This is a genomic window from Mesorhizobium wenxiniae (assembly GCF_002284535.1).
Classification (GTDB): domain Bacteria; phylum Pseudomonadota; class Alphaproteobacteria; order Rhizobiales; family Rhizobiaceae; genus Mesorhizobium; species Mesorhizobium wenxiniae.
In genome coordinates this window covers 56,762-113,276 of sequence record NZ_NPKH01000028.1, presented here as the reverse complement: position 1 = coordinate 113,276, position 56,515 = coordinate 56,762, and the positions used below count along the sequence as shown (strand labels likewise).

Below are 56,515 nucleotides of genomic sequence, written 5' to 3'. Positions count from 1 at the left end.
AGCATCGCAAAACTGCTGGTGCGTGCCGAGGAGACCGAGGGCAGGGCGCTGCCGCTCGACGATGAGGCGAGGGCGATGCTCATCCGCATGAGCGATGGCGATGGCCGCGCGGCGCTGACGCTGGCCGAAGAGGTCTGGCGCGCCGCCAAGTCAGGCGAGGTGTTCGGCGCCGAGGGCCTGCAGCGCATCGTCCAGCGCCGGGCGCCGATCTACGATAAGGGCCAGGACGGCCACTACAATCTGATATCGGCGCTGCATAAATCGGTGCGCGGCTCCGACCCGGACGCCGCCCTCTATTATCTCGCCCGCATGTTCGACGCCGGCGAGGATCCGCTCTATCTCGGCCGCCGGCTGGTGCGCATGGCGATGGAGGATATCGGACTGGCAGACCCGCAGGCGCTGGTCATCGCCAATGCCGCCAAGGATGCCTACGACTACCTGGGCTCGCCAGAGGGCGAGCTCGCCTTCGCCGAGGCCACCGTCTATCTCGCCAGCGCGCCCAAATCCAACGCGGTCTACACCGCCTTCAAGGCCGCCACTCAGGCGGCGAAGGAGTTTGGCTCGCTGCTGCCGCCCAAACACATCCTCAACGCGCCGACCAAGCTGATGAAAGAAGAAGATTACGGCGCCGGCTACCGTTACGACCACGACGAGCCTGACGCTTTTTCCGGACAGGATTATTTTCCGGAAAAGATGGGCCGCCGCACATTCTATGATCCTCCGGAGCGCGGTTTCGAGCGTGATATCAGGAAACGGCTCGACTATTGGGCGAAGCTGCGCGGTGAGCGGAACAAATAAGCTCGCTTCATTCGGTCGGATCGGCAAACGGCATGTTTGGATCACTGACATAGAACAGAACCATGCGCGCCGTCTGCCGCGCGTCCAGGTTCCGTCCGGTCATTTTGACCAGCGGCGGTTCGACAAAAATCTCTCCGGATTTCACCGTGACCGCTTCACGCCCGTCCAGTTCCAGAGTGAAAGTGCCCTCCAGCATGTAGACCGTTACCGGAAAGCGATGCGAATGACAGGGTGTGCAATCGCCGGGTTCGAGCGTGGCCAGAAGCACGCGTATTTCCTGGTCGGACGTTTTGGGCATTGCTGCGGTTGCTTCCCGGTGCAGCACCTGCAATTTGGCGGCGCCCGTTTCCCGCGCCGAGATGGTGACGCCGACCGTGAGGCCGGAGATCGCCGAACCGACTTCCGCCGTCTTGTGCATCGCCGTTCTCCATTTCACTAGGCTGAGCTTAGTACCGGTGCTGTGCGGGCGGCAGCAGCAAGGTTGCGGAGCGAGCATGCAAGGATGCATAACATCGGCGATGTTCGACTGGAGCGACCTTCGCTATTTCCTGGCCGTCGCGCGCCATGGCAGCACACTTGCCGCCTCAAGGGCGCTCGGCGTGAATCAGTCGACGGTCCATCGGCGCATCGCCGAGCTTGAGCGGCGCATCGGCGGCCCGCTCATGTTGCGCTACCCCGCCGGTTACCGGTTGACGGAGTTCGGCGAGGCGCTGCTTCCGGCGGCCGAGGCCATCGAGACGTCCGTGATGGCACTCGAACGCCGGATCGTCGCCTATCGCAGCGACCTGGCTGGAACCATTCGGCTGACCGTTCCGGAACCACTCGTTTCACGCATTGTCGGTTCGACGCTGCTCGACATGTTTCATGCGCGCTACCCGGCATTGCGCATCGAATTTGTGATGAGCGACCGCTATCTCGATCTGTCCAAGGGGGAGGCCGACATCGCGCTCAGATCCGGTGAGCCCGCTGACGAAACCCTGATTGGCCGGAAGATCGCCGACTCCATCTGGGCCGTCTATGGCAGCCGCTCCTATGTCCAGCAACACGGCGCTCCGCAACGTATCGAGGATGTTGGGCGTCATGCAATCGTCGGTTTTGACGGCATGCTGATCAATCACCGAGCGGCAAAGTGGCTCGCGGCGATAGCGCCAGGCGCCAATATCGCCGCGCGCAACAACAGCGTGCTGGGTGTCCTGCATGCCGTCAAATCGGGGATCGGCATTGCGCCGCTGCCGACAACGATCGCCGATATGGACGACGATCTGGTCCGGATCCTGCCGCCAGTGCCGGAACTGACAAGGGGTTGGTATCTGCTGACCCACCCAGAGCTTCGGCAAACTCCACGCATCCGCGCATTTTTCGATTTCGTCGTCGAAAAGCTGGACATGGTCCGCCCGATCCTGATTGGATGATGGACGACCTGCTCGACAGGCCTGCGCACGGACCTGCGGCGAAGCGTCCGAAGCGGTTGCGGCCTCCGCTCACACCCACTGTGATGTGGCAGGGTGGAGCGCATTCGACGATTTGTGCATCCGCCAACTTCGAGTGCACGCGGCAGGGATTGACCGAGAAGGCCCTGTAAGGGCAGTAGACGGCGATGATTAATCTCCTCCTCGTTGCCGCGGGCGGCGCTATTGGTGCGGGGCTGCGCCACGTCGCCAATTTCGTCGCGCTGCGTCTTGTCGGCCCGAGTTTTCCCTGGGGCACGATGGCGATCAACATTGTCGGCTCCTTTGCGATGGGTCTGTTCATCACGACCCTGGCGCGGCGCTACGGCGGATCGAACGAGCTTCGGCTGTTCGTCGCCACTGGCATTCTTGGCGGTTTCACCACCTTCTCCGCCTTTTCGCTCGATTTCGCGACGCTGTGGGAGCGTGGCGCGACGCTGCCGGCGTTCGGATATGCCCTTGCCAGCCTCATTGGCGCGATCATTGCGCTATTTCTGGGTCTTTGGCTCGCAAGAAGCCTGCCTTAATGCTATTGCCCCCGCTTACATCGCCGCGTGTCCCTTAGGACGCGCAAAGGACGCTGTAGCATTTTGATTTTGCGCATGACCTTTCCGAACAACGATTTCAGGTCATGCGCTAGAAACGGGTAAAACGAGACAATGGCAGGCGTAGAACAGATCACGGTGGAGGCCGGCGAGGCGGGCATGCGGCTCGATCGCTGGTTCAAGACCCATTTTCCGGGTCTCGGCTTCGGCCATCTGCAAAAGCTGCTGCGCTCCGGCCAGATCCGAGTCGATGGTGGCAGGGTGAAGGCTGATACCCGCGTCGAGCCGGGCCAGACGGTTCGGATCCCACCGCTCGAAGTGGACAAGAAGGGCGAGAGCCCGCTCACCGGTCACTCGATCCGCAATCAGGGCGACGCTGAAGTTCTGGCCCAAATGCTGATCCATGAAGATCCGAAGGTCTTCGTCTTCAATAAGCCTGCAGGCCTTGCCGTTCAGGGTGGCTCGGGTGTCACCCGCAATGTCGACGACATGCTGGAAGCCTGGCGCAACCAGAAGGGCGAGAAACCGCGTCTGGTGCACCGGCTCGACCGCGACACGTCAGGCGTGCTGGTCGTCGCCCGCACCAGGCTCGCCGCCATGAAGCTTGCCGAGGCGTTCCGGGCGCGTGAGACCAAGAAGACCTATTGGGCGCTGGTCAAGGGCGTGCCGCCGAAGCGCGAGGACAAGATCTCGACCTGGCTGATCAAGGAGCCGACGCCCGACGGCGACCGCGTGCGCGTTGCCAAGCATGGCGAAAAGGGCGCGGACCACGCGGTGTCTTATTACCGGATCGTCGAACAGGCGGCGCAGACCCTGTCCTGGCTGGAAATGGAACCCTATACCGGCCGTACCCACCAGCTTCGCGTCCATGCCGCTCACATCGGCTGCCCGATCATCGGTGACCCCAAATATTTCGAGGCCGACACCAATTGGGATTTCCCCGGCGGCATGCAGAACCGCTTGCATCTGCACGCGCGCCGCATCGTCATCCCGCATCCCGACAGGGGCTTTATCGACGTTACCGCACCGATGCCGCCGCATATGCGCCAGAGCTGGAACCTGATCGGCTTCGACGACGCCAGCGCGGAGGACTAGGTCCAGTGGGTATCGCCACCGATACACTCGACCGCCGCGACAGGGTCGACATGGCGGCGGCCGCCATTATGGTTGGGCTGACCTTTTCCTGGGGGCTGAACTACGTCGCCGCCAAAATCTCCTATGCCGGCTACGATCCCGTTTTCCTGTCGATCGCACGGTCGGTCATTGGCGGGCTGTGCGTGCTCGTCTGGTGCCGCTGGCGCGGCATTGCGCTTTTCAGCCGCGACGGAACACTTGTCGCCGGCTTGCTGGCAGGCGCGCTTTTTGGTCTCGAGTTCCTGTTTCTATATGTCGGGCTCGAACAGACGACCGTGGCGCGCAACACCTTGCTGGTCAACACCATGCCGTTCTGGGTGCTGGTCGGCGGGCATTTCCTCCTGAACGAACGCATCACCGCGCGCCGGCTCGTCGGACTTCTGCTCGCATTCGCTGGATTGGTCGCGGTGTTCTCCGACCAGCTGAGCGCCGATAATGGTGCGACATTAACCGGTGACCTGCTCAGTCTCGGCGCCGGCATTCTCTGGGCGTTGACCTATATCGTCATCAAGCGGACGAAATTGGCGGAAACGAGCGCCGAGAAATTGCTGCTCTATCAACTGGCCGGCGCTGCCGTGGTCGGCGCCTTGGTGCTGCCTTTCGCCGGGCCGTCTGTCCGCGATTTCGCCGCTTTGCCGACCTTGGCCCTGCTTTTCCAGGCGGTCTACATCGTCGCCTTCACCTATGTGCTGTGGTTCTGGCTGCTCAGGCGCTATCCGGCATCGGGCCTGTCGAGCTTCACCTTCCTGTCGCCGGTGTTCGGCGTGCTGTGCGGCGCCATCTTCTTGAACGAGCCGCTGACCATTCGTATTTTCCTGGCACTCGGCCTCATCGCAGCCGGTCTGATCATTGTGAATCGGCCGGCCCGAAAACATATCCCCGGATGAAAGGCTCCGGCATGCGCGATATTCTCAACGACCTCGAAGCGGGAAAGCAGCTCTCCGATCCGGATCCGGTACGCCGTGCCCAGATCCAGATGAAGACGCACCTGCCGAAACGCTTCTACAAAGCCGTCTCGGTCGCACCGGCCGAAGCTGGTTTTGCCGTTCATCTCGATGGCAAGCCGGTTCGCACGCCGGGCAAGGCGCTGCTGGTGCTCCCGACCGAAAAAGCCGCCGCGCTGGTCGCCGACGAGTTCGCTGCGCAAGGTGAGACCATCGACCCGATGACGATGCCGGTCATGCGTCTGGTCAACACGGCCATCGACGGCGTCGCCAGCGACCCGCAGGCAGTTTTGGAAGACATCCTGCGCTTCGCCTCGTCCGACCTGCTCTGCTATCGCGCCGACGCCCCACAAGGGCTTGTCGACCGGCAGAACGAACATTGGGATCCCGTCATCGACTGGGCGCGGAGCGCGCTCGGCGCCCGGTTTCATCTCGCCGAAGGGGTGATCCATGTCGAGCAGCCGCGTGAGAGCATCGCAGTGCTCGGCGTTCATCTTGCCCAGCGTGCCGACCCGCTCCGGCTTGCCGCCATCCACGTCATGACGTCGCTGACGGGATCGGCTCTGCTGGCGCTGGCCGTCGATTTCGGCGAGATCGACGGTGAGGCAGCCTGGGCCGCCGGCCATGTCGACGAGGACTGGCAGGCCGAGCACTGGGGCCATGACGCGGAGGCCGTCGCCCGCCGTGCCCACCGCAAGCGCGACATGATGGCCGCGGTCGGTCTCCTCGAGGCGCTCAAGGGCTGACGGCAATCGCCACCCTGATTCGTTTCCTGGCCATTAGAGCGGAGTGCGTTCCAGTTGGACGTGCAAAGTACGCTCTAACACTTTGAATCTATGCATCCTGCTTTCCGAAGATCGAATTTCGATGTTCGAACCGATGCATTGGACCAAAGTCATAATCCCAAAGACGGGCTGCCTCTGGGCGGCGCTTTCTGTCACTTCTCGCGGCGATAGCTGCGTGAGTTCGTGTCCAGAGGCGACACCGCGCAGCATCAAGCACAGCGAGATGTCACGGGAGGACGAATTCATGGCAATGGCAGCGACCGCCGGCAGAGCAAGCCGCGGAATGACGCGGGAAGAGAAGAAAGTCATCTTCGCTTCCTCGCTCGGCACCGTTTTCGAATGGTACGATTTCTATCTCTACGGCGCATTGGCGGCCGCGATCGGCTCGACATTCTTCAACTCGTATCCGGAAGCGACGCGCAACATCTTTACGCTGCTGGTTTTCGCCGCCGGCTTCCTCGTGCGCCCGTTCGGCGCGCTGGTGTTTGGCCGCATCGGTGATCTCGTTGGTCGCAAATACACCTTTCTCGTCACCATCCTGATCATGGGCCTGTCGACTTTCCTGGTCGGCTTGCTGCCCGGTTCGGCAAGCTGGGGCATTGCAGCGCCCATTATCCTGATTGCGCTGCGCATGCTGCAGGGCCTGGCGCTCGGCGGTGAATATGGCGGTGCGGCGACCTATGTGGCCGAGCATGCGCCCGACGACCGTCGCGGCTTCTATACATCGTGGATCCAGACGACGGCGACGCTCGGCCTGTTCCTGTCGCTGGTCGTCATCCTTATCGTGCAAAATTCGCTGAGCAAGGAGGATTTCGCGGATTGGGGCTGGCGCATTCCGTTCCTGCTCTCAGCGATCCTGCTCGGCATTTCGGTCTGGATTCGCCTGTCGCTCGCCGAATCGCCGACATTCCAGCGCATGAAGGACGAAGGTAAGGGTTCCAAGGCGCCGCTGACGGAAGCCTTCGGCCAATGGAAAAATGCCAAGATCGCCATTCTGGCGCTTCTCGGCCTTACTGCCGGCCAGGCCGTGGTCTGGTACAACGGCCAGTTCTACGCGCTGTTTTTCCTGCAGAACGTGCTCAAGGTCGACGGTCAGTCGGTCAACATCATGATCGCCATTGCGCTGGCGCTCGGCACGATCTTCTTCGTCGTGTTCGGCTGGCTCTCCGACAAGATTGGCCGCAAGCCGATCATCATGGCGGGCCTGGCGCTGGCGATCGTCACCACCTTCCCGCTGTTCAAGGCGCTGACCTGGGCAGCCAACCCGGCGCTCGCCACCGCGCAGCAAAACACCCGTGCCACGATTACCGCTGCGCCTGGCGACTGCAAGTTCCAGTTCAATCCGACTGGAACACGCAAGCCTCTCACGTCGTGTGACATCGCGACGGATTTCCTTGCCAAGAGCTCCGTCCCCTATGACATTGTCACGACAGCGGCAGCGGGGACCGCGGCCAGTGTCAAGATCGGTACCGAAACGGTGACGTCCTATGACGCCGTGGCGGCCGCAGACAAGGCAACTTCAAGCGACGCCGCGTTCAAGAAGGCAATCAACATTGCGTTGCAGGGCGGCGGCTATCCGCTGAAGCGTGCTGCGGCCAAGGTCGCCGACCAGAAGCTTGACGCCTTCGTCGCGGCCAATCCGGAACTGAAGCTCGACGCCGCCGCAATCCGCGCCGGCGACAAGACGACGGTTGCGGCCGACCAGGCGGTCAAGGACAAGCTGCTGACCGCCGATGAGGCCGCGGCGGGAGCGCCCGAAATCACCGTCTACAGCGTCCCGGGAGCAGGCGCCTTTGCCATGTTTGCCGACCCTGCACAGGTGAACTGGGCAAAGGTTATCGGCATCCTATTCATCCTGGTGCTTTACGTGACCATGGTCTACGGACCGATCGCTGCGATCCTGGTCGAGATGTTCCCGACACGCATCCGCTATACCGGCATGTCGTTGCCCTATCACATCGGCAATGGCTGGTTCGGCGGCCTGCTGCCGGCGACGGTGTTCGCGCTCAGCGCCTACAGCGGCGATATCTATTACGGCCTCTGGTATCCGGTGGTGATCGCGGCGATGTCGCTGGTCATCGGTACGATCTTCGTCAGGGATACGCTGGGAACGGACTTGCACGCCAAGACCTGATCCTGAGCTCAATGAAAGCCCGGCGCGAGCGATCGCGCCGGGCTTTTGCAATTCGTCAAACCGATGCGGAGGAAAGGTTTATCTCTTCCGCTCCTGTTTTTCTTCCTCGATGGCGGCCTCGTGGTACCAGCCGCCTCCGAAATCCGTACGGTTGCGCAATGAAGCAAGCTCTGCCGCGAACTTAGCCTTTCCGCTTAAATTTGAGGCAGAAGCGCGCGCTGCCACCGGGAACATCAGGATTTTGGCCGACTGACGGGTAGGAGTGATTTCCATAGTCGGTCTCCCTTCTTCTCCAGAGCCTTGTCGATTCAATCTTTCCCGAAGATAGGTTCTGCAATCGAGTTAGGCAATATGATTATAAAAAGATCAGTATCCGCCTGTTATTTATGCAGAACGTGCTTCTGATTGATCCGGACGCATTGCGATAGCAGCACAACGAATTTGTCGGGATGCGGCGTCAGTTTTGTCGCATCCTTTGCCGACGAAAATGGCACACGAATTGCTTTTTAGTAATCCGGCAGGTCGGCTGCAGGGTGGCTGGCATGCCGGCGCCGTCCAAGGTTCGGTGATCAAAGCAACGAGAGGCTAGAATGACGAAATACAAGCTCGAGTACATTTGGCTCGATGGATACACCCCGGTTCCCAATCTTCGCGGAAAGACGCAGATCAAGGAATATGCCGAATTTCCGACGCTCGACCTGCTTCCGCTGTGGGGCTTCGACGGTTCCTCGACCATGCAGGCCGAAGGCCACTCGTCCGACTGCGTGCTGAAGCCGGTCGCCATCTATCCGGATCCCGCGCGCACCAATGGCGTGCTCGTCATGTGCGAAGTCATGATGCCGGACGGCGTGACGCCGCATGCATCCAACAAGCGCGCCACCATCCTCGACGACGAGGGCGCCTGGTTCGGCTTCGAGCAGGAGTATTTCTTCTACAAGGATGGCCGCCCGCTCGGCTTCCCCGAGAGCGGCTACCCTGCGCCGCAAGGCCCGTACTACACCGGCGTCGGCTACAGCAACGTCGGCAGCATCGCCAGGCAGATCGTCGAGGAGCATCTCGACCTCTGCCTTGCCGCCGGCATCAACCATGAAGGCATCAACGCCGAGGTGGCCAAGGGCCAGTGGGAATTCCAGATCTTTGGCAAGGGCTCCAAGAAGGCCGCCGACCAGATGTGGATGGCCCGCTACCTGATGCAGCGCCTCACCGAGAAATACGGCATCGACATCGAATACCACTGCAAGCCGCTCGGCGACACCGACTGGAATGGTTCCGGCATGCACGCCAACTTCTCGACCGCTTACATGCGCGAAGTCGGCGGCAAAGACTATTTCGAGGCGCTGATGGCCGCCTTCGACAAGAACCTGATGGATCACATCGCCGTCTACGGGCCGGACAACGACAAGCGTTTGACCGGCAAGCATGAGACCGCGCCATGGAACAGGTTCAGCTATGGCATCGCCGACCGCGGCGCCTCGATCCGCGTGCCGCATTCCTTCATCAACAATGGCTACAAGGGCTATCTCGAGGATCGCCGCCCGAACTCGCAGGGCGACCCCTACCAGATCGCCTCGCAGATCCTGAAGACGATCGCCTCCGTCCCGGCCAGCGCAGAGGTTTCGGCTGCCGCTTGAGCATGCAGTCACGGCGTGGACTTCGTGTCTGCGCCGTGTCTCGCTCTCGTCGCGTCGGCGTTTTGCCAAGGGCGACTACACCAACTGCTCGATTTGTATTCTCCATCCCAAACAAAAAACCCCGCCGGATCGCTCCGGCGGGGTTTTGTTTGTCCTTTAGCTCGTTCGCTTAGACCGAATAATACATGTCGTATTCGACCGGATGCGGGGTCATCTCGAAGCGCATCACTTCGGCCATCTTGAGCTCGATGTAGCTGTCGATCTGGTCGTCGTCGAAGACGCCGCCGGCCTTCAGGAAGCCGCGATCCTTGTCGAGGCTCTGCAAGGCTTCGCGCAGCGAGCCGCAGACGGTCGGGATCTTCTTCAGTTCCTTCGGCGGCAGGTCGTAGAGATCCTTGTCCATCGGCTGTCCCGGATGGATCTTGTTCTTGATGCCGTCCAGGCCGGCCATCAGCATGGCGGCAAAGGCGAGGTAGGGGTTGGCACCCGGATCGGGGAAGCGGACCTCGACGCGCTTGGACTTCGGCGACGAGCCGAATGGAATGCGGCAGGAGGCAGAGCGGTTGCGGGCCGAATAGGCGAGCAGCACCGGCGCTTCATAGCCCGGCACCAGACGCTTGTAGGAGTTGGTCAGCGGGTTGGTGAAGGCGTTGATCGCCTTGGCGTGCTTGATGATGCCGCCGATGTAGAACAGGCAGCTCTCCGAAAGGCCGGCATATTCGTTGCCGGCGAAGGTCGGCTTGCCGCCCTTCCAGATTGACTGGTGGACGTGCATGCCCGAGCCGTTGTCGCCAAAGACTGGCTTCGGCATAAAGGTGGCCGTCTTGCCGTAGGCATTGGCGACCTGGTGCACGACATATTTGTAGATCAGCATTTTGTCGGCGTTGCGGACCAGCGTGTCGAACTTGATGCCAAGCTCGTGCTGGGCAGCGGCGACTTCGTGGTGGTGCTTTTCGACACGCACGCCCATTTCGGCGAGCACGGTCAGCATTTCAGAGCGCATGTCCTGCGCCGAGTCGATCGGCGGCACCGGGAAATAGCCGCCCTTGATGCGCGGGCGGTGGCCGAGATTGCCGGTCTCGTAGTCGGTGTCGTCGTTGGACGGCAATTCGGTGGAATCGAGCTTGAAGCCGGTGTTGTACGGGTCGGCCTTGTACTTGACGTCGTCGAACACGAAGAACTCGGCCTCCGGGCCGACGAAGATCTGATCGCCGATGCCTTCCGCCTTCATATAGGCTTCAGCCTTCTTGGCGGTGCCGCGCGGGTCGCGGTTGTAGGATTCTCCGGAGATCGGATCGAGGATATCGCACAGGATAACCATGGTCGACTGTGCGAAGAACGGATCCATATGCACTGTCTCGGTATCGGGCATCAGCACCATGTCGGACTCGTTGATCGCCTTCCAGCCGGCGATGGAAGATCCGTCGAACATGACGCCGTCGGCAAACATGTCTTCCTCGACCTCAACGACATCCATCGTCACGTGCTGCAGCTTGCCCTTCGGATCGGTGAAGCGCAGGTCAACGAATTTCACGTCGTTGTCCTTGATCTGCTTCATGATGTCTTTGGCTGTCGTCATGTCATGTTTCCCTGTGTGATGACGTTTCGAGGAGATGATCTGAAATCAGAAAGCTCAGACCGCGTCCATCCCTGTTTCCCCGGTGCGGATGCGCACGACTTCCTCGATATTGGAGACGAAGATCTTGCCGTCGCCGATGCGGCCGGTCTGGGCGGCCTTGCGGATGGCTTCGATCGCGCCTTCGACCGCCTCGTCGCCGAGCACGACCTCGATTTTCACCTTGGGCAGAAAATCCACGACATATTCAGCGCCGCGATAGAGTTCGGTATGGCCCTTCTGGCGGCCAAAACCCTTGGCTTCCGTAACGGTGATGCCTTGCAGCCCGGCCTCCTGAAGCGCTTCTTTCACTTCGTCTAGTTTGAACGGCTTGATGATCGCTTCGATCTTTTTCATGTAAAAAGTGGCCTCCACTGCCAAAAAAGACGGGTTGTGAGCCCCGCTTGCGCCTCCTTCAAGCACGAACTGTGCCAATTTGAGGGGATTCGAAGCGGTATCACGCGATTTCGATGCCATGCCGCGTTGGGGGATAAATTCGCGTCATTCGCCGTGTTGGATGCGTCATGGATACTGGGAACCTACACATTGTCGGCGCTTCCGTCCGCACAATAATTGGGCAGACAGAGCGTTTCGCGAGCATTGTGCTTCGAAGAAGCCATTGTCCCTAACGATGTGCCTACAGATCGTGCCGTCTCATCGCCGTTTGCTTCGAACCGAAAACTGGACAATGTTTGACCACAGGGATCGGGGTTTTGACCACAGGATCGGCTTGAGCCAACGCGGATCGGCATCCATGAGCAATGAAATTCTGTCTCCGGCCGAAATGGGTGAGGCCGACCGGCTGATGATTTCCGCCGGACCATTCGACGGCATTGGCCTGATGCGCAATGCAGGTGGCGCAGTCGCTGCAGTGGTGCTCGCCCATTTTCCGGCTGCCAGGCGCGTCCACGTGCTGTGCGGGCCCGGCAACAATGGCGGCGACGGATATGTCGTCGCCCGCATTCTTGGGGATAGCGCCGTCGACGTCTTGCTGTGGGCATCCGGCTCGCCCAAAGCCGGCAGCGACGCAGCGCTCGCCGCGTCGGAATGCCAGGTCAGGCCTCGGCCGCTGTCGGAATTTGCCGCCGAGAAAGGTTCTATCCTGGTCGATGCGCTTTATGGGGCGGGGCTGTCCAAGCCGCTGTCCGGTGATGCCGCCAGGGCGGTCGATGTTGCGACAGAACTGAACCTGCCTGTCGTCGCGGTCGATCTGCCCTCAGGCGTGTCAGGCGAGAGCGGCCAGATTCTCGGCCAGGCATTCCGCGCCAGAATCACGGTGACGTTCGCGCGAAAAAAGCCCGGCCATCTGCTGTTGCCTGGGCGCGAGATGTGCGGCGAACTGGTGCTTGCCGACATCGGCATCGGCGACGGCATCGTTGCGCAGCTTCAACCGCGAACTTTCGAGAACGCCCCGTCGCTTTGGTTAGAAAGTTTCCCGATTCCAGCCGTCGACACGCATAAATACAGGCGCGGCCATGTCGGCGTCTTTTCCGGCGGGCCATCGGCGACGGGTGCGGCACGGCTATCTGCGCTTGCTGCGGCCAGAAGCGGGGCAGGGGCGGTGACCGTGCTGTCGCCGGCGAATGCTGTGCAAGTGAATGCCGCGCATCTGACTTCGATCATGCTGAAAAAGGCCGACAGCATCGCGGACGTACAGGACTTCATCGACAGCCGCCGGCCATCGGCGTTCGTCCTCGGACCCGGGTTTGGCGTCGGCGAAAAAACCCGCGATTTTGCCCTCGGCGTGCTGGCCACCGGAGAGCGGCAAGACGGCAGGGCCGACGGACTGGTCCTCGATGCCGATGGCATCAGCTCGTTTCGCGATACGCCTAAAGGTCTGTTCGAAGTCGCCCGTCGCCCGAACGCACCAGCGTTGGTGCTGACGCCGCATGAGGGCGAATTCGCCAGGCTGTTTGCGGACATCGCCGGAGACACGAACCTGTCCAAGCTGGCCAAGGCGCGCGCTGCCGCCGCGCGCGCCGGCGCCATCGTCGTCTACAAGGGCGCGGACACGGTGATCGCGGCGCCCGATGGCAGGGCGGCGATCAACGGCAACGGCGCGCCATGGCTGGCCACAGCCGGTTCGGGCGACGTGCTGTCGGGCATCATCGCCGGCTTCCTGGCGCAAGGCATGCCGGCTTTCGAAGCCGCCTGCGCGGCGGTCTGGATTCATGCTGAGGCCGGCAGCCGTTTCGGACCTGGGCTGATCGCTGAAGACTTGCCGCTGGCGCTGGTGCCGGTGCTGCGCGAGCTTGCCGAAAATCGCAACGAGGTAACTACTTGATGAACCGCGGATTCGCGCTGCTTGCCACTATCTTCGTTGCCGCTTTGATGGCGAACACCGCGCGTGCTGAAAGTCCGGTGATGATCGTCGACGAACCGGCCGTGCTCGCCGCTCTCGACGCCAGGGGTTTTGGCTTCGCCGGCATTTTCGATATCGACGGCAAGGGCGACCTGAAGACGCTTTATGAAAAGGCGCCGGCCTATCACCAGATCGTCGAAACGATTGCAGGCGATGTCGCTGCGCTACGCGCCGAGATGAAGGCGGGCGGGCGGCCGCTCTACGAAGTCACCGACGGCAATGTCGGCCGCATCATCGACATGCGCTGGCTGAAGACCGACGCCGCGCGCTTCCGGCTGGTCGGTGTCGTCAACCGGCTCGATCGGCGTGATTTCGCCGATATGCGGGGCGACGGGGCCTGCGGTGAGGTCCGTTTCATCTATCGCCTTGCCTACAGCTTCAAGAAAAACGGCAAGGTCCTGGCCTCGCGCCTGCCGTTCAACTTCAATGCCATCTATAGCGCCGCGCCGGACGCCGATGGCGGCTGCGTCGGCGTTGCCGGACGCTGGACGCCGCAACTCGATGAGACCGTCGATATCGGCTGGCTCATCGGCGGGCCGCTTGAAAAGGCCAGGCTGAGCTTCAAGCAGCTCGAGCTCAACGCCCAAATGGTGCGCTTTCCCTCCGGCCAGGAGACCGAATTTGGCGGCCAGGCTGCCTACCTCATGCGGATTTTTGGCGTCGATGGAGAGACGGTCAGTGAAAAGCTGCTGGAAAACACGCCCGACCTGGCGCGGCTTGCCGACGACGCCGCGCTGAAAGTAAAACTTGCCGACTATATCAGCGCCAATGTCGCGGCGGTTGATCTCGGCGTCTACGAAATCCCGGATGAATTCCTGGCGAAGAAAGTCGTCTCGTGGTCGACTTTCGGCAGCGTAAGGCAGGCCAATCACCCGTTCACGCCGCTATTCCAGCCCGCGGATTTTTCTGGGCTCGACTATTCCGCGCTGAAGCTGGTGCGCACGCCGGAAGCGCTGGTCGAGCGGCTCGACAATGGCGCCTGCCAGGGTTGTCATCAAGCTGGTTCGACCGCTGGTTTCCATTTCATCGGCCTCGACGACAAGACGACCTCGCCGCTGAACCGCATCGAGGTCGGCATCTCGCCGCATCTTCATGCCGAGATGCCGCGACGCGAGGCCTGGCTGCGCGCGACCGCAGAGGGCAAGGAGCCGAACCGATTCCGCCCATTGTCCTTCGCGCCGCCGGCTGCATGGAAGGACGCGGACGAGGTCGCCTATCTGCCGGCCGAGGTGGCGATGCCGTGTCTGATGCCGGAGGATGCGGCCGGCTTCGGCACAACCTGGCAATGCGACGGCGGCACCGTCTGCACGGCGCTGGCGACTGCATCCGGCATGCGGACGAAGCAGGCGCAATGCTTGTTGCCCAAGGACAGCGAAAAGATGTTTTCCGGCCATCCATGTCTGACCGGCTCGATCACCAGCAACCCGGGGCAGCCTTTCAATGACCGCTACAGCATATCAGGCCAGTTCGCGGCCTTCGCGACCGACATTTCGCGCGCCGCCTACACTTGCCGGCCGCCGAAGATCGGCGTGCCGGCCGGCATTGCCTATCGCGGCTGCGACGACAAGGATCGTGCCTTTGCCGCCTTCAAGCCGGGCAAGCCGATGCCGAACGAGATCTGCGGGCTGGTTGGCGGGAAAAAATTCGACATTTGCGTGGCGACCAACAATTTCGACCAGTGCCTAGGCGGCGCGGTCAACCGCGGCAACCGGCCGGCCTGCTCGGCCGATCATTTCTGCCGTGAGGATTATATGTGCCAGTCGCTACCGCCCGATACGCCTGGTATCGGCAGGGTGAAAGGTATCGGCTTCTGCTCGCCGACCTATTTTATCTTCCAGATGCGCATCGACAATCATGCCACGCCGTGGTCGGGCGCCGTCCGCGCGACGATGGGCGCGGGGTTCGGCGCGGCGGAAGCGGAGTGAGCTTTTGCTGCTTTAGCGACATCAGCGTCTCACAACGGAATGTTGTCGTGCTTCTTCCAGGGGTTCTGCATATCCTTGTTGCGCAGCATGCGGAGCGCGCGGGCAATGCGGCGGCGGGTCGAATGCGGCATGATCACCTCATCGACATAGCCGCGCTCGGCGGCGACGAAGGGCGACAGGAAGCGATCCTCGTAAGCCTTTGTATGCGCTGCGATCTTCTCCGCATCGCCGATGTCCTTGCGATAGATTATCTCGACCGCGCCCTTGGCGCCCATCACCGCGATCTGCGCCGTCGGCCAGGCATAGTTCATGTCGCCGCGCAGATGCTTCGACGCCATCACGTCATAAGCGCCGCCATAGGCCTTTCTGGTGATGACGGTGATCTTCGGGACGGTCGCTTCGGCATAGGCGAACAAAAGCTTGGCGCCGTGCTTGATCAGCCCGCCATATTCCTGCGCGGTGCCGGGCAGAAAGCCTGGAACGTCGACAAAGGTGACGATCGGAATCGAGAAACAGTCGCAGAAGCGCACGAATCGCGCCGCCTTGCGGCTGGCGTCGGAATCGAGCACGCCGGCCAGCACCATCGGCTGGTTGGCGACGAAGCCCACCGTGCGGCCTTCGACGCGGCCGAAGCCGGTGACGATGTTTTTCGCAAAACTCTGCTGGATCTCGAAGAAGTCACCCTCGTCGGCAACTTTAACGATCAACTCCTTGATGTCGTAGGGTTTATTGGCGTTGTCGGGGATCAGCCGGTCGAGCGACAGATCGTGATCGGTGACCGACTGGTAGCATTCGATCTCGGGGATATCAGCCGTATTGGAGGCAGGCAGCAGATCGACCAGCCGGCGCATCTGCAGCAACGCCTCGACGTCATTGTCGTAGGCGCCATCGGCAATCGAGGACTTGGTCGTGTGGACGGAGGCGCCGCCGAGGCTCTCGGCGGTGACTGTCTCGTTGGTGACCGTCTTCACAACGTCCGGCCCGGTGACGAACATGTAGGACGTGTCGCGCACCATGAAGATGAAGTCGGTCATGGCAGGCGAATAGACGTCGCCGCCGGCGCAAGGGCCCATGATCAGTGAAATCTGCGGGATGACACCTGAGGCCAGCACGTTGCGCTGGAAGATCTCGGCATAGCCGCCGAGTGCTGCCACGCCTTCCTGGATGCGGGCGCCGCCGGCGTCGTAGAGGCCGATGATCGGCGCGCGATTGCGCAGCGCCATCTCCTGCACCTTGACCACCTTTTCGGCATGGGCCTCGGACAGCGAGCCGCCGAACACGGTAAAATCCTTGGCGAAGACATAGACCGGGCGGCCGTTGACGGTTCCCCAGCCGGTGACAACGCCGTCGCCAGCGATCTTGATCTTCTCCATGCCGAAATCGGTCGAGCGATGCTCGACGTACATGTCGAATTCCTCGAACGAACCTTCGTCGAGAAAGACGTCGATGCGTTCGCGCGCGGTGAGCTTGCCCTTCTTGTGCTGAGCGTCGATGCGGGCCCGGCCGCCGCCCATGCGCGCCATGTCGCGGCGGCGCTCGAGTTCCTTCAGCACGTCCTTCATCGCTCGATCCCCAAAAACCGAAAGCCTGATCTGTGGTAATCATGGCAGCAGGGCAGCGCAAGCGCCGCTTCGCCATGGCTTTCGCTGCGCTGCAACATAACGCCCCTTGCATTTCGCGGCGAACTGGGCCATATGCGGCGACATAGGCGCTTGGGCCGGGAGTATCCGGCCTTCTCGACGAATGAGACTGGTTGCGTCTGTTTTCCCTCTTTCCGAGATCGGCAAGGCGGCGAAAAAGCCCCGCGGCATGATGCATGCGGGCACGACAGCGCAGCCGCGCGGACGATTATGTCCGCCGCCTTGTCGTTCCATGAGAATTTTTCGACGGCAGGTTGCGCCCTGCCGCCACTGATGTTTGCGGCCAGGAGCCGCGTGAAAGAAGATTATTTTGACCAACGAAAACACTTTGGCCGGTAAGGACACTGGGGAACTTTCGGGTTTCGCAGCACTTGGAATCACGGGCGCGCTGCTCAAGGCCACCCATGGCGCAGGCTTCACCGATCCGAAGCCGATCCAGGCGCAGGCGATCCCGCCGCAGCTGGAAGGCCGCGATATTTTCGGCATCGCCCAGACCGGTTCCGGCAAGACCGCGGCGTTCGCGCTGCCGATCCTCTCGAAGATCATCGCGCTCGGCACCAAGCGCCGGCCGAAGACCGCTCGTGCGCTGATTCTCGCGCCGACGCGCGAACTGGCCGTGCAGATCGAAGACACCATCAAGATCCTGGCCAAGGGCGCGCATGTCTCGACCGCGCTGGTGCTGGGCGGCGTCTCGCGCTTCAGCCAGGTAAAGAAGGTTGCCCCCGGCGTCGACATCCTGATCGCCACGCCTGGCCGGTTGACCGACCTGGTGCGCGAGGGCGACCTCGTGCTTGCCGACACCAAATGGCTGGTGCTCGACGAGGGCGACCGCATGCTCGACATGGGCTTCATCAACGACGTCAAGCGCATCGCCAGGGCAACCGCGCCGGACCGTCAGACAGTGCTGTTCTCGGCGACCATGCCGAATGAAATCGCCGAGCTGGCGAAAGGCCTGCTGAAGAATCCGATCCGCGTCGAGGTCGCGCCGCACAGCACCGCGGCGGCCGAGATCGTACAGGGCGTCGTCTTTGCCCGCACGAAGCAGAAACGCCAGGTGCTGTCGACGATGCTCGCCGACGAAGCCATGAAGTCCGTCATCATCTTTTCGCGCACCAAGCATGGCGCCGACAGGGTGACCAAGGACCTCGAGCGCGATGGCTTCAACGCCGCCGTGATCCACGGCAACAAGTCGCAGAACGCCCGCCAGAAGGCGCTGAACGATTTTCGCGAGGGTTCGGTGCGCATTCTTGTGGCGACCGATATTGCTGCGCGCGGAATAGACGTGCCCGGCATCAGCCATGTGGTGAATTTCGACCTGCCGGACGAGGCGGAGAGCTATGTGCACCGGATCGGCCGCACCGGCCGCAACGGCATGGACGGCATCGCCATCACCCTTTGCGACCCGTCCGAGAACAGCAAGCTGCGTCAGGTCGAGCGCATCATCCGCACCAAGCTGCCGATCGTTGCCGATCATCTCGGCAGTCCCGACCCGCAGCGCAATCCCGCCGAAAAGAACGAGCGCAGCTTCGAGCCGGCCAACGACCGCAATGGTCGTCGCGACGGCAGGCGGCCGGGCGGCCAGAATAACGGCAACAAGCGCTTGGGCGACAAGCCAGCCTTTGCCGGCGAGCGCAAGCCGGAAGGCGCCAAGCCCTTCAAGGGCAACAACAAGCGTCGTTTCGGCGGCAAGCGGCCGGCGGCGCGGGCCGCGTAATCAGACCGTTGTATCCGGCCCCGCCCGTCGGGATCGGCTTGATTGTGAGTAATTGGAGGAGGGCGATCGGAGCGATGCTTCGGTCGCCTTTTCTCTTCTCCCACAACAAGGCGAGAGCTTACTTCACCACCGCCTCAAGCCACACCACAATGCGCTGCGTTAGGAAGGCCGTGGTCAACGGCGACAGCGCGTCACCGGCGATGACGTGGTTGTCCCGATCGCCGGTATCGTCGACCGGCACCAGTTCGTGCGCCGCGCCCCAGCGCTCGGCGATTTCGCGAGTGCGGTCCGGCTGCACGATCTTGTCCGAATCCGAAAATATGAAGAGGGCAGGGATGGTCGCCTTCTCCACCGGCGCGCCATAGGCTATTTCGGTCAGGGCCACCATTGGCAGGGTCGCCGCGATCGGATAGCGGTAGGTCCAGAATTTCTCGTGCAGCGCATTGCGTGGCACGAAGCTGCGCTCCTTGCCGGCGACCAGCTCGGCGATCTCTCGGCCCCACGGCATGGTTAGAAGTTCGGCGCCGGAAGCCTTGACGCCGAAATTTGGCGAGATGAACGCGATTGCTGCCACCCCGTCCGATGCGCCCGGCTGCGTCGCAGCCCAGGCTGCCAGCGAGCCACCGGTCGAGGTAGCGATAACGATCACCTTGTCGCCGATCGCCCGGCCAATGGCGAGCGCTTCCGCATAGTCGTTGATCCAGGCGCTGACGCTGCCGTCCGCCATTGCGGCACCGCCCTGTCCGTGGCCGGTGAGACGGGTGTAGTAAAGATTGGCGTCGAGCCGGTCGGCCACCTCGTCGGGAAGCGGACGAACCTCGCCCTTCGACGCCGAAAAGCCGTGGATATAGACGATCGACAGCGGCGTCCTGTAGTGAACCATCGGATTGGCCCAGATGATTTCCTTTTCCAGCCCGTCGTAGATATCAGGTACGGCCGCTTCCTTGCGTGCCAGGTAGGCCTGCGGATCATCGCCGATCACGGAAGGATCGAAGCGGATTGTAGTGTCGGCTTGGACGCGCGGGCCAAAGACGAAGGCCAGGACAAGAATGACGGCGAGACCCAATACCGCAAGCACGATCCGTCGCCCCATCGCAGACTCCACGCAATAGTCTAGATCTCAACCTATGGCCACGATGGCAAACAGGCAACGACGTCTCGCCGGCGGTGGGATCGCCAACTTTGATGGCCGGTCTATTCGCTCGGCGGCCTGCGGTCGAAATTCAGCGGACGCGCCTTCCAGCGGGTCGCGGTGCTGATGACCCATCGGCAGATCGATCTCGGCAGGATTCTGAGCAGCTTCAGGCCCCAGCTCAAGCGGCGCGGGAAAGTGACTTCGAAACCGCCGGACTTGATGCCGCGCGCCACGCGGCGCGAGGCGCGATTGACGGGCACCAGCCCGGGCATCGGCAGCAAATTCTTCTCGGTCAGCGGGGTGTCGACGAAGCCCGGGTTTATCACCTGGATGCGGACGTTCATCTTGTCGAAATCGTATTTCAGCGACTCCGCGAGGATATTGATCGCCGCCTTAGTGCCACCATAGGCGGCTGTGGTCGGCCAGCCGAAATAGGCGGTGACCGAACCGACCAGGACGATATGGCCGCGTGCGCGGATGCGCATCCGTTCGATGACCGGCACCAGGCCGTTGATGGTGCCGAAATAATTGACATCGAAGGACTGGCGAAATGCTCGGACGGTGAGGTCTTCGCCGGCGATCGCAATATAGCTCCCGGCATTGAACACGGCCAAGACGATCGGGCCGAGGTCCTTCTCGATCGCCGCGACTGTTTTTGCCATGCGTTTCTCGTCGGTGACGTCGCAAGGATAGGCTGTGACGCGGCCCGGCATCTGAGTCGTCTCGACAACAAGCGTGTCGATCGGATCGTCGTCGAGCGCCGTCACCGCGACGGCATAGCCCTGCGCCGCCAGGTCCTTGGCCAATGAACGGCCGATGCCGCTGCTGCCGCCCGTTATCCAGGCGACGCCGTCTTTCGGGTTGGCCCGGTAGAGAGTCATGCGATGCCCTGCGACTTTGTCTTAGCCTGTGCTCTAGCGACGAAGAAATCGGATGAAAAGAGCGCTTTTCAGTGGGAGCTTCAACGAATAGCGGAAGGCGACGTCTAATTTAGGAATTGCAGCCCGGAAATGCCGCTGGACCAGACAAATTCTTGCCTTGAAACCGAAGCTTCGGGTTTCTAGGGTTCCGCCGCTAGCATAAAGGAATCTCAATGCCCCGTTCTGTGATCGAAGCGATCGGCAATACGCCTCTGATCCGCCTCAACAAAGCCTCGGAAGAAACCGGCTGCGAGATCCTGGGCAAGGCCGAATTCATGAATCCGGGCCAGTCGGTCAAGGACCGTGCCGCGCTGTTCATCATCCGAGACGCCGAGCAGCGCGGGCTCTTGAGGCCGGGTGGGGTCATCGTCGAGGGGACGGCCGGCAACACCGGCATCGGATTGACGCTGGTCGCCAAGGCGCTTGGCTACCGCACCGTGATCGTCATCCCCGAGACGCAAAGCCAGGAGAAGAAGGACACGATCAAATTGCTCGGCGCCGAGCTGATCGAGGTGCCTGCCGTTCCCTACAAGAACCCCAACAATTATGTGAAACTGTCGGGCCGTCTGGCCGAGCAGATGGCCCGGTCCGAGCCGAACGGCGCGATCTGGGCCAATCAGTTTGACAACGTCGCCAACCGTGACGGCCATACCCGCACCACAGCGGAAGAAATCTGGGCCCAGACCGGCGGCAAGGTCGACGGTTTCGTCTCGGCGGTCGGCTCCGGCGGAACACTGGCCGGCATCGCTTTCGGGCTTAAGTCCAAGAGCAAGGACGTCAAGATCGCGCTCGCCGATCCGCTCGGCGCGGCGCTCTATAGCTTCTACACCACGGGTGAGCTCAAATCCGAAGGCAGCTCGATCACCGAAGGCATCGGGCAGGGGCGGGTCACCGCCAATCTGGAAGGGTTCACGCCGGATTTCTCCTTCCAGATCCCGGACGAGGACGCGCTGCCGATCGTCTTCGACCTGATCCAGGAGGAAGGCCTGTGCGTCGGCGGCTCGACCGGTATCAACATTGCCGGCGCGATCCGGCTGGCCCGTGAGATGGGTCCCGGCCACACCATCGTGACCGTGCTTTGCGACTACGGCACGCGCTATCAGTCGAAATTGTTCAACCCGGAATTCCTGCGCCAAAAGAAGCTGCCGGTACCGGGCTGGATGGAACAGCGGAGCACAATTTCGGTGCCGTTCGAAAAGGTCGCGTGATGGCTTACAGGACGGAAGCGCTGTTTCGCGACGACGCCTATCTCAGGACGGCTGACGCCACGATTGTAGCCGTCAACGATCGTGGCGGCATAATACTGGACCGGACGATCTTCTATGCCACGTCGGGCGGGCAGCCGGGCGATACGGGCACCCTTGAACGCGACGACGGCAGCCTGATCGCTGTTGCCGCCACCACCACCGGTCAGACCAAAGATGAGATCATTCATGTGCCGCAGCCTGAGCAGGCGGTGCTTGAGGTCGGCGAACCGATAAAGCTCGCCGTCGATTGGGAGAGGCGGCATTTGCTGATGCGCATGCACACAGCCTGCCATTTGCTCACCGTCGTCTGCCCGTTCCCGATTACCGGCGCCTCGGTTTCCGAGGACGACAGCCGTGTCGACTTCGACATCCCGGATGCCGGGTTCACCAGGGAAGACGTGACGGCCAGGTTGATGGAACTGGTGCGGGCCGACCACCCAGTCTTTGTCAGGCTGATCACCGACGAGGAACTGGCGGCCAATCCGGCGCTGGTGAAATCCAAGAATGTTCGGCCACCCGCCGGCACGGGCAAGATCCGCCTGGTCTGCATTGGCGAGAACGCCTCGATCGACAGCCAGCCTTGCGGCGGCACCCATGTGAAGAGCACTGGAGAAGTCGGCGAGATCCATATCGGCAAGATCGAGAAGAAGGGTCGCGAGAATCGACGCTTCCGAATACGCTTTGGACCGATGCCGCCGGCCTGATAAACAGATTGTCAAAGGCGGGCAGGAGAAGAAGAATGGCCGAAGACAGCCCTTTTACCGTCGATGCGGACTGGTTGCAGAAGCGCCTCGGCGAGCCTGGCCTGACTATCGTCGACGCGTCCTGGTATCTGCCGGCGCAGAAGCGCGACGCGCGCGCCGAATATGACGCAGCGCACATTCCAGGCGCCGGTTTCCTGGATCAGGATGCGATCTCAGATCCCGATTCCCCACTGCCGCACACGCTGCCGTCGCCGCAGCATTTCGCCCAATATGTCGGCGCCATGGGCATTTCGGCCGACGACACCATCGTGGTCTATGACGGTCCGGGCTTCTTCTCGGCGCCGCGCGCCTGGTGGATGTTCCGTGTCATGGGGGTGTTCCAGGTCTACGTGTTGGACGGCGGCTTCGACCGCTGGAAAGCGGCTGGACGGCCGGTGACGGCGGAGCCGACGAAGGTCGCGCCTTGCGTGTTTCATGCCGACTTCGATGCCGCCCGCGTCGCCAGCCTGGCCGACATGCGCCGTATCGTCGAGACCGGGAAAAGCCAGATCGCCGACGCGCGCTCGCCTGGCCGGTTTGCCGGTACCGAGCCGGAGCCTCGCGCCGGCGTCCGCTCAGGCCATATGCCCGGCGCGCACAACGTGCCGTTTTCGGCGCTTGCCGAGAACGGCGAGCTGCTGTCGAAAGACCGACTGCGCAAGGTGATCGAGGACGCCGGCATCGACCTGTCGAAGCCGGTCGTCACCTCTTGCGGCTCAGGCGTCACTGCGGCGGCGATCACGCTGGCGCTCGAGACGCTTGGCCATACCGACAACAGGCTCTACGACGGTTCATGGACGGAATGGGGTGGGCTTAGCGATCCGCCCGTCGTGACGGGCAAGGATCGACAGTGATGGAAAACGGAGCGCTTGAAGATATCGAGGTCACGGTGACGTTTCTCGAAATGCATGTGCCGCCGGCCTACTCGCCGCCGGTGCCGTACAACCGCCAGATCGCATTGCTGAAGACCAAGGACATTCCGCTGCATTTCTACCGCTACCTGATGGATCGGGTAGGCCGCAAATGGCACTGGGTCAACGTGCTGAGGTTGAGCGACGAGGAGCTTTCTGCGGGCATCCATCGCGAGGACCGCGACATCAGGGTGCTGTATCTCGATGGGTCGCCGGCCGGTTTCTTTGACCTAAAGCCGCATCTGCCGGAAGAAGTGGAACTTGCCTATTTCGGCATGATGGAGCACGCGACCGGCCAAGGCATCGGCCGCTGGTTCCTGGGTGCGGCGATCGCCGCCGCCTGGTCGCACGGCCCAAGGCGGGTGACGGTGCAGACCTGCACGCTCGACCATCCGGCGGCATTGCCGCTCTACCAGAAGCTCGGCTTTGCACCGGTCGCGCAAAAGAAGGAGATCGTGCATCCAATGACCTTCGCCGAGCGTGCGGCCAGTGTCATGCGGCCATGATTTTCTCCGCAAACTGAACCTATTGTTCATCAATGCTTCAGCTTGTCTTCGGCATCTTGCCGGCACCATCAATGCGGCCGAGGCCGAAGGAGAAAAGACATGCTGACCCGACGCACATTTGCCGCCGCGCTGGTTGCGGCCCTCGCCATGCCGACCCTTGCCGCCGCTCAGGCAACCACGCCTTCGGCGGCGACGATCGAGCGTCAGCTCGAGGCCGCGCCCCGCGTTAAGCTGCGCCCGAACCAGCGCGTCACCATCCGCGAATTCAAGAGGCGGCCGGACCTGCGGCGCATGGCCCGTTCGATCGATATCCAGTCGATCAATTTCGCCTTTGGCTCGGCGGCCATCTCCGAATCGCAATATGGCAAGATCGAAAACATCGCCGATGCGCTTCAGCGCATCCTGCGGCGCGACCCCGGCGCCCGCGTGCTGATCGAAGGCCATACCGACGCGGTTGGCTCATTCCAATCGAACCAGATCCTGTCCGAACAGCGCGCCTCCTCGCTGAGGCGCACCTTGGTGCGCGAATTCGGCGTGCCGGGCTATACACTGGAAACTGTCGGCTACGGCGAGGAATTCCTGCTCGTCCAGACGCAGGACGAGAATTGGCGTAATCGCCGGGTGACGCTCCGCCGCTTCGACGACTTCATCCGCTGAGCCTGTCCTAAATCCGCATTGGCGGCCATCTGAAGGCGTCTTCTGCGCTTCCGGTGCTCACGGACCTGAATGTCCGCTCCGCTCCGGTTCTCGAAGACACCATCATCTGACTCGCCACTGCGATTTTCGAATCAGGCCCAGTCACTGCGGTCTGGATCAATACCCGGGCAAGAGCCGGGCTTGAATGAGCCGCGCTCTTTACATATCGCTGTCGGTCAAAGCTCGATGGTGATGGAGGACCCAAACGATGACGATACGGGTGGTGATGGCCGGTGCGACCGGCTGGGTCGGCAAGGCGCTGGTTCCGGCGATCGGGGCGCAAGGCGACATGGCACTGGCCGGGGCTGTGTCACGCAGCAGCGCGGGGCAGGATTCCGGCCTCCTGGTTGGCATGCCGGCCAACGGCATCACCGTATCCGCCTCTTTGGCCGAGGCGCTGGAGGTGCCGTCGGACGTGCTGGTCGACTACACCAAGCCGCATTTGGTGAAAGACCATGCGCTGCTGGCCATAGAAAAAGGACGGCACGTTGTGATAGGCACGTCGGGGTTGGGTGCGACCGATTTCGGCGAGATCGACGCTGCAGCACGCGCCAATCGTGTCGGCGTCATTGCAGCCGGCAATTTTTCAATCACCGCCACGCTGATGAAGCGGTTTGCCCTGATGGCGGCAAAATACGTGCCGGATGTCGAGGTGATCGACTATGCGGGCGCCAAGAAACCCGACGCGCCGTCCGGCACCGCGCGCGAGCTTGCCGAAGCGCTGGCCGATGTCCGCAAGGCTTCGACCGCGCGGCCGGTCTCGGAGGTCTCGGGTGTGCCGGGAACCCGCGGTGCGGCGGTCGGTTCGGGCGAGGGGGTGCAGGTGCATGCGCTGCGTCTGCCTTCCTACATTCTGTCCTGTGAGGCGCTGTTCGGCCTGCCCGACGAGCGGCTGACCATTCGTCACGACGCCGGCTCGTCCGCTGCTCCTTACGTGGCCGGCACGCTGCTCGCTATCAGGCGGGTACACGAGATCACAGGGCTGGTGCGCGGTCTCGACGCCTTGATGGACTGATCCAAATTGGCAGGAATCGGGTGGGAGACGCTGGCGCAGCGGCGTAATTTTCGGTCGACGACACCGGAGATTTCGCCATGACCATCCAGTTCAAAGCCTTGCCCACGGAAGATGTCAGAGCCTTGCAGCGCGGCGCGCCGGACGCCTATGGCCTGATACCAGAGCGGAAAATATCCGACGGTGACGGCGTGCCTTGCCGCCACTGCCTGAAGAACGTCGCCGCTGGAGAAGCCTATCTCGTCCTGGCTTACCGGCCATTCCCGGAATTGCAGCCCTTCGCCGAGACCGGTCCGATCTTTCTGCATGCCGAAGAATGCGAGCGCGCTGCCGAAGCGGAGGCGCTTCCAGAAATGCTCGAAAGCGCCGACTACATCGTGCGCGGCTACGGCAGGGACGACCGCATCGTCTATGGCAGCGGCGGCGTCGTTCCGACGGGCGCCATCGCGGCGCGGGCCGAGACCTTGTTCGAACGCGACGAGATCGCCTATGTGCATGTCCGCTCGGCGCGCAACAATTGCTACCAGTGCCGTATCGAGCGCGCGTGACGATTCGGGCGGTATTCATCGATCGCAGCTGTCGTACGCCTGTCGCATTGTCGCGTTACGGAATTGATTGTCGATCGATTTGCCGACCGCGGATGAACCGGCGGGAAGTCTCGACATCAGAGGAAGCGGGGCTTTGGCTCCGCTTTTTTGTTGCCCGCGCTGTCCGCCCCGCATTTCTTCCGCCCAAAGAAAAAGCCCGCCGGAATGACCGGCGGGCTTTGACTGTTATTTGGGCGGTTCTAGTTGAACTTGTACTTCGCACCGATGCGGACGGTATGGAACGAAGGCGTGGAGGTGAGAGTATCGTCCGGCAGCCCAAGATCCGACGAAAAATCCTTCTCGGAGAACTGCGAATAGCGGTACTCGAGGCCGACGGTCACGTTGCTGGACATGGCCGTTTCCAGACCACCACCCACCGAGAAGCCGCTGGAGTCCCAATCGAGGATATCGCCGATGGGTGAAGACGCGTTCAGATCGAAGTGCTGCCAGCTGTAACCACCGAGCACGTAGGCGAGGGTTGATTCGTTGGCTTTCATACCGACACGGGCAAGTACATCGAAACCGTAATCTGTATCCAGATTGATCGATCCGCCCGGAACTTCCAACTCCGAAGTCATGCCGGAGTAGCGGGCATCCACCATGACGCCTGCGACCCAGCTGCCGAAATCATGGTCGTAGCCGACGTTCAATTCGCCGAACACGCCTTCGCCACCGATCCCGTTGAACTCGAGGTCGCCAGCCGGCGGAACGTCGATCTGATGCACCGACGCACCCGCGCCGGCGGCGCCGCCGACGTAGAAGCCGGTCCAATTATAGGCAGGAGCCTCAAAAGAGGCGACGCCACCATTTTGGGCGCCAAAGCGATAGTTGGCCGCAACCTGGAACGTATGCCGCGACGTATCCGTGTCGAGGACGCCGTCCGGTATATCGAACTCGGAAAGAATGTTTTCAGTACCGAAGCGGGTATAGCGATATTCTGACTTGATGGTCCAGTTACTGTTGATGGCCGTTTCAACGCCAGCTCCGACGAAGTAGCCGCTCTGGTCCCAATCGAAATCAAAACCAGCGTTCGTGTCGAACTTGTATTTTTGCCAGGAATAGCCGCCGAGCACATAGCCCAAAGTGTTTGGCGTGAGGAGGTAACCAAGCCGCAAACCAGCGTCGAAACCGTAGGTCTCGCGGACCGAAGCATCGAAACCAGCAACATCGAGCGTGGTTTCAATGTTGCCGGCATGGGCATCCAGAAGTCCGCCGATCAGGAAGCGCGGCGACACCATATAGTCGTACCCAACGGTCAGTTCACCGTATACGCCTTCACCACCAATGCCGTTGAACGAGAAGCCAGGAACCAGATCGCTGCTGAGCTCGTGGACATTGGCGCCGGCGCCAACGCCAAATCCGACATAGATGCCACTCCAGTTGAAGGCCGACGTCTCGACGACCGGCACAACCGCGTCGGCGGCATGAGCAACCGATCCGAGCGCGAGGACGGAAACTGCGCCAAGAAGAAGAGATTTTGCTAATCGTTTGCTGGTCATTGCCCCTACCTTTTTGAAAAACCCACCAGCCGTCTAGCACCTGCCCATGCCGGCGGCTGTAACAGAAAAGCCACAGGAAAGACACATTGCAAGCAAGACGGGCAATGCCGCTCAGCTAATCGCAAACCGTGAAATTTGCTTGTGAAAAAAGAGCCGCCGAGGGCGTCGGCGGCTGGGTCGGGAGAGGATTGAGCGGCGGGTTCAGGCGGCGAGAACGGCCTTCGGCTCGACCAACTCATAGCCGAGTGCTTCGGCCACCGCGCGGTTGGTGATCTTGCCCTTATGGACATTCAGGCCGTTGCGCAAATGAGGATCGTCGATCAGCGCCTTCAGGCCCTTGTCGGCGAGCTGCAGGCCGTAATGCAGCGTTGCGTTATTGAGCGCGTGGGCCGAAGTAACCGGCACTGCACCCGGCATATTAGCGACGCAATAGTGAATGACGCCGTCGACCTCATAGGTCGGCACGGCATGAGTTGTGGCGTACGAGGTCTCGAAGCAGCCGCCTTGGTCGATGGCGACGTCGACCAGCACCGAACCTTTCTTCATGCCCGACAGCATCTCGCGGGAAACGAGCTTCGGCGCGGCGGCACCTGGAATCAGCACGGCGCCGACGACAATGTCGGCCGAAAAACATTCCTCTTCCAGCGCCTCGACAGTCGAGTAGCGGGTGTGGACGCGGCCGCCAAAGATGTCGTCGAGCTGGCGCAGGCGCGGGATCGAGCGGTCGATGATGGTGACGTCGGCGCCAAGGCCGACCGCCATCCGGGCGGTATGCAGACCGACGACGCCGCCGCCGAGCACAGTGACCTTGCCGGGCAGCACGCCGGGCACGCCGCCGAGCAGCACGCCGCGACCGCCATTGGCCTTCTGCAGCGCGGTGGCGCCGGCCTGGATCGACAGGCGGCCGGCGACTTCCGACATCGGCGCAAGCAGCGGCAGCCCGCCGCGGTCGTCGGTGACGGTCTCGTAGGCGATGGCGGTCACGCCCGAGGCCAGCAGGCCCTTGGTCTGCTCCGGATCCGGCGCGAGATGGAGATAGGTGTAGAGGATCTGGCCGTCACGGAGCTGAACCCATTCGTCGGGTTGCGGCTCCTTGACCTTGACGATCATGTCGGACTTGGCAAACACGTCGGCGGCCGTCTTGGCGATGGTGGCGCCGGCTGCGCGATAGGCGTTGTCGTCGGCGCCGATGCCGGCGCCGGCGCCGGTCTCGACCAGCACTTCGTGGCCATGCGCGACATATTCGCGGACCGAGCCCGGCGTCAGGCCGACGCGGTATTCGTGGTTCTTGATTTCCCGGGGGCAGCCGACGCGCATCTTCTTCTCCTCCTGATCCGGCCCTTTTGAGGCACGTTCCCTGTTTAGAGATAGTGAACCACGAATCGTCCCGTAAGTGTTTGCGAATGCGCTTGCGCAGAAGGGCAGGGCTCGATAATCGTTGCGCAAAATGGCTGGATTGTCGCAGGAATCCCGAAAAATGCCGCTCGACAGGATCGATATCGCCATTCTCGAAACGTTGCAGAAGGATGGACGGATACCCAACGCGGCGCTTGCCGAGAAAGTCGGCCTGTCGCAGTCGGCCTGCTCGCGGCGACTGGACAACCTGGAGAAATCCGGAACCATCCGCGGCTATCACGCCCGGCTTTCCAATGCCGCTCTTGGCCACCAGATGACGGCGATCGTGCATATATCGCTGTCGGGGCAATTCGAGAAGACGCTGTCGGATTTCGAGGCGGCGATAAAGCGCTGCCCGAATGTCCTGTCCTGCCACCTGATGTCGGGCGAATACGATTATATCCTGCGCATCGCGGCAAAAGACCTCGTCGACTATGAGCGCATCCATAAGGAATGGCTGTCGGCGATGCCGCATGTGACGAAGATCAATTCATCCTTCGCCTTGCGCGAGATCGTCGACCGGACGGCGGTGGGGATGAAGCCGGAACTGGCCTAGGCCTTGAACGCCTCCGTCACCACCCGGTCCATCGGGATGTCATGCGGCTGCGGGTAGATGGTAGCGATGCGCTGCAGTTCGTAGCCGACACCGATGACCAGCGGCTTGAACGGCATCGCCGCCAGTGTGCGGTCGAAGAAGCCACCGCCATAGCCCAGCCGGTACTGTCTCGGATCGATGCCGACGATCGGTGAAATGACGACCTCGGGCAGCACCGGGTCGCCTTCAGCAGGGATCGGAATGTTCCAGACGCCCTTCTCCAGCCGGTCGCCCGGTGCGTAAGCGCGAAAGACAAGAGGCTGGCCTTTCTCGACGACAACAGGCAGTGCGGTCCGGCCGCCGCGCTCATTGACGGAAGCCATCCATGGGCGCAGATCCGGCTCGCCCCGGAACGGCCAGTAGAGGCTGACCATGCGGCCGGCGATGTCGCCGATCAACGTGTCGAGGCTTTCGCCGATGCGCTGCGACATTGCCGCCCGCGCGTCAGCCGAAACAGCGAGGCGCGCCGCAATCAGCCGCTCGCGCTCGGCCTTGCGCCATCGTTTCACGTCGGTCCAATCGGATAGGGGCGTCCGGAATTCCGGGTCGAGCTCATGCATGAAGCAAGGCGGCGAGGAATATTGACCCGGACAGTCGTCATGATCGCTATTCAAACTCCACTCCTGTCGTCAGTTTCAATGAAATTATACTCGCGGGCAGGATAGAGCATGTACATTCGCGACATCTTACGGCGGGCAGTCAGCAAGTCGGATGTTGTTGCGGTGCACAAAAGTATCTACATCAGCCTTGGTGAATTGCTCTCAAGCCTGCTCTCCCGGCCAACCTGCTCTCCCGGCCAACCTGCTCTCCCCGGAGTGAATGAGATGAACGAATCCAGCCATCATGTCGTCGTCGTCGGGGCGGGTTTTGGCGGGCTCGAATTCACCCGCGCGCTTGACGATGCACCGGTGCGCATCACCATGATCGACAAGCGCAACCACCATCTCTTCCAGCCGCTGCTCTACCAGGTGGCGACCACGGCGCTGGCGACCTCGGAAGTGGCCTGGCCGATCCGTCATCTCCTGCGCAAGCGCAAGGATGTGACGACGCTGCTCGCCACCGTCAGCGGTGTGGACCGCGCCGGCAAACGTGTGCTGCTCGATGATGGCGGCGCGGTCGCCTACGACACGCTGCTGCTGGCCACCGGCGCCCGCCACGCCTATTTCGGCCATGACGAATGGGAGCCTTTCGCGCCAGGCCTGAAAACGCTGGAGGACGCCACCACCATTCGACGGCGCATTCTGCTCGCCTTCGAGCAGGCCGAGCGGGAGACCGATCCCGCCAAGCGCCAAGCGCTGCTGACGCTGGCGATCGTCGGTGGCGGACCGACCGGCGTGGAGCTGGCCGGCACCATTGTCGAACTGGCGCACGACATGCTGCGCGGTGAGTTCCGCAACATCGATACGCGGCAGACGCGTGTGGTGCTGATTGAGGCCGGTGACCGCATCCTTCCCAATTTCGCGCAAGAACTCTCCGACTATGCCAGCAAGGCACTCGAGCGGCTCGGGGTGACGGTCGAACTCGGTCGGCCCGTGACACGCTGTGACGCCGAGGGTGTCGTCTTCGGCGAAACGCACCTGCCGGCCAGGACTATCCTGTGGGCAGCAGGCGTCGCCGCTTCGCCGGCCGCCGAATGGCTGGGGGCGGCAGCGGACCGCGCGGGCCGGGTGCTGGTCGAGCCCGACCTGACTGTGCCGGGCAGCCCGGAGATTTTCGTCGTCGGTGACGCTGCACACGTCCTGCGGCCGGATGGCCGCATGGTGCCCGGGGTAGCACCTGCCGCCAAGCAGCAGGGCCGGCATGTCGCCGCGACGATCAAGGCCCGGCTTGCCGGCGACGCAACCCCGCGGCCTTTCCGCTACAAGCATGACGGCGATCTGGCGACGATCGGCAAGCGCGCCGCCGCGATCGATTTCGGCTGGATCAAGCTCACCGGCCGGCTGGCCTGGTGGCTGTGGGGCCTGGCGCACATCTATTTCCTGATCGGATTCCGTAACCGGCTTGCGGTTTCGCTGAGCTGGCTGTGGATTTACGTGACAGGTCAGCGCAGCGCGCGGCTGATCACCCAAGGCGACGACGACAGGAACTGACGTCTCTGCCCGCGTATATTCATCCGCACGTCATCTGTTCCTTATGGACTCGACCGGATTCAAGCGCGAAGCTCTGCTTCGGGCAGGACTTGGCACGCTGTTGAAGGCTGGCACGTCGTTGAACAGGAGCCGGCTCGAACCGCATCATCGACTTGATGTTCGACGGAGAACAAGTTGATTCCATACGGAAATTGGTCGACGCCACCAACAGCTACCGCGCCAGCGGTGGCGGCAATTTCCCGGAGATCAACACCTCGAAGATCATCTGCAACGCGCCGGACACCAACTGCGAGATGATTGTGCTACCTCATCAGCCAGGGCACGATCAATCCGTCGGCGGTTGCCCTAAGCCCTGTAAACCACCTGGCGGACATCGATATAGCTGGCGCGGAAGCCGGCTTCGCAATAATGCAGGTAAAACTCCCAGAGCTTCTTGAAGCGGTCGTCGAAACCGAGCGGGACGATCTTTTCCCATGACTCCCAAAAGCGGTGGCGCCATTCGGCGAGCGTGCGGGCATAGTCGTCCGGGAAAATGCGCTCTCGCAGATGAGCAAGGCCATGGTCTTTGCCGAGCGTTTTGAGGATCGACGGCGTCGGCAGCATGCCGCCCGGGAAAACGTAACGCTGGATGAAATCCGGCCGGGCGCGATAGGTATCGTAGGCTTTCTCGTTGATGGTGATGATCTGCAGGCCGGCGGTGCCGCCAGGCCGCAGGCAATCCTTCATCTTGCCGAAAAACACAGGCCAGTACTTTTCGCCGACCGCCTCGAACATCTCGATCGAAGCGATGCGGTCGTAGGAACCGGTTTCGTCGCGGTAGTCCTGCAGCTTGATGTCGACCTTGTCGGCAAATCCAGCCTTCTGGACGCGTGCTCTGGCGAAATCATGCTGCTCGCGGCTGATCGTCAGCCCGGTGACGCGGCAGCCGATCTCGCGCGCCGCGAATTCGGCAAAGCCGCCCCAGCCGCAACCGATTTCAAGCACGTGGTCGTTCGCGCCGATGCCCGTGTCCTTGGCCAGCGCGCGATATTTGGCGGCTTGCGCGCTTTCCAGATCGTTGGCGCCAGCCGCAAAGAGCGCCGACGAATAGGTCATGCTCGGATCCAGCCATTCCTTGTAAAAGGCGTTGCCGAGATCGTAATGGGCCGAAATGTTGCGCTTCGAGCCGGTGCGGGTGTTTTGGTTCAACCAGTGGCGGACACGCTGGACGGCGTTGATCAGCCAGCTGGCGCCGCCGGCGATGCGCTCTCCGATTTCTGAATTGACTACGAACAGTTCCAGGAAACTGGTCACATCGGGGCTGTCCCAATCGCCGTCGATGTAGGATTCGGCGATGCCGATGGTGCCGCCGGTGAAGGCACGGCCTGGCAAGCGCCAGTTCTTGAGCACCAGTTCGGCGTCTGGACCCGGGCCCTTGCCGCCAACGAGGACGGCGCGGCCGTCCGGCATCCTCACCTTGAGCGAGCCACGCGGCAGGTTCATCGCCGCCGACAGCACCATCCGCGCCTTGGCCGGCAGGCCTTTGACGGTCTCGGAGAAATTGAATTCGTCCAATTTGACCGCGTCGCCCGACGCAACGCTGGTGTCTTCCTTGTGAGCCATGTCACGCCCCCCGGGACTTCTGCGGCGCCGGCGCAAAGTCGCCGGTTTCCACACTCTCTCGCAGTTCATTCGGCAGGGCGCGAACGCCGCTTCCCGATGAATCCCCGCAGCAATCTTTCATGCCATCAAAGGGAACTTCAAGAGCCAAGGCAAGCGAACACGGAGCAATGGATAGATTTTGGGGGAGTGCGCTGGTCAACGCCGGAATCACTATGGTTGCAGCCACCCGGATGCAGTAGTTTTAGCCATGCGTTATGTCATCGTCATCTGCGCCGTCACGTTCTTCCTGATCTGGGACGGACTCTACAATCAGGGCAGTTATCTCGACACCACGGTCAGGGAGATAACGCGCATCGTGCGCTACATCACCAGTATGATGTAGTTTCCTCCCCCCGCCCAACGCGTTGTTGCCGCGACATCGTTGCCGGTTGACGCGATCGTGTCGCCCACACAAAACACGCTTGCACATCGATCGAGGAGGCTGGGGTTGATCCGGCATATCGTTTTCTTCAGCGCACGGCACAAAGAGGATGTCGAGGCCGTACGGACGGGCTTGCTGGCGCTGCGCAACATCCCCCATTCCCGTCGGTTCGAGGTGACGCTCAACACCAAGGTCGACCCGCTTTCGGACGAGATCGACGTGGTCGTTTATGCCGAGTTCGAGGATGACGCCGCTCTGGCCGCCTACAAGGCGCATCCGCTCTATGCCGAGACGACCAGCCAGGTCAAACCGCTGCGCGAATTGCGCTATTCCGCGGATGTTGTGGCTGCGACTTGAAGTGAAACTGACCGAAGCAGGAGCGCCCCCGTCTGCGGCGGTTGGTTCGGTCGGATCAGCGCTCGGCCGCTTTGGCGCGTCCAGACCAGCATGGCCAAGAACAGCCATCGCGACGACCGCTGCCGCTATGAAATCCCTGCGTGTCAGGCGAGGGCTCTTGAACCAACTTCCGGAATGATGCACACCGCGCCGGCATGATCGAGACGATGCCAGCACGCCCTCATTCGCCAGACCCTCATTCGCCAGGCGCTTATCCGCCCGGCGCTTGTCCGCTTGACCATCTTGTGCTGCCGACCGCGAGGCTCGACGTGGCGCGGGCGCGGCTGGTTTCGCTTGGCTTTGTCGTGGCGCCGAGCGGCATCCATCCTTTCGGCACGGAAAACTGCTGCGTCTTCCTTGAAGATGGCACCTATCTCGAGCCGCTGGCAGTGGGCAATGCGCAAGCGGCGGCGAAAGCGGTCGCCGACGGCAACGTCTTCGTCGCGCGCGATCGCGCCTATCGCGACAGCTGCGGCAGTGAGGGATTTTCTGCCCTTGTCCTGGGCACCGAAAATGCGGATGCCGATCACGCGCGCTACATCGAAGCCGGCCTGTCGGCCGGAGACAAGCTGAGCTTTTCGCGCGCCTTCACCGACGCGGCGGGAAACAGCGACACGGCATCGTTCAAACTGGCCTTCGCCTCCGGCACCGGGGCGACGGACGCATTCCTGTTTGCCTGCGAGCGGATCACTGCGCCGAAAGTGGACCGCGGCGCGTTGCAGGTTCGCGCCAATGGCGCAACCGGCATTGTCGAAGTCGTGGCGGTCAGCAACGAGCCATCCGAACAGCGCCGATTGATTTCGATCGCGACGCGCAGTCCGGCGACCGGGCAGGGGAGCAGCACCGCATTTGACCTGCCGAACGCGACCTTGACCCTGCTTGACCCCGTCGCTTTCGAAACGCGCTTCGGCATGCCTGCCGGCGCGCCATCGGAACTCCGCTTCGCGGCGATCGTCTTTTCAGTTCGTTTCGCCGACACGGTCGCCAGGCTGCTTGCAGCCAGTTCCGTCGAACACGACATACGCGGCGATGATATTGTCGTGCGGCCGGCACCCGGGCAGGGTGCGGCCTTCATCTTCCGGGAGATCGCATGAGCAAGCCCAATTCATTTGTAACCGTCGGCAATGTCGTCTTCGGCAACACCGCGCCGCTATCGCTGATTGCCGGCCCGTGCCAGCTTGAATCGCGCCAGCACGCCTTCGACATGGCCGGCGCGCTGAAGGAACTGACTGAGAAGCTGGGGCTGGGCCTCGTCTACAAGACCAGTTACGATAAGGCCAACCGCACCTCGCTTGGCGGCACGCGCGGCGCCGGGCTCGATGCGGCGCTGCCCGTCTTCGACGATTTGCGCAAGGCGTTTTCGCTGCCGATCCTGACCGATATCCACACCGAGGAACAGTGCGGGCTTGTGGCGCCGCATGTCGATATCCTGCAGATTCCGGCTTTTCTCAGCCGCCAGACCGATCTGCTGATCGCGGCGGCAAGAACCGGCAAGGTCGTCAACGTGAAGAAGGGCCAGTTCCTCGCGCCGTGGGATATGAAGAACGTCGTCGCCAAGATCACCGGTTCCGGCAACGCCAACGTGCTGGTCACCGAGCGCGGCGCGTCCTTCGGCTACAACACGCTGGTGTCCGATATGCGCGCCCTGCCGATCATGGCCGAGATCGGCGCGCCGGTTATCTTCGACGCCACGCATTCGGTGCAGCAGCCGGGCGGCCAGGGCGGCTCCTCGGGTGGCGATCGGCGCTTCGTCGAGACGCTGGCGCGCGCCGCGGTTGCGGTCGGTGTCGCCGGCGTCTTCATAGAGACGCATCAGGATCCCGACAACGCCCCCTCCGATGGTCCCAACATGGTGCCGCTGAAGGACCTTCGGGCGCTGCTCGAAAGGCTGATGGAATTCGATCGCGTCGCCAAGGGCTGAGCAAGTTAGGGGGGCCGGCCCTAAATCCCGATCCCTAAACTTGTGGTCAACAGGTGCCGGTTGTACGCTGCCCAGGCAACCGAGTGCCTTGGAGGAGGAAGCCATGTCCGTCGCCCGCGTCACCGAAATCACGTCATCGTCGAATAAGAGCTTTCAGGACGCCATCGAGCTGGGGATTGCGCGCGCCGCAAAAACCTAAAGAACGTCGAAGGCGCCTGGATCCAGGACCAGAAGGTCGTCGTCGAGGACGGCAAGATCTCCGCCTATCGGGTCAACATGAAGGTCACCTTTATCCTGGCTGAGTGATCAGCCCTGCACGTATGCCCGCATTCATAAAAGTCGGGAACCTTCGCAGCCTCTCCTCATTGTCAAACCTGAAGTGAACGACAAAAGGAGCACATCATGACAACCCAGACAGGACACACTGAAGCCATCGCTGCCTCGCGGGTCATCGGCACATCCGTCTACAACACGGAAGGCACGCACATCGGCGACATCGAGGATGTCATGCTCGACAAATTGTCGAATGGAATCATGTTTGCCGTGATCGGCTTTGGCGGATTTCTCGGCATCGGCGAGAAGTACCACGCGATTCCATGGGCGAGCCTCGACTACGACGAGATCAAGGGCGGCTACGTTGTGCCGTTCACGAAGGAGCAACTGAAGGCTGCTCCCGCCTATTCGATCAACGAATTGACGGGCGCCGACGGCGAGGCCGCGCGTGACGCCTCATACAGCTACTACAAGGTCGAGCCTTACTGGCACTGACTAATAAGGTCTCACGGAATCAAAAGGCCCCCGGCTCAACCGGGGGCCTTCCTGTGTGGGCTGAATGCTACTCCGCAATTTGCAGGACCGGCAATGGCACCGATCCCTGCGGCGGGTTCTGATTGTCGCACGACGTCAGGAACGCAGCCGCGATCAGGAACAAACTCACGATACCGCTCAACTGGGACATGGCGAAACTCCTCCTGTTTCGCCCCGCGCAGTTTACAGCCATAAACCAGAAACCGCCGTGTCGTATATGACATATGATGACAGCGGTTTGCGCTTCGTGAATCGGCGGGGCCGGTGCGGCGCCGATATTTGCGGAGGCCCGATTGCGTTTTGCAGCGCTTTGGCTAAGAGGTGCGCGACGCTTCGTCAGATCAATCGGGGACATCGCAATGACTGCCATCATCGACATTGTCGGGCGTGAAATCCTGGACAGCCGCGGAAACCCGACCGTCGAGGTCGACGTCGTGCTCGAAGACGGCTCGATGGGCCGCGCTGCGGTGCCCTCCGGCGCCTCGACCGGCGCGCATGAGGCGGTCGAACTGCGCGACGGCGGCGCCCGCTACCTCGGCAAGGGCGTCCTGCAGGCGGTAGAGGCCGTCAATGGCGAGCTGTTCGAGGCGATCGGCGGCATGGAAGCCGAGAACCAGATCCACATCGACCAGACGATGATCGAGCTCGACGGCACGCCCAACAAGAGCCGGCTCGGCGCCAATGCCATCCTCGGTGTCTCTCTGGCTGTCGCCAAGGCTGCGGCGGAAGCGGCCGGCCTGCCGCTCTACCGCTATGTCGGCGGCACCAAGGCGCACGTGCTTCCGGTGCCGATGATGAACATCATCAACGGTGGCGCCCATGCCGACAACCCGATCGATTTCCAGGAATTCATGATCCTGCCGATCGGTGCGCCGACACTGCGTGACGGCGTGCGCTGGGGCTCGGAAATCTTCCATACGTTGAGCAAGAAGCTGAAGGGCGCCGGCCACAACACCAATGTAGGTGACGAGGGCGGCTTCGCTCCTAACTTGAAAAGCGCGCCCGCCGCGCTCGATTTCATCATGGAATCGATCGAGATGGCTGGCTTCAAGCCGGGCGAAGAGGTTGCGCTGGGCCTCGATTGCGCCGCGACCGAATTCTTCAAGGACGGCAACTACGTCTACGAAGGCGAGAAGAAGACCCGCGATCCGAAGACCCAGGCCAAATATCTGGCCAAGCTTGCGGCGGATTATCCGATCATCACGATCGAGGATGGGCTGGCGGAGGACGACTGGAACGGCTGGAAAACGCTGACCGACCTCATCGGCAAGAAGACCCAGCTGGTCGGCGACGATCTGTTCGTCACCAATACGGCGCGGCTGCGCGACGGCATCCGCATGGGCGTCGCCAATTCTATCCTGGTCAAGGTCAACCAGATCGGCTCATTGACCGAAACGCTCGACGCCGTCGAGACCGCGCACAAGGCCGGCTACACCGCGGTAATGTCGCACCGCTCGGGCGAAACCGAAGATTCGACCATCGCCGATCTCGCCGTCGCCACCAATTGCGGGCAGATCAAGACGGGCTCTCTGTCGCGCTCGGATCGCATGGCCAAGTACAACCAGCTTATCCGCATCGAGGAAGAGCTTGGCAAGCAGGCGCTCTACGCCGGCAAGTCGATCGTGAAAGGCTGAGCCCACAGAAGATATCCGGAATGAAAGGGCGGGGGCATTCCTCGCCCTTTTTGTTTCAACACCGCCAAATCCGGTCATCCGTAACCGTCCATTAAGCACAATCGGGCGAGAAAGGGGCTAGGTCGCAGAGTGTTAGAGCGTCCTTTGCGCGTCCAAGCCGACGCGCGGCGCTCTAAGGGATTTGGATCATGTGGACACGACAGCACAAGCAGAGAAACACCGGTCGGCTGATCATTCCCTCGCTCTGCGTGGCATTCCTGGCCTATTTCGGATTCCACGCCTATCATGGCGAATTCGGCGTCTATTCCAAGTATCGGTTGGAAGCCGAAGCCGTCGATCTGCAAAGTGAGCTCGATGCCGTCAAGGCGCGCCGGGTCGACCTGCAGCGGCGCGTTCAGCTGATGCATCAGGGCACGCTGGAGAAGGACATGCTCGACGAGCAGGCGCGCAAGGCGCTCAATATGTCCCATGTCGACGAAATCACCATCATGATGCCAGCTACGGCAAGATAACCAAATTCAAGTTAATCGACGATATTTTCAATGATTTTAATCGCTTAGATGCATGTCAGCCATGCATTTTTCAGCATGGCGAAACGCGTTCCCGCGTGTTAGCCTCCCCAAATCGGTGGGGAGAACTGATCTCCCTCAGTGTCCGCAAGAGACGCCAACAGGGAGTGATGCATGGCCACCGCCGCCAGAAAAGCGCCTGCCAAATCCAAATCCAGATCCGACGGCAAATCGGCGGGGGTTTCGGCCCCCAAACCTGTCGACTTCACCAAAGACGAGGAGCTTGACGCCTACCGGCGCATGCTGCTTATCCGCCGCTTCGAGGAAAAGGCCGGCCAGCTCTACGGCATGGGCTTCATCGGCGGCTTCTGCCATCTCTATATCGGCCAGGAAGCAGTTGTCACCGGCATGAAGATGGCGCTGGTCGATGGCGATCAGATGATCACCGCCTACCGCGACCATGGTCACATGCTGGCTATGGAACTGTCGCCGCGCGGCGTCATGGCCGAGTTGACCGGCCGCCGCGGCGGCTTGTCCAGGGGCAAGGGCGGCTCCATGCACATGTTCTCCAAGGAAAAGCATTTTTACGGCGGCCACGGCATTGTCGGCGCGCAGGTTTCGCTCGGCACCGGCCTCGCCTTCGCCAATCGCTATCGAGGCAACAACAATGTAACGCTGACATATTTCGGCGACGGCGCCGCCAACCAGGGCCAGGTCTATGAAAGCTTCAACATGGCCTCGCTGTGGAAGCTGCCGGTGATCTACATCATCGAGAACAACCGCTATGCCATGGGCACCTCGGTATCGCGTTCGTCGGCCGAGACGGATTTTTCGCAGCGCGGCGCCTCCTTCAAGATCCCCGGTATCCAGGTCGACGGCATGGACGTCCGCGCGGTCAAGGCAGCCGGCGATCTCGCAACTGAATGGTGCCGCGCCGGCAAGGGGCCGCTGATTCTCGAAATGCAGACCTACCGCTATCGCGGCCACTCGATGTCCGATCCGGCAAAGTACCGCTCCAAGGAAGAAGTGCAGAAGATGCGCTCCGAGCGTGACCCGATCGAGCAGGTCAAGGCGCGCCTGCTCGACAAGAAGTGGGCTGATGAGGACGAGCTCAAGGCCGTCGACAAGGAGGTCCGCGACATTGTCGCCGACGCCGCCGAATTTGCCCAGAACGACGCAGAGCCGGATCCGTCCGAGCTCTGGACCGACATCGTATTGTAACGAGAGGGCAAGGACATGCCGATCGAAATTCTCATGCCCGCACTCTCGCCGACCATGGAAGAGGGCAATGTTTCCAAATGGTTGAAGAACGAGGGCGACAAGGTCGCCGCCGGTGACGTCATTGCCGAGATCGAGACCGACAAGGCGACGATGGAAGTCGAAGCGGTCGACGAAGGCACGCTCGGCAAGATCCTGGTCGCCGAGGGCACCGAAGGCGTGAAGGTCAACACGCCGATAGCGGTGCTGCTGCAGGACGGCGAGAGCGCCGCCGATATCGGCAAGGATGCCAAGGCTGCACCGGCTTCCACCCAGGATGCGATTTCAGACGGCGGGCAGCGCAACGACGCAGCCGAGGAAGGCTCGAAGTCCGCGCCGCAGGATGCCGGCGAGGCGCCGAAGGCGTCCGTTCCCGCTGCCCCCGCCATGAAGGCCGCCGCCGATCCTGACATCCCGGCCGGCACGGCAATGGTCTCGACCACTGTGCGCGAGGCGCTGCGTGACGCGATGGCCGAGGAGATGCGTCGAGACGGCGACGTCTTCGTGATGGGCGAGGAGGTCGCCGAGTACCAGGGCGCTTACAAGATCACGCAAGGGCTACTGCAGGAATTCGGGCCGCGGCGCGTCGTCGACACGCCGATCACCGAGCACGGTTTTGCCGGCGTCGGCGTCGGCGCGGCGATGGCCGGCCTGAAACCGATCGTCGAGTTCATGACCTTCAACTTCGCTATGCAGGCGATCGACCAAATCATCAATTCCGCCGCCAAGACGCTCTATATGTCCGGCGGCCAGATGGGCGCGCCCATCGTCTTCCGCGGGCCGAACGGCGCGGCTGCTCGTGTCGCCGCCCAGCATTCGCAGTGCTATGCCGCCTGGTACAGCCACATTCCCGGCCTGAAAGTGGTGATGCCTTACACCGCCGCCGACGCCAAGGGGTTGCTTAAGGCCGCGATCCGCGACCCGAACCCGACCATCTTCCTCGAGAACGAAATCCTTTACGGCCAGTCGTTCGACGTGCCGAAGATGGACGATTTCGTGCTGCCGATCGGCAAGGCGCGCATCCACAAACCGGGCAAGGACGTCACCATCGTCTCCTTCGGCATCGGCATGACCTATGCGATCAAGGCCGAGGCCGAATTGCGCGGCATGGGCGTCGATGCCGAGATCATCGACCTCAGGACCATCCGGCCGCTCGATTTCGACACCATCATCGCCTCGGTCAGGAAGACCAACCGGCTGGTGGTGGTGGAAGAAGGGTTTCCGCAGAACTCGGTCGGCGACCATATCGCCAACCAAGTCTCGCAGCGCGCCTTCGATTTCCTCGACGCGCCGGTCATCACCATTGCCGGCAAAGACGTGCCGATGCCCTATGCGGCAAACCTCGAAAAGCTGGCGCTGCCCAATGTCGGCGAGGTCGTCGAGGCGGTCAAAGCCGTCACATATCGCTGAGCAGGGCGGGAGGAAAACATGCCGATCAACATCACCATGCCGGCCCTGTCGCCCACGATGGAAGAGGGCAATCTTGCCAAGTGGCTGATCAAGGAGGGCGACAAGGTTTCGCCAGGCGACGTGATAGCCGAGATCGAGACCGACAAGGCGACGATGGAAGTTGAAGCCGTCGATGAGGGCACGGTGGCCAAGCTGGTGGTTCCGGCCGGCACCGAAGGCGTCAAGGTCAACGCGCTGATCGCCGTGCTCGCGGCTGAGGGCGAAGATGCGCCGGCTGCCGCGAAGAGCGGTGACGGCGCTGCGCCGGCAAAGGCCGAGGCTCCGAAAGCGGATGCCCCCAAAGCCGAAACACCAAAGCCCGAAGCGTCGAAGCCGCAACCTGCCGCCACACCTGCCCCCAAGGCGGAAGCGGCTCCGGTCGCCAACGGCCATGCAAGCGGTGAGCGTGTCTTCGCCTCGCCGCTCGCCCGCCGCATCGCCCGGGAAGCCGGTGTCGATGTCTCGGCGGTCACCGGCTCCGGCCCGCATGGCCGCGTGGTCAAGGCCGATGTCGACGCAGCGATTTCCAGCGGCGGCGTCAAGGCGGCACCGGCTGCGAAAGCGGAACCTGCCGGCGCTCCGGCATCTGCAGTGGCAGCCAAGCCAATGTCGGACGACCAAGTGCTAAAACTGTTTGCCGAAGGCTCCTACGAGCTTGTTCCGCACGACAACATTCGCAAGACCATTGCGCGCCGGCTGGTCGAGGCCACGACCACCATTCCGCATTTCTACCTGACGCTCGACTGCGAGCTCGACGCGCTTCTGGCCCTGCGCACGCAGATCAACGCGGCCGCCCCGATGAAGAAGACCGACAAGGGGGAGGCGCCGGCCTACAAGCTATCGGTCAACGACATGGTCATCAAAGCGATGGCAATGGCGCTGATGGCGGTGCCGGATGCCAACGCGTCATGGACCGAGAGCGCCATGGTCAAGCACAAGCATGCCGATGTCGGTGTCGCCGTGTCGATCCCTGGCGGGCTGATCACGCCGATCATCCGGCGCGCCGATGAAAAAACGCTGTCGGTCATCTCCAACGAGATGAAGGATCTCGCCAGCCGTGCCCGCAGCCGCAAGCTGAAACCGGAGGAATACCAGGGCGGCACCACGGCGGTGTCCAATCTCGGCATGTTCGGCATCAAGGACTTTGCCGCCGTCATCAACCCGCCGCATGCGACGATCCTGGCGGTCGGCGCCGGCGAGGAGCGCGCGGTGGTCAAGAACGGTGAGATCAAGATCGCGGCAATCATGTCGGTGACGCTGTCGACCGATCACCGCGCCGTCGACGGCGCGCTCGGCGCCGAACTGCTCGTCGCCTTCAAGCGCATGATCGAAAATCCGATGGGCATGCTGGTCTAGAAGGAAGAAGGCGGTGCAGAAATTCTTCACCAGCCTTGTTGCCTTCAGCCCTTCCGGCGTCGCAACGATCATGTGCAATGGCTGTTGGTGCGCTGGCGGGTGAGGCGCGCGCGGGCAGATTTCAGCAGGAGGGGGCAAACGCATGAAAACAGTCCTTTGCTACGGCGACTCGCTGACCTGGGGCTATGATGCGGCAAGTCTGGATCGCCACCCGCTCAAGGACCGCTGGCCGAGTGTGCTGCAGGCGACGTTGGGAGGCGATATCCAGGTCATTGCCGAAGGCTTGAACGGCCGCACAACGGCTTTCGACGACCATCTGGCCGGCGCCGACCGTAACGGCGCTAGAGTGCTGCCGACGGTGCTGATGACACATGCGCCGCTCGACCTGATCGTCATCATGCTCGGCTCCAACGACATGAAGCCGTGGATCCACGGCAATCCGGTGGCGGCCAAGCAAGGCATCCAGCGCCTGATCGCTATCGTGCGCGGCCACGACTACCCGTTCGACTGGCCGGCGCCGCAGATCCTGCTCGTCGCGCCGCCCCCGGTCAGCCGTACCGACAACGCTGAGTTCAAGGAAATGTTCGCCGGCGGCGACGAAGCTTCGAAGCGGCTGGCGCCGCAATATTCCGCCCTTGCCGACGAGGCCGGCTGCGGCTTTTTCGATGCCGGCACGGTGGCAACGACCACGCCGCTCGACGGCGTCCATCTTGATGCGGAAAACACGCGCAACATTGGCGAGGCGTGGCACCGCTGGTGCGCGTGATGTTAGCGACATGATAGTCGATGCAAGTCTGATCATGGCCTCTGGTTGGCTGTGCATTGGCAAGGCCGTCGAAGTCGGCTTCTTGCAGGTTACGCATTTCTGGGGCTCTGGGTATCCGATTCCCTTTCGATACTGATGCACGAGCAAGCTTTCGCGCCTCCAATACTGAGGTGCGAGCCAATTTCGATCCCGAAGCCTTCTTTCGGTGAAGCCTCGCTTCAATAAGGACCACAAAATGGCTGAGAACTACGACGTCATCATCATCGGCTCCGGCCCCGGCGGCTACGTCACGGCGGTGCGTTCCGCCCAACTTGGCTTCAAGACGGCGATCGTCGAGCGTGAGCATCTCGGCGGCATCTGCCTCAACTGGGGCTGCATCCCGACCAAGGCGCTGCTGCGTTCGGCCGAGATCATGCACTATTCCGATCATCTGAAGGACTACGGCTTGAAGATCGACGGCAAGGTCAGCGTCGATACCGCTGCCGTGGTCGACCGCTCGCGAAAGGTCTCGCTGCGGCTCAACGGCGGCGTCGCCTTCCTGATGAAGAAGAATAAGGTCGACGTCATCTGGGGCGAAGCCAGGCTCTCCAAGGCGGCTTCCGGCGATAAACCGGGCGAGATCGTCGTGTCGAACTCGTCGAAGAAGCCGATGGAGCCGCAGCCGCCGGCGCCCAAGGGCCTCAAGGGTGAGGGCACTTATACCGCCAAGCACATAATCCTGGCGACCGGCGCCAGGCCGCGGGCGCTGCCCGGCATCGAGCCCGACGGCAAGCTGATCTGGACCTATTTCGAAGCGATGGTCCCGAAGGAGATGCCTAAATCGCTGCTGGTGATGGGTTCGGGCGCAATCGGCATCGAGTTCGCCTCATTCTACCGCACCATGGGCGCGGAGGTGACTGTGGTCGAGTTGTTGCCGGCGGTAATGCCGGTCGAGGACGCCGAGGTCTCGAAATTCGCGCAAAAGCAGTTCGAGAAGCAAGGCATGAAGATCATCCTCGAGGCCAAGGTGACCAAGGTCGAGAAGGGTGCGAACTCGGTCACCGCGCATGTCGAGATGAAGGACGGCAAGGTTGAGAAGATCACCGCCGACCGGATGATCTCGGCCGTCGGAGTGCAGGGCAATATCGAGAATCTCGGCCTCGAAGCGCTCGGCGTGAAGACGGAACGCGGCTGCGTCGTCGTCGACGGGTACGGCAACACCAATGTGCCCGGAATCTATGCCATCGGCGACGTTGCCGGCCCGCCTATGCTCGCGCACAAGGCCGAACATGAAGGCGTGGTGTGCGTGGAGAAGATCGCCAATTTCCCCGGCGTGCATGCCACTGACAAGCTGAAGATTCCGGGCTGCACCTATTGCAACCCGCAGGTTGCCTCCGTCGGCTTGACCGAAGCGAAAGCGAAGGCGGAGGGCAAGGACATCCGCGTCGGCCGCTTTCAGTTCGCCGCCAACGGCAAAGCCATCGCGCTCGGCGAAGACCAGGGTTTCGTCAAGACCATCTTCGACAAGAAGACCGGCCAGTTGCTCGGTGCTCATATGGTCGGCGCCGAAGTGACCGAGCTGATCCAGGGCTTTGTCGTGGCGATGAACCTGGAGACCACCGAGGAAGAACTGATGCACACCATCTTCCCGCATCCGACGCTGTCGGAGATGATGAAGGAAAGCGTCCTCGACGCCTATGGCCGCGCGCTGAACGCGTGATAAATTGGCCGAGTGAGACTCGACACGTGAAAGCCAAGGAACTCAACGGTAAGGTAATTCGTTTCCGGATGCATTCATCACACAAGGAGAGGGCATATGGACGTGAATGGCGTGGGCTGGATCGCAGCCATCATCATCGGCGGTTTGGCAGGGTGGCTTGCCGAGATGTTCATGAAAAGCAACATGGGCATCTTGATGAACATCATTCTTGGCATCGTCGGCGCGATCGTGCTGAATGCCATCCTGCAGGCGCTCAACATCGGGGTCTTCGGGGCTGGCTGGATCGCTTATCTGATCACCGGTTTCATCGGCGCCTGCCTGCTGATCTGGGTAGGGCGCATGGTGCGCCGTTAGCTGCTGAACTCTTGCCATGCGAAAACGGCTGTGGCGGCATGCGCCGCCGCGGCCTTTTTCTTTGCAGCGAAAAGTCCTAGATGACTTGTGAAAGCGACCGCCGGAAGGCAATCGCGAATGAACTGGATTTCTGATGGTCACCGTCCTCGACACGATCGCCAATGCGCCGCGCCTGAGGCATCCTGAAAAGGCGCACAAGCCTGACCAGGATGTGCTGCGCAAGCCCGACTGGATCCGCGTCAAGGCGCCGATGTCAAAAGGCTATGCCGAGACGCGCGAAATCGTGAAGTCGCACAGACTGGTGACGGTGTGCGAAGAGGCCGGTTGCCCCAATATCGGTGAGTGCTGGGAAAAGAAGCACGCCACCTTCATGATCATGGGTGAGATCTGCACGCGCGCCTGTGCCTTCTGCAACGTCGCCACCGGCATTCCGACAGCGCTCGATCCCGATGAACCGGCGCGCATCGCCCATGCGGTCAAGCAAATGGGTCTGAGCCATGTCGTCATCACCTCAGTCGACCGCGACGATCTCGCCGATGGCGGAGCTCAGCACTTTGCCGAGGTCATCCGCGCCATCAGGGCGGCAACGCCTTCGACGACGATCGAAATCCTGACGCCCGACTTCCTGCGCAAGGAAGGTGCGCTGGAGATCGTGGTGGCGGCGAAGCCGGACGTGTTCAACCACAATCTGGAGACCGTACCGTCGAACTATCTGACGGTCCGGCCCGGCGCCCGCTATTTTCATTCGATCAGGCTCCTGCAGCGGGTCAAGGAACTCGACCCGTCGATCTTCACCAAATCCGGCATCATGGTTGGCCTCGGCGAGGAGCGGAACGAGATCCTGCAGTTGATGGATGATCTGCGTTCGGCCAATGTCGACTTCATGACCATCGGCCAGTATCTGCAGCCGTCGAAGAAACACCACCCTGTGATCCGTTTCGTCACGCCGGAGGAATTCAAGTCCTTCGAGACGATCGGCAAGACCAAGGGCTTCCTGCTGGTGGCATCGAGCCCGCTAACGCGTTCGTCGCATCACGCCGGCGACGATTTCGCCAAGCTGCGCGCGGCACGGGAAGCGTTTCTCAGGAAGTCCGCCTAACACACTGGTTTCATGCCACAATTCGAAGCCCACCGCCGCGTTGCGCATACGCCGGAACAGATGTTCGCTCTGGTCGCCGATGTCGAATCCTATCCGCAATTCCTGCCGCTTTGCGAGGCGCTGACGGTTCGCTCGCGCAAGGAACGCGACGGACGCACCCTGCTCGTCGCCGACATGAGCATCGGCTACAAGGCGATCCGCGAGACTTTCACCACGCAGGTGCTGCTAAAACCTGGCGAGAAGGCCATCGACGTCAAATACATCGACGGTCCATTCAAATATCTGAGCAACGCCTGGCGTTTCGAGCCGGCCGACGGCGGTTGCAATGTCTGCTTCTTCATCGACTACGAATTCAAGAGCCGTATTCTGGGTGCGGTGATGGGAGCGATGTTCGATCGCGCCTTCCGCATGTTTTCCGAGGCGTTCGAGAAGCGCGCCGACGTCATCTATGGCGCAACGCCGGCAGCCTGATCCGCAGCGAGTGCGCGCAAGCCCAGTTCAAGCGCATGCCTGACCGTCTCCCGGCGGATGAAATCGCGGCCTTTGTCGGCGAACAACTGACATTCGCTGACGACCGGCCGGCCAGTCAAGGCGATACCGAACCAGACCAGGCCGACGGGCTTTTCCGCCGAGCCGCCGCCCGGACCGGCAATGCCGGTAACGGCAAGGGTGAGTCCGGCGCCCGAATGCGCCAACGCGCCGGCCGCCATCTCGACTGCGGTTTCCCGCGAAACCGCGCCCTGCGTCTCAAGCATGGCGGCGGAAACGCCGAGCATCTCAGTTTTGGCCTGGTTGGAATAGGTGATGAAACCCCGGTCGACCACCGTGGAAGAGCCGGCGATGTCGGTAAGGGCGGCGATGATCATGCCGCCTGTGCAGCTTTCGGCCGTCGCCAGCATGATGCCACGCTGTCGGCAGGCCTGAAGCAGGGCATCTGCGAGATCGCTGTTGCTCATTCGGGGACATCCCCCTGAAACACGACGCTGGCGGTCGCGATAGCCGCTATGCCTTCCTCGCGTCCGACAAAGCCGAGCTTTTCGTTGGTTGTTGCCTTGATAGAAATACGGTCCCGGGAAATTGCCAGCATTTCCGAAAGGGTTTCGGTCATTGCTTCGCGATGTGGGCCGACCCGGGGCGCCTCGCAGATCAGCGTGATGTCGGCATTGGCGATGCGCCCGCCGCGCGCACGCACCAGTCTTGCCGCATGTTCGACGAAGATCCGCGAGGCCACGCCTTTCCACTGCGGATCCGACGGCGGGAAATGCGTGCCGATGTCGCCGGCGCCGCAGGTGGCGAGCAGCGCGTCGGTCAAGGCGTGCAGGCCGACATCGGCGTCCGAATGGCCGGCCAGTTTCTTGTCGTGCGGGATGGAGACGCCGCACAGGACGACATGGTCACCGGGCTCGAAGGCATGGACGTCGTAGCCATTGCCGGTGCGGATGTCCGGAAAACGCAGCCGCTCGCCGGAAAGCCGCTGATCCGCCATCGAAATATCCCTTGCCCAGGTGAGCTTGACATTGTCCGGCGAGCCCGGAACGATTTTCACCGGAATATGCGCCCATTCGGCAATCGCGGCATCGTCGGTGAAGTCCGTCTTGCCCAAGCGATGGGCCTTTTCGTGGGCGGCCAGGATCGGCCAGAACGGGAAGCCTTGCGGCGTCTGGGCGGCATGAAGCCCGTTCCTGGAAACCGTCTCGCCGATCATGCCGGCGGCCGACTCACGTTTCAGCGTGTCGGCGACGGGTAAGGCAGGCAGCGCTCCCTGGCGCTCGCCGATAGCGGCGATGATACGGTCTATCAATTCGGCGTCGACGAACGGGCGAACGGCATCATGGACCAGAACCTGGCTCGGTGCATGGCCTCTAAGCGCAAGCAGCCCGAGCCGGACGGAGTCCTGCCTGGACGCGCCACCGGTCACCGTGATGACTCGATCGGCGTTGGCTCCGGCGGCGCTGCGAAAAAGCGCGCTGTCGTCGGCGTGGATGGCGACGACGACAGGACCGATTCTCGGATGCGCCAAAAAAATATCCAATGTGCGCGCGATAACGGCATGGCCACCGATCCTCTGGTATTGCTTCGGGCCGTCGGCCTGACCGGCGCGCGCGCCGCGGCCGGCGGCGACGATAACCACGGCAACCCTAGAGTCCGTAGCCAAAGCTGGCATTTCGCTTGCATCTGTCATGCCGAGACGCTTAGCGCATGATCCCGAAAAGTGGAATCGCTTTTCGGAAGAGATCATGCGCAGATGCAAAGGCCGAAGGGTCCTTTCCTAAAGACGTACGCCGCTCAGGGCGCGGGTATGGGCCGAAGGCCAACATTTTCCCAAATGCGCCTTAATGTGACGTCATTGCGCGTTGCACATTGCTGCCATCCTGGCTAGAGATTGTGCAGCAACTAAAGATGCTTGGTTTTTGTGCATGTTTGACCTCACCAAATTGGCTTCGCCGCTGGACGTGGGTAGTGTGAGAATCCGCAATCGCGCTTTTCTCGCGCCGATGTCGGGCATAACCGATGAGCCGTTCCGGCAGCGTGCGTATGCGCATGGCGCCGGATTGGTCGTGTCGGAGATGGTGGCGAGCGCCGAGCTTGCCAGGGGCAGGGCCGGTTGTGGCCTTCGCATCCGCCATTCCGGGCTGCCTGTGCACATGGTCCAGCTTGCCGGCCATGAGGCGGCGCATATGGCCGAGGGCGCTCGAATCGCCGCGGGCGAGGGCGCCGACATCATCGACATCAACATGGGCTGCCCGGCCAAGAAGGTGACGGGCGGCTATGCCGGTTCGGCGCTGATGCGCGATCTCGATCACGCTTTGTCGTTGATTGAGGCGGTGGTCGGCGCCGTCGAGGTGCCGGTCACGGTAAAAATGCGGCTCGGCTGGGACGAAAGCGCGCTCAACGCGCCGCTGCTGGCGCGCCGCGCCGAGCAGGCGGGCATCCAGATGGTGACGGTGCATGGCCGCACGCGCTGCCAGTTCTACCAGGGCAAGGCCGACTGGCGCGCCATCGCACGAACAAAACAGGCCGTGTCGATCCCGGTCGTTGCCAATGGCGATGTCGCATCGCCGGCGGAGGCGGCAATGATCCTCGACCAGTCGGGCGCCGACGCGGTGATGATCGGCCGCGCGCATTATGGCGCGCCCTGGACGGCAGGCAGCATCGCGGCAGCCGCGGCAAAAGATGCGGCGCCCGGCGTGCCCGAAAGTCCGCAAGCGCTGGCCGACTACATCGTTGCCCACTACGAGGACATGCTAACGCTCTACGGCATCGAAAGCGGCGTGCGCCAGGCGCGCAAGCATCTTGGCTGGTATCTCGACCGCCACGCTGTTGGCGTCGTTGATGAGCAGCGAAAGGCGATCCTCACCTCCTTCGAGCCCGTCCGCGTCGTTGCCGCGTTACGCGAGGTGTTTTCACGCGCTGCCGAGGCGATGAACCTGCGGAGCGCAGCATGAACGCCACCGTTGCACAGAGCATGGATATGGCGGACGCCGCCCACATTGTGCTCAACACCATCCGCCGCCCAGTGATCATGGTCGATGCGGACGGGTTCATCACCTTCGCCAATGCCGATGCCGAGGATTTCTTCCGCTCGAGCGCGACCATGCTCGCCCGCAATACACTACCCAAGCTCATTCCCTTCGGCAGTCCGCTGCTGACGCTTGTCGACCAGGTGCGCGAGCGCCGGGCACCCGTCAACGAATACCGGGTCGACGTATCGTCGCCGCGCCTCGGCATCGAGAAGGTCGTAGATCTCTATGTCGCGCCGGTGTCGGAATTCCCGGGCTCCGTCGTGGTGATGTTCCAGGAGCGATCGATGGCCGACAAGATCGACCGGCAGATGACGCACCGCGGTGCGGCACGCTCGGTAACCGGCCTTGCCGCGATGCTCGCCCACGAGATCAAGAACCCGCTATCCGGCATCCGGGGTGCTGCCCAGCTGCTCGAACTGTCGGCTTCCGACGAGGATCGCGCGCTGACCCGGCTGATCACCGACGAGACCGACCGCATCGTCTCGCTGGTCGATCGCATGGAGGTGTTTTCCGACGAGCGGCCCATCGATCGCTATCCGGTCAACATCCATGTCGTGCTCGACCATGTGAAGGCGATTGCCAAGAACGGTTTTGCCAAGCGGATCAAGATATTGGAGGATTATGATCCATCATTGCCTCCTGTTTTCGCCAACCGCGACCAGCTCATCCAAGTGTTCCTCAACCTGGTCAAGAATGCGGCCGAGGCCATTGGCGGCGATCCGCAAGGCGAGATCACCCTGTCAACCGCATTCCGGCCGGGCATCCGTGTTTCCGTTCCCGGAACGCAGGGCCGCGTGTCGCTGCCGCTGGAATTCTGCGTGCGCGACAACGGTTCTGGCGTTTCCGAAGATATCCTGCCGATCCTGTTCGATCCCTTCATCACCACCAAGCCGAACGGGTCGGGGCTTGGTCTGGCGCTGGTCGCGAAAATCGTCGGCGAGCATGGCGGCATCATCGAATGCGATTCGACGCCGCGCGCAACCACCTTCCGCATCCTGATGCCAGCCTGGAAAGAAACGCCGTTCGGCACAGACGATGATGGCGAAGGAGACCGCAAATGATGGTTCGCGGCAATATTCTCGTCGCCGATGACGATGCGGCGATCCGCACGGTCCTCAATCAGGCGCTTTCGCGCGTCGGCCACGAGGTGCGCGTGACGTCCAACGCCTCGACGCTATGGCGCTGGGTGGCGGCCGGCGAGGGCGATCTCGTCATCACCGACGTGGTCATGCCGGACGAGAACGCTTTCGACATGCTGCCGCGCATCAAGAAGGCGCGACCGGAACTGCCCGTCATCGTCATGAGCGCCCAGAACACGTTCATGACCGCGATTCGTGCCTCCGAAACCGGCGCCTACGAATATCTGCCGAAACCGTTCGACCTGACCGAGCTTCTCAACATCGTCAACCGGGCGCTTTCCGAGCCCCGACGGCCGAAGATCGATGCACGGGCCGACGAGCCACCGGAAACGATGCCGCTGGTCGGCCGCTCGGCCGCCATGCAGGACATCTACCGCATGCTGGCGCGTATGATGCAGACCGACCTAACGGTGATGATTTCAGGCGAATCGGGCACCGGCAAGGAACTGGTGGCGCGCGCGCTGCACGAATATGGCCGCCGTCGTGGCGGCCCCTTCGTCGCGATCAACATGGCGGCGATCCCGCGCGACCTGATCGAATCGGAACTGTTCGGGCATGAGAAAGGCGCCTTCACAGGTGCGCAGAACCGCTCCACCGGCCGTTTCGAGCAGGCCGAAGGCGGCACGCTCTTCCTCGATGAGATCGGCGACATGCCGATGGAAGCGCAGACGCGCCTGCTGCGTGTCCTGCAGCAGGGCGAGTACACCACTGTCGGCGGCCGTACGCCGATCAAAACCGACGTCCGCATCGTCGCCGCCACCAACAAGGATCTGCGCACGCTGATCAATCAGGGACTTTTCCGCGAGGATCTGTTCTATCGCCTGAATGTCGTGCCGCTAAGGCTGCCGGCGCTGCGCGAGCGGTCCGAGGACGTTCCGGATCTCGTCCGGCACTTCTTCAAGCTCGGCGCCAGCGAAGGGCTGCAGACCAAGCGGATCTCCACCGGCGGCATCGAGCTGATGAAGCGCTATCCGTGGCCAGGCAACGTGCGCGAGCTCGAAAATCTTGTCCGCAGGCTTGCCGCACTCTATTCGCAGGATGAGATTTCCGCCGAAATCATCGAGGCGGAACTGAAGACCGGCGAGAGGCCGGTCGTTCCCGGTGGCGGCAACCTCATTCCCGACGATCTCTCCATCGGCCAGGCGGTAGAACATTTCCTGCAGCGCTATTTTGCTTCCTTCGCAGGCGATTTGCCGCCCGCCGGCCTCTATCAGCGCATTCTCTCCGAGGTCGAATATCCGCTGGTGCTGGCCTCGATGACGGCAACCCGCGGCAACCAGATCAAGGCTGCGGAACTCCTGGGCCTCAACCGCAACACGCTGCGCAAGAAAATTCGCGAACTCGGCGTCAACGTCTACAAATCGACCAGGCAGGCTTAGAGCGACGTGCGTCCGTTCGGACGTACAAAGTTCTCTCTAACACTTTGAGCTTTGCGCATCGTGCTTTCCGAAAAATCGAATCCGTTTTCGGGCCGGTGCGACAGAGCGAAGCTTTTCGGGGGATCGATCGCCGAAACATTTCCGTCCAGGTCACACTTGTTGCATAATCGCCACAATGCGTTGCATACATCCGACGCAATCACTGGCTCTAGACGGCGACATGGCTCCACAGGCACCGACACCGAGCGAAGCGCTTTTCAGCGAACCTGGCACACGGGACGGGCGCCGGCTGCTTGCGCTGCCCGGCGTAGTGGCAATTGCCGGTGCGCTGGTTACGGCGGCGATCTCCTTCGCCATCCTCGTCGGCGCCACGCCGATCACGCCGGACGAGAGGACAACGCTGGCGCTTATCGCGCTCAATGCGGCGTTCATCCTGTTTCTGATCGCGCTGGTCGGCCGCGAAGTGCATCGTATCGTGATGGCGCGCCGGCGCGGCAAGGCGGCATCGCGGCTGCATGTACGGATCGTGGCGATGTTCGCGCTGGTCGCCGCGATTCCCGCCATCATGGTGGCCATTATCGCCTCGATCACACTCGATATCGGTCTTGATCGCTGGTTCGAGATCCGTACCAAGACGATCGTCAATTCGTCGCTGTCGATCGCCGATGCCTATGTGCAGGAGAATGCGCGCAATCTCCAGGGAACGACCCTGTCGATGGCTTACGATCTCGACGCCTCCCGTGCACTCTACGGCCTCGATCGAACCGGCTTCCTCGATCTCATGAACAAGGAAGCCGTCGGACGCTCGCTGGCCCATGCCGCACTGGTCAGGCCCGACGGTTCGTTCGTCATGAGCGCCAAGACCGACGCCGATTTTGCCATGCCGGAGCCGCCGGAAGGCGCCATGAGCAGTGCCGCCGACGGCAGGCCGGTGCTGATCGAGCCGAAGACGCGCAACATCATGGGCGCCATCGTCAAACTGCGCGAGATCGAAGGGCTCTATCTCTACACCATCCGGCTCGTCGATCCCGAGGTGATCAAGGCGCGGCAGATTGTCAGATCCAACACCGACGAATATCGCGGTCTGGAAGACAATCGCCGCACTTCGCAGGTGGCGTTCGCACTTCCCTACCTGTCGCTGACGCTGATCATCATTCTGTCCGCCATCTGGACCGGAATCGCCGTGGCAGACCGCCTGGTGCGGCCGATACGCCAGCTCATCGGCGCGGCCGACGAGGTCGCGACCGGCAATCTCGACGTTGCCGTGCCGGTTCGGCCCTCCGACGGCGACGTCGCCTCGCTCGGCGACACCTTCAACAAGATGCTGCTGGAACTGAAATCGCAGCGTAACGAGATACTGTCCGCCAAGGATTTGATCGACGAGCGGCGGCGTTTTTCGGAAGCCGTGCTTGCCGGTGTCACCGCCGGCGTCATCGGCGTCGATCCATATGGCATCGTCACCATCGTCAACCGGTCGGCTGAAACGATGCTGGCCATATCTGCTACCGCCGCACTCGGGCAAAACCTCTCCGCCGTGCTGCCGCATGTCGGCCGCGTATTCGAGATCGGCCGTAAGTCGGGCAAGCCTGTCCACCGCGAGCAGGTGACCTTCTATCGCGCCGGAACGGAGCGGACCTTCAACGTGCAGATCACGGTCGAGGCCGGCGACGACGGTTCGGAGGAGAAGTCCTATGTCGTAACCGTCGATGACATCACCGATCTGGTCCAGGCGCAGCGTTCCTCGGCCTGGGCGGATGTGGCGCGGCGCATCGCCCACGAGATCAAGAACCCGCTGACACCTATCCAGCTTTCCGCCGAGCGCATCAAGCGCCGCTACGGCAAGGTCATCACCGAAGACCGCGAGGTTTTCGATCAGTGCACCGATACGATCATCAGGCAAGTAGAGGACATCGGCCGGATGGTCGACGAGTTCTCCGCTTTCGCACGCATGCCCAAGCCCGAAATGAAGGCCCTCGATTTGCGCGAATCGTTGCGCGAAGCCTCGTTCCTCGTCGAAGTGAGCCGATCCGATATCACCTTCGAGCGCGTGTTCGGCAACGAGCCGCTCAAAGGCACGTTCGACAGCCGCCTGATGGCGCAGGCTTTTGGCAATGTTATCAAGAACGCGGCCGAGGCGATTGACGGACTTGATCAAAAGGACCGCTCGCACGGCATAATCCGGATTCAAGCCGGGCGCCAGAATGGTGCGATTCGCATCGATGTCATCGACAACGGCAAGGGCTTGCCGCGCGAGAATCGCCAGCGATTGCTCGAGCCTTACATGACGACACGCGAGAAAGGCACGGGGCTCGGCCTCGCTATCGTCAAGAAGATAGTGGAGGACCATGGCGGCCGGCTCGAACTGCATGACGCGCCGGCGGATTTCCACGACGGGCGAGGCGCGATGATCAGCATCATTCTGCCGCTCGCCGCCACCGTGCCGTCGCGCGGCGAAGGCAAGACGGAAAACGAAAGAGAAACTGAAAAGGTCGGTAATGGCGTCTGACATTCTCATCGTCGATGACGAGGAAGACATCCGTGAACTCGTCGCCGGTATCCTAAGCGACGAAGGTCACGAAACCCGCACGGCATTCGATGCCGACAGCGCCCTGGCGGCGGTAGCCGACCGGGCGCCGAGGCTGATTTTCCTTGATATCTGGCTGCAAGGCTCACGTCTGGACGGACTGGCGTTGCTGGACGAGATCAAGACGATGCATCCGAGCTTGCCTGTGGTGATGATCTCGGGCCACGGCAACATCGAGACGGCGGTCTCGGCCATCCGCCGCGGCGCCTATGACTTTATCGAGAAACCGTTCAAGGCCGACAGGCTGATTCTCATCGCCGAACGTGCGATTGAAACCTCGAAACTCAGACGCGAGGTTTCTGATCTCAAGCTGCGCAGCGGCGAAACCTTCGACCTGATCGGCATGTCGTCGGCGATGAGCCAGTTGCGCCAGACCATCGAGCGCGTTGCGCCGACCAACAGCCGCGTCATGATCATCGGCCCGTCCGGGTCGGGCAAGGAACTCGCGGCTCGCGCCATCCACACGCTGTCGGCGCGCAAGAGCGCACCATTTGTCACGCTGAGCGCTGCCAACATCACGCCCGAACGCATGGAGGTCGAGCTGTTCGGTACCGAATCCAACGGTGTCGAACGCAAGGTCGGCGCGCTTGAGGAAGCCCATCGCGGCA

Annotated in this window: 53 protein-coding genes and 2 pseudogenes (2 of these 55 cut by a window edge); 41 read left to right on the top strand and 14 right to left on the bottom strand. The window is 62.0% G+C overall.

All coding sequences use genetic code 11. The features are described from left to right. Window positions 1-798 carry the 3' portion of a replication-associated recombination protein A gene (locus tag CIT31_RS23880; RefSeq protein WP_095520646.1) on the top strand. It extends 513 nt beyond the left edge of the window, so the window shows 798 of its 1,311 coding nt (coding positions 514-1,311); its start codon lies beyond the left edge, outside the window; its stop codon occupies window positions 796-798. 7 nt (window positions 799-805) lie between these two features. Here the strand turns inward: CIT31_RS23880 and CIT31_RS23875 are convergent, their stop codons facing one another. Further along, the gene (locus tag CIT31_RS23875) at window positions 806-1,216 is read right to left on the bottom strand and encodes a cupin domain-containing protein (RefSeq protein ID WP_095520645.1); all 411 of its coding nucleotides are present in this window, start codon (window positions 1,214-1,216) and stop codon (window positions 806-808) included. Window positions 1,217-1,292: 76 nt separating this feature from the next. Here CIT31_RS23875 and CIT31_RS23870 point away from each other — a divergent pair, with 76 nt between their 5' ends. From CIT31_RS23870 to CIT31_RS23845, 6 genes are all read left to right on the top strand, one after another. Then, window positions 1,293-2,210, top strand: a complete 918-nt coding sequence (locus tag CIT31_RS23870; RefSeq protein WP_165778538.1) for a LysR family transcriptional regulator — start codon at window positions 1,293-1,295, stop codon at window positions 2,208-2,210. A 185-nt stretch (window positions 2,211-2,395) separates the two neighbouring features. Then, a complete protein-coding gene (gene crcB, locus CIT31_RS23865; protein WP_029352249.1) occupies window positions 2,396-2,773 on the top strand; it encodes a fluoride efflux transporter CrcB in 378 nt (125 codons plus the stop codon). Window positions 2,774-2,905: 132 nt separating this feature from the next. Beyond that, window positions 2,906-3,886, top strand: coding sequence for an RluA family pseudouridine synthase (locus tag CIT31_RS23860; RefSeq protein ID WP_095520643.1), 981 nt, complete (start codon window positions 2,906-2,908; stop codon window positions 3,884-3,886). A gap of 50 nt (window positions 3,887-3,936) precedes the next feature. Beyond that, complete coding sequence (locus tag CIT31_RS23855; RefSeq protein ID WP_165778539.1) at window positions 3,937-4,812, top strand: DMT family transporter; 876 nt, start codon at window positions 3,937-3,939, stop codon at window positions 4,810-4,812. A gap of 11 nt (window positions 4,813-4,823) precedes the next feature. Next, on the top strand, window positions 4,824-5,615 hold the full coding sequence (locus CIT31_RS23850) for an ATP12 family chaperone protein (protein WP_095520661.1): 792 nt from the start codon (window positions 4,824-4,826) through the stop codon (window positions 5,613-5,615). Window positions 5,616-5,898: 283 nt separating this feature from the next. Then, window positions 5,899-7,788 carry an MFS transporter gene (locus tag CIT31_RS23845; RefSeq protein WP_095520660.1) on the top strand — a complete coding sequence of 630 codons (1,890 nt, stop codon included), beginning with the start codon at window positions 5,899-5,901 and terminating at the stop codon, window positions 7,786-7,788. Window positions 7,789-7,866: 78 nt separating this feature from the next. Here the strand turns inward: CIT31_RS23845 and CIT31_RS23840 are convergent, their stop codons facing one another. Then, window positions 7,867-8,061, bottom strand: a complete 195-nt coding sequence (locus CIT31_RS23840) for a DUF2735 domain-containing protein (protein ID WP_095520641.1) — start codon at window positions 8,059-8,061, stop codon at window positions 7,867-7,869. A gap of 317 nt (window positions 8,062-8,378) precedes the next feature. Here CIT31_RS23840 and CIT31_RS23835 point away from each other — a divergent pair, with 317 nt between their 5' ends. Further along, window positions 8,379-9,419 (top strand): glutamine synthetase beta-grasp domain-containing protein, encoded by a 1,041-nt coding sequence (locus CIT31_RS23835; protein WP_095520640.1) that lies wholly within the window; start codon window positions 8,379-8,381, stop codon window positions 9,417-9,419. A 169-nt stretch (window positions 9,420-9,588) separates the two neighbouring features. Here CIT31_RS23835 and glnA read toward each other — a convergent pair whose 3' ends face one another. Then, window positions 9,589-10,998, bottom strand: coding sequence for a type I glutamate--ammonia ligase (glnA, locus tag CIT31_RS23830; protein WP_023799265.1), 1,410 nt, complete (start codon window positions 10,996-10,998; stop codon window positions 9,589-9,591). A gap of 54 nt (window positions 10,999-11,052) precedes the next feature. Then, window positions 11,053-11,391, bottom strand: a complete 339-nt coding sequence (locus CIT31_RS23825) for a P-II family nitrogen regulator (RefSeq protein ID WP_095494897.1) — start codon at window positions 11,389-11,391, stop codon at window positions 11,053-11,055. A gap of 397 nt (window positions 11,392-11,788) precedes the next feature. On the opposite strand from CIT31_RS23825, the gene CIT31_RS23820 reads away from it, so the two are divergent. Together CIT31_RS23820 and CIT31_RS23815 are read left to right on the top strand one after the other, a co-directional pair. Beyond that, window positions 11,789-13,318, top strand: a complete 1,530-nt coding sequence (locus CIT31_RS23820) for an NAD(P)H-hydrate dehydratase (RefSeq protein ID WP_095520639.1) — start codon at window positions 11,789-11,791, stop codon at window positions 13,316-13,318. Next, window positions 13,318-15,321: a hypothetical protein gene (locus CIT31_RS23815; protein WP_095520638.1), complete on the top strand. Its 2,004-nt coding sequence runs from the start codon at window positions 13,318-13,320 to the stop codon at window positions 15,319-15,321. The genes CIT31_RS23820 and CIT31_RS23815 overlap by 1 nt, the downstream gene beginning before the upstream one ends. A gap of 29 nt (window positions 15,322-15,350) precedes the next feature. On the opposite strand, the gene CIT31_RS23810 is transcribed toward CIT31_RS23815, so the two are convergent. Beyond that, the gene (locus tag CIT31_RS23810) at window positions 15,351-16,883 is read right to left on the bottom strand and encodes an acyl-CoA carboxylase subunit beta (protein ID WP_095520637.1); all 1,533 of its coding nucleotides are present in this window, start codon (window positions 16,881-16,883) and stop codon (window positions 15,351-15,353) included. A gap of 388 nt (window positions 16,884-17,271) precedes the next feature. Between CIT31_RS23810 and CIT31_RS23805 the strand changes: the two genes are divergently transcribed. After that, window positions 17,272-18,675 carry a DEAD/DEAH box helicase gene (locus CIT31_RS23805; RefSeq protein ID WP_095520636.1) on the top strand — a complete coding sequence of 468 codons (1,404 nt, stop codon included), beginning with the start codon at window positions 17,272-17,274 and terminating at the stop codon, window positions 18,673-18,675. A 118-nt stretch (window positions 18,676-18,793) separates the two neighbouring features. Here the strand turns inward: CIT31_RS23805 and CIT31_RS23800 are convergent, their stop codons facing one another. Together CIT31_RS23800 and CIT31_RS23795 are read right to left on the bottom strand one after the other, a co-directional pair. Next, window positions 18,794-19,768: an alpha/beta hydrolase gene (locus tag CIT31_RS23800; RefSeq protein WP_095520635.1), complete on the bottom strand. Its 975-nt coding sequence runs from the start codon at window positions 19,766-19,768 to the stop codon at window positions 18,794-18,796. A gap of 101 nt (window positions 19,769-19,869) precedes the next feature. Next, window positions 19,870-20,691, bottom strand: a complete 822-nt coding sequence (locus CIT31_RS23795; RefSeq protein ID WP_095520634.1) for an SDR family oxidoreductase — start codon at window positions 20,689-20,691, stop codon at window positions 19,870-19,872. Window positions 20,692-20,903: 212 nt separating this feature from the next. On the opposite strand from CIT31_RS23795, the gene CIT31_RS23790 reads away from it, so the two are divergent. The 7 genes from CIT31_RS23790 (at window position 20,904) to CIT31_RS23760 (ending at window position 26,393) form a co-directional block, all read left to right on the top strand. Then, a complete protein-coding gene (locus CIT31_RS23790; protein WP_095520633.1) occupies window positions 20,904-21,938 on the top strand; it encodes a cysteine synthase A in 1,035 nt (344 codons plus the stop codon). Then, complete coding sequence (locus CIT31_RS23785) at window positions 21,938-22,681, top strand: alanyl-tRNA editing protein (RefSeq protein WP_095520632.1); 744 nt, start codon at window positions 21,938-21,940, stop codon at window positions 22,679-22,681. Before CIT31_RS23790 ends, CIT31_RS23785 begins: the two co-directional genes overlap by 1 nt. 35 nt (window positions 22,682-22,716) lie before the next feature. Then, entirely contained in the window at window positions 22,717-23,574 is an 858-nt protein-coding gene (gene sseA / locus CIT31_RS23780; protein ID WP_095520631.1) for a 3-mercaptopyruvate sulfurtransferase, read from the top strand. Next, the gene (locus tag CIT31_RS23775) at window positions 23,574-24,137 is read left to right on the top strand and encodes a GNAT family N-acetyltransferase (RefSeq protein ID WP_095494886.1); all 564 of its coding nucleotides are present in this window, start codon (window positions 23,574-23,576) and stop codon (window positions 24,135-24,137) included. The genes sseA and CIT31_RS23775 overlap by 1 nt, the downstream gene beginning before the upstream one ends. 99 nt (window positions 24,138-24,236) lie before the next feature. Next, complete coding sequence (locus CIT31_RS23770) at window positions 24,237-24,794, top strand: OmpA family protein (protein WP_095520630.1); 558 nt, start codon at window positions 24,237-24,239, stop codon at window positions 24,792-24,794. Between the two features lie 247 nt (window positions 24,795-25,041). After that, a complete protein-coding gene (dapB, locus tag CIT31_RS23765; RefSeq protein WP_095520629.1) occupies window positions 25,042-25,848 on the top strand; it encodes a 4-hydroxy-tetrahydrodipicolinate reductase in 807 nt (268 codons plus the stop codon). Between the two features lie 77 nt (window positions 25,849-25,925). After that, a complete protein-coding gene (locus CIT31_RS23760) occupies window positions 25,926-26,393 on the top strand; it encodes a DUF1203 domain-containing protein (protein WP_095520628.1) in 468 nt (155 codons plus the stop codon). A 239-nt stretch (window positions 26,394-26,632) separates the two neighbouring features. On the opposite strand, the gene CIT31_RS23755 is transcribed toward CIT31_RS23760, so the two are convergent. Together CIT31_RS23755 and ald are read right to left on the bottom strand one after the other, a co-directional pair. After that, on the bottom strand, window positions 26,633-27,931 hold the full coding sequence (locus CIT31_RS23755) for an outer membrane protein (RefSeq protein WP_095520627.1): 1,299 nt from the start codon (window positions 27,929-27,931) through the stop codon (window positions 26,633-26,635). 201 nt (window positions 27,932-28,132) lie between these two features. Beyond that, a complete protein-coding gene (ald, locus tag CIT31_RS23750) occupies window positions 28,133-29,248 on the bottom strand; it encodes an alanine dehydrogenase (RefSeq protein WP_095520626.1) in 1,116 nt (371 codons plus the stop codon). Between the two features lie 160 nt (window positions 29,249-29,408). Here ald and CIT31_RS23745 point away from each other — a divergent pair, with 160 nt between their 5' ends. Then, window positions 29,409-29,882, top strand: coding sequence for an Lrp/AsnC family transcriptional regulator (locus CIT31_RS23745; RefSeq protein WP_023675099.1), 474 nt, complete (start codon window positions 29,409-29,411; stop codon window positions 29,880-29,882). Here the strand turns inward: CIT31_RS23745 and CIT31_RS23740 are convergent. Further along, window positions 29,879-30,481 (bottom strand): 5-formyltetrahydrofolate cyclo-ligase, encoded by a 603-nt coding sequence (locus CIT31_RS23740; RefSeq protein ID WP_095520625.1) that lies wholly within the window; start codon window positions 30,479-30,481, stop codon window positions 29,879-29,881. The genes CIT31_RS23745 and CIT31_RS23740 overlap by 4 nt on opposite strands. A gap of 264 nt (window positions 30,482-30,745) precedes the next feature. Between CIT31_RS23740 and CIT31_RS23735 the strand changes: the two genes are divergently transcribed. Then, window positions 30,746-32,011, top strand: a complete 1,266-nt coding sequence (locus CIT31_RS23735; protein WP_095520624.1) for an NAD(P)/FAD-dependent oxidoreductase — start codon at window positions 30,746-30,748, stop codon at window positions 32,009-32,011. Between the two features lie 345 nt (window positions 32,012-32,356). Here CIT31_RS23735 and CIT31_RS23725 read toward each other — a convergent pair whose 3' ends face one another. After that, a complete protein-coding gene (locus tag CIT31_RS23725; RefSeq protein ID WP_095520623.1) occupies window positions 32,357-33,613 on the bottom strand; it encodes an SAM-dependent methyltransferase in 1,257 nt (418 codons plus the stop codon). Between the two features lie 247 nt (window positions 33,614-33,860). On the opposite strand from CIT31_RS23725, the gene CIT31_RS35775 reads away from it, so the two are divergent. From CIT31_RS35775 to CIT31_RS23700, 6 genes and pseudogenes are all read left to right on the top strand, one after another. Continuing rightward, entirely contained in the window at window positions 33,861-33,995 is a 135-nt protein-coding gene (locus tag CIT31_RS35775) for a hypothetical protein (protein ID WP_274609392.1), read from the top strand. A 105-nt stretch (window positions 33,996-34,100) separates the two neighbouring features. Further along, on the top strand, window positions 34,101-34,391 hold the full coding sequence (locus CIT31_RS23720) for a Dabb family protein (RefSeq protein ID WP_095520622.1): 291 nt from the start codon (window positions 34,101-34,103) through the stop codon (window positions 34,389-34,391). Between the two features lie 206 nt (window positions 34,392-34,597). Further along, window positions 34,598-35,524, top strand: coding sequence for a VOC family protein (locus CIT31_RS23715; RefSeq protein WP_095520659.1), 927 nt, complete (start codon window positions 34,598-34,600; stop codon window positions 35,522-35,524). Continuing rightward, a complete protein-coding gene (gene kdsA, locus CIT31_RS23710; RefSeq protein ID WP_095520621.1) occupies window positions 35,521-36,351 on the top strand; it encodes a 3-deoxy-8-phosphooctulonate synthase in 831 nt (276 codons plus the stop codon). The genes CIT31_RS23715 and kdsA overlap by 4 nt, the downstream gene beginning before the upstream one ends. Window positions 36,352-36,454: 103 nt before the next feature. Further along, window positions 36,455-36,657, top strand: a pseudogene (locus tag CIT31_RS23705) (dodecin family protein). A gap of 96 nt (window positions 36,658-36,753) precedes the next feature. Further along, window positions 36,754-37,119, top strand: coding sequence for a PRC-barrel domain-containing protein (locus CIT31_RS23700; protein ID WP_095520620.1), 366 nt, complete (start codon window positions 36,754-36,756; stop codon window positions 37,117-37,119). Window positions 37,120-37,186: 67 nt separating this feature from the next. Here CIT31_RS23700 and CIT31_RS35770 read toward each other — a convergent pair whose 3' ends face one another. Then, window positions 37,187-37,309 carry a hypothetical protein gene (locus tag CIT31_RS35770; protein ID WP_280950357.1) on the bottom strand — a complete coding sequence of 41 codons (123 nt, stop codon included), beginning with the start codon at window positions 37,307-37,309 and terminating at the stop codon, window positions 37,187-37,189. A gap of 208 nt (window positions 37,310-37,517) precedes the next feature. Here CIT31_RS35770 and eno point away from each other — a divergent pair, with 208 nt between their 5' ends. The 10 genes and pseudogenes from eno to CIT31_RS23645 all read left to right on the top strand — a co-directional run bounded on the left by eno (window position 37,518) and on the right by CIT31_RS23645 (window position 47,752). Then, entirely contained in the window at window positions 37,518-38,792 is a 1,275-nt protein-coding gene (gene eno, locus CIT31_RS23690) for a phosphopyruvate hydratase (protein WP_095520618.1), read from the top strand. Between the two features lie 188 nt (window positions 38,793-38,980). Beyond that, complete coding sequence (locus CIT31_RS23685; protein WP_095520617.1) at window positions 38,981-39,304, top strand: FtsB family cell division protein; 324 nt, start codon at window positions 38,981-38,983, stop codon at window positions 39,302-39,304. Window positions 39,305-39,475: 171 nt separating this feature from the next. Beyond that, window positions 39,476-40,522: a pyruvate dehydrogenase (acetyl-transferring) E1 component subunit alpha gene (pdhA, locus tag CIT31_RS23680; protein WP_029352320.1), complete on the top strand. Its 1,047-nt coding sequence runs from the start codon at window positions 39,476-39,478 to the stop codon at window positions 40,520-40,522. A gap of 15 nt (window positions 40,523-40,537) precedes the next feature. After that, a complete protein-coding gene (locus CIT31_RS23675) occupies window positions 40,538-41,968 on the top strand; it encodes a pyruvate dehydrogenase complex E1 component subunit beta (RefSeq protein WP_095520616.1) in 1,431 nt (476 codons plus the stop codon). An 18-nt stretch (window positions 41,969-41,986) separates the two neighbouring features. Next, the gene (locus tag CIT31_RS23670; protein WP_095520615.1) at window positions 41,987-43,363 is read left to right on the top strand and encodes a pyruvate dehydrogenase complex dihydrolipoamide acetyltransferase; all 1,377 of its coding nucleotides are present in this window, start codon (window positions 41,987-41,989) and stop codon (window positions 43,361-43,363) included. Between the two features lie 142 nt (window positions 43,364-43,505). Beyond that, a pseudogene (locus tag CIT31_RS23665) lies at window positions 43,506-44,143 on the top strand (SGNH/GDSL hydrolase family protein). A 221-nt stretch (window positions 44,144-44,364) separates the two neighbouring features. Further along, a complete protein-coding gene (lpdA, locus tag CIT31_RS23660; protein WP_095520658.1) occupies window positions 44,365-45,828 on the top strand; it encodes a dihydrolipoyl dehydrogenase in 1,464 nt (487 codons plus the stop codon). A gap of 96 nt (window positions 45,829-45,924) precedes the next feature. Further along, window positions 45,925-46,182, top strand: a complete 258-nt coding sequence (locus CIT31_RS23655; protein WP_095520614.1) for a GlsB/YeaQ/YmgE family stress response membrane protein — start codon at window positions 45,925-45,927, stop codon at window positions 46,180-46,182. Between the two features lie 133 nt (window positions 46,183-46,315). Continuing rightward, window positions 46,316-47,281: a lipoyl synthase gene (gene lipA / locus CIT31_RS23650; RefSeq protein WP_029352336.1), complete on the top strand. Its 966-nt coding sequence runs from the start codon at window positions 46,316-46,318 to the stop codon at window positions 47,279-47,281. Window positions 47,282-47,293: 12 nt separating this feature from the next. Continuing rightward, entirely contained in the window at window positions 47,294-47,752 is a 459-nt protein-coding gene (locus CIT31_RS23645) for a type II toxin-antitoxin system RatA family toxin (protein ID WP_095520613.1), read from the top strand. Here CIT31_RS23645 and CIT31_RS23640 read toward each other — a convergent pair. Both CIT31_RS23640 and CIT31_RS23635 read right to left on the bottom strand, forming a co-directional pair. Further along, window positions 47,728-48,237, bottom strand: a complete 510-nt coding sequence (locus CIT31_RS23640) for a CinA family protein (RefSeq protein WP_095520612.1) — start codon at window positions 48,235-48,237, stop codon at window positions 47,728-47,730. The genes CIT31_RS23645 and CIT31_RS23640 overlap by 25 nt on opposite strands. Next, complete coding sequence (locus CIT31_RS23635; protein WP_095520611.1) at window positions 48,234-49,463, bottom strand: bifunctional 2-C-methyl-D-erythritol 4-phosphate cytidylyltransferase/2-C-methyl-D-erythritol 2,4-cyclodiphosphate synthase; 1,230 nt, start codon at window positions 49,461-49,463, stop codon at window positions 48,234-48,236. Before CIT31_RS23635 ends, CIT31_RS23640 begins: the two co-directional genes overlap by 4 nt. A 235-nt stretch (window positions 49,464-49,698) precedes the next feature. On the opposite strand from CIT31_RS23635, the gene dusB reads away from it, so the two are divergent. The 5 genes from dusB to ntrX all read left to right on the top strand — a co-directional run. Further along, a complete protein-coding gene (dusB, locus tag CIT31_RS23630) occupies window positions 49,699-50,727 on the top strand; it encodes a tRNA dihydrouridine synthase DusB (RefSeq protein ID WP_095520610.1) in 1,029 nt (342 codons plus the stop codon). After that, complete coding sequence (locus tag CIT31_RS23625; RefSeq protein ID WP_029352343.1) at window positions 50,724-51,866, top strand: two-component system sensor histidine kinase NtrB; 1,143 nt, start codon at window positions 50,724-50,726, stop codon at window positions 51,864-51,866. The genes dusB and CIT31_RS23625 overlap by 4 nt, the downstream gene beginning before the upstream one ends. Then, window positions 51,863-53,323, top strand: a complete 1,461-nt coding sequence (gene ntrC / locus CIT31_RS23620) for a nitrogen regulation protein NR(I) (RefSeq protein ID WP_029352345.1) — start codon at window positions 51,863-51,865, stop codon at window positions 53,321-53,323. The genes CIT31_RS23625 and ntrC overlap by 4 nt, the downstream gene beginning before the upstream one ends. 220 nt (window positions 53,324-53,543) lie before the next feature. Further along, entirely contained in the window at window positions 53,544-55,829 is a 2,286-nt protein-coding gene (locus CIT31_RS23615) for a sensor histidine kinase NtrY-like (RefSeq protein ID WP_165778537.1), read from the top strand. Further along, window positions 55,819-56,515: the 5' portion of a nitrogen assimilation response regulator NtrX gene (ntrX, locus tag CIT31_RS23610; protein WP_065008746.1), read on the top strand. Its footprint extends 665 nt past the window's final position; the window shows 697 of its 1,362 coding nt (coding positions 1-697); its start codon is at window positions 55,819-55,821; the stop codon falls past the right edge of the window. The genes CIT31_RS23615 and ntrX overlap by 11 nt, the downstream gene beginning before the upstream one ends.

Excerpts from the sequence above, each read along its gene's own strand:
- ald (WP_095520626.1), bottom strand. The coding sequence starts at position 29,248 with ATGCGCGTCGGCTGCCCCCGGGAAATCAAGAACCACGAATACCGCGTC.
- CIT31_RS23700 (WP_095520620.1), top strand. The coding sequence starts at position 36,754 with ATGACAACCCAGACAGGACACACTGAAGCCATCGCTGCCTCGCGGGTC.
- CIT31_RS23770 (WP_095520630.1), top strand. The coding sequence starts at position 24,237 with ATGCTGACCCGACGCACATTTGCCGCCGCGCTGGTTGCGGCCCTCGCC.
- dusB (WP_095520610.1), top strand. The coding sequence starts at position 49,699 with ATGTTTGACCTCACCAAATTGGCTTCGCCGCTGGACGTGGGTAGTGTG.
- CIT31_RS23825 (WP_095494897.1), bottom strand. The coding sequence starts at position 11,391 with ATGAAAAAGATCGAAGCGATCATCAAGCCGTTCAAACTAGACGAAGTG.
- CIT31_RS23685 (WP_095520617.1), top strand. The coding sequence starts at position 38,981 with ATGTGGACACGACAGCACAAGCAGAGAAACACCGGTCGGCTGATCATT.
- CIT31_RS23635 (WP_095520611.1), bottom strand. The coding sequence starts at position 49,463 with ATGACAGATGCAAGCGAAATGCCAGCTTTGGCTACGGACTCTAGGGTT.
- CIT31_RS23655 (WP_095520614.1), top strand. The coding sequence starts at position 45,925 with ATGGACGTGAATGGCGTGGGCTGGATCGCAGCCATCATCATCGGCGGT.
- CIT31_RS23835 (WP_095520640.1), top strand. The coding sequence starts at position 8,379 with ATGACGAAATACAAGCTCGAGTACATTTGGCTCGATGGATACACCCCG.
- dapB (WP_095520629.1), top strand. The coding sequence starts at position 25,042 with ATGACGATACGGGTGGTGATGGCCGGTGCGACCGGCTGGGTCGGCAAG.
- CIT31_RS23800 (WP_095520635.1), bottom strand. The coding sequence starts at position 19,768 with ATGGGGCGACGGATCGTGCTTGCGGTATTGGGTCTCGCCGTCATTCTT.
- CIT31_RS23625 (WP_029352343.1), top strand. The coding sequence starts at position 50,724 with ATGAACGCCACCGTTGCACAGAGCATGGATATGGCGGACGCCGCCCAC.
- crcB (WP_029352249.1), top strand. The coding sequence starts at position 2,396 with ATGATTAATCTCCTCCTCGTTGCCGCGGGCGGCGCTATTGGTGCGGGG.
- CIT31_RS23850 (WP_095520661.1), top strand. The coding sequence starts at position 4,824 with ATGCGCGATATTCTCAACGACCTCGAAGCGGGAAAGCAGCTCTCCGAT.
- CIT31_RS23715 (WP_095520659.1), top strand. The coding sequence starts at position 34,598 with ATGCCAGCACGCCCTCATTCGCCAGACCCTCATTCGCCAGGCGCTTAT.
- CIT31_RS23855 (WP_165778539.1), top strand. The coding sequence starts at position 3,937 with ATGGCGGCGGCCGCCATTATGGTTGGGCTGACCTTTTCCTGGGGGCTG.
- CIT31_RS23875 (WP_095520645.1), bottom strand. The coding sequence starts at position 1,216 with ATGCACAAGACGGCGGAAGTCGGTTCGGCGATCTCCGGCCTCACGGTC.
- CIT31_RS23845 (WP_095520660.1), top strand. The coding sequence starts at position 5,899 with ATGGCAATGGCAGCGACCGCCGGCAGAGCAAGCCGCGGAATGACGCGG.
- glnA (WP_023799265.1), bottom strand. The coding sequence starts at position 10,998 with ATGACGACAGCCAAAGACATCATGAAGCAGATCAAGGACAACGACGTG.
- CIT31_RS23810 (WP_095520637.1), bottom strand. The coding sequence starts at position 16,883 with ATGAAGGACGTGCTGAAGGAACTCGAGCGCCGCCGCGACATGGCGCGC.
- CIT31_RS23670 (WP_095520615.1), top strand. The coding sequence starts at position 41,987 with ATGCCGATCAACATCACCATGCCGGCCCTGTCGCCCACGATGGAAGAG.
- CIT31_RS23740 (WP_095520625.1), bottom strand. The coding sequence starts at position 30,481 with ATGCATGAGCTCGACCCGGAATTCCGGACGCCCCTATCCGATTGGACC.
- lipA (WP_029352336.1), top strand. The coding sequence starts at position 46,316 with ATGGTCACCGTCCTCGACACGATCGCCAATGCGCCGCGCCTGAGGCAT.
- lpdA (WP_095520658.1), top strand. The coding sequence starts at position 44,365 with ATGGCTGAGAACTACGACGTCATCATCATCGGCTCCGGCCCCGGCGGC.
- ntrC (WP_029352345.1), top strand. The coding sequence starts at position 51,863 with ATGATGGTTCGCGGCAATATTCTCGTCGCCGATGACGATGCGGCGATC.
- CIT31_RS23755 (WP_095520627.1), bottom strand. The coding sequence starts at position 27,931 with ATGACCAGCAAACGATTAGCAAAATCTCTTCTTCTTGGCGCAGTTTCC.
- CIT31_RS23745 (WP_023675099.1), top strand. The coding sequence starts at position 29,409 with ATGCCGCTCGACAGGATCGATATCGCCATTCTCGAAACGTTGCAGAAG.
- kdsA (WP_095520621.1), top strand. The coding sequence starts at position 35,521 with ATGAGCAAGCCCAATTCATTTGTAACCGTCGGCAATGTCGTCTTCGGC.
- eno (WP_095520618.1), top strand. The coding sequence starts at position 37,518 with ATGACTGCCATCATCGACATTGTCGGGCGTGAAATCCTGGACAGCCGC.
- CIT31_RS23815 (WP_095520638.1), top strand. The coding sequence starts at position 13,318 with ATGAACCGCGGATTCGCGCTGCTTGCCACTATCTTCGTTGCCGCTTTG.
- CIT31_RS23795 (WP_095520634.1), bottom strand. The coding sequence starts at position 20,691 with ATGACTCTCTACCGGGCCAACCCGAAAGACGGCGTCGCCTGGATAACG.
- CIT31_RS35775 (WP_274609392.1), top strand. The coding sequence starts at position 33,861 with ATGCGTTATGTCATCGTCATCTGCGCCGTCACGTTCTTCCTGATCTGG.
- CIT31_RS23820 (WP_095520639.1), top strand. The coding sequence starts at position 11,789 with ATGAGCAATGAAATTCTGTCTCCGGCCGAAATGGGTGAGGCCGACCGG.
- CIT31_RS35770 (WP_280950357.1), bottom strand. The coding sequence starts at position 37,309 with ATGTCCCAGTTGAGCGGTATCGTGAGTTTGTTCCTGATCGCGGCTGCG.
- CIT31_RS23790 (WP_095520633.1), top strand. The coding sequence starts at position 20,904 with ATGCCCCGTTCTGTGATCGAAGCGATCGGCAATACGCCTCTGATCCGC.
- CIT31_RS23645 (WP_095520613.1), top strand. The coding sequence starts at position 47,294 with ATGCCACAATTCGAAGCCCACCGCCGCGTTGCGCATACGCCGGAACAG.
- pdhA (WP_029352320.1), top strand. The coding sequence starts at position 39,476 with ATGGCCACCGCCGCCAGAAAAGCGCCTGCCAAATCCAAATCCAGATCC.
- CIT31_RS23870 (WP_165778538.1), top strand. The coding sequence starts at position 1,293 with ATGCAAGGATGCATAACATCGGCGATGTTCGACTGGAGCGACCTTCGC.
- CIT31_RS23725 (WP_095520623.1), bottom strand. The coding sequence starts at position 33,613 with ATGGCTCACAAGGAAGACACCAGCGTTGCGTCGGGCGACGCGGTCAAA.
- CIT31_RS23860 (WP_095520643.1), top strand. The coding sequence starts at position 2,906 with ATGGCAGGCGTAGAACAGATCACGGTGGAGGCCGGCGAGGCGGGCATG.
- CIT31_RS23775 (WP_095494886.1), top strand. The coding sequence starts at position 23,574 with ATGGAAAACGGAGCGCTTGAAGATATCGAGGTCACGGTGACGTTTCTC.
- CIT31_RS23760 (WP_095520628.1), top strand. The coding sequence starts at position 25,926 with ATGACCATCCAGTTCAAAGCCTTGCCCACGGAAGATGTCAGAGCCTTG.
- CIT31_RS23640 (WP_095520612.1), bottom strand. The coding sequence starts at position 48,237 with ATGAGCAACAGCGATCTCGCAGATGCCCTGCTTCAGGCCTGCCGACAG.
- CIT31_RS23840 (WP_095520641.1), bottom strand. The coding sequence starts at position 8,061 with ATGGAAATCACTCCTACCCGTCAGTCGGCCAAAATCCTGATGTTCCCG.
- CIT31_RS23675 (WP_095520616.1), top strand. The coding sequence starts at position 40,538 with ATGCCGATCGAAATTCTCATGCCCGCACTCTCGCCGACCATGGAAGAG.
- CIT31_RS23735 (WP_095520624.1), top strand. The coding sequence starts at position 30,746 with ATGAACGAATCCAGCCATCATGTCGTCGTCGTCGGGGCGGGTTTTGGC.
- CIT31_RS23785 (WP_095520632.1), top strand. The coding sequence starts at position 21,938 with ATGGCTTACAGGACGGAAGCGCTGTTTCGCGACGACGCCTATCTCAGG.
- sseA (WP_095520631.1), top strand. The coding sequence starts at position 22,717 with ATGGCCGAAGACAGCCCTTTTACCGTCGATGCGGACTGGTTGCAGAAG.
- CIT31_RS23615 (WP_165778537.1), top strand. The coding sequence starts at position 53,544 with ATGGCTCCACAGGCACCGACACCGAGCGAAGCGCTTTTCAGCGAACCT.